This is a genomic window from Nitrospina gracilis Nb-211 (assembly GCF_021845525.1).
GTDB classification, from domain to species: domain Bacteria; phylum Nitrospinota; class Nitrospinia; order Nitrospinales; family Nitrospinaceae; genus Nitrospina; species Nitrospina gracilis_A.
Genome location: NZ_JAKJKD010000001.1, coordinates 229,357 through 287,027, shown reverse-complemented (window position 1 = coordinate 287,027; position 57,671 = coordinate 229,357). Strand labels below are relative to the sequence as shown.

General features: G+C 57.8%; 51 protein-coding genes (1 of these 51 running past the window's edge). 35 read left to right on the top strand and 16 right to left on the bottom strand.

Going from position 1 to position 57,671, the window contains the following annotated elements; all coding sequences use genetic code 11:
* The 4 genes in view from J2S31_RS01440 to neuC are tightly spaced (each overlapping or abutting the next) and all read left to right on the top strand, a layout consistent with a single transcriptional unit that may run on beyond the window.
* Window positions 1-653 carry the 3' portion of an acylneuraminate cytidylyltransferase family protein gene (locus J2S31_RS01440; protein WP_237097267.1) on the top strand. 40 nt of this gene lie to the left of the window's left edge, so only the last 653 of its 693 coding nucleotides appear in the window; its start codon lies beyond the left edge, outside the window; the stop codon is at window positions 651-653.
* Entirely contained in the window at window positions 640-1,449 is an 810-nt protein-coding gene (locus J2S31_RS01435) for an SDR family oxidoreductase (protein ID WP_237097266.1), read from the top strand. The genes J2S31_RS01440 and J2S31_RS01435 overlap by 14 nt, the downstream gene beginning before the upstream one ends.
* Window positions 1,443-2,489, top strand: coding sequence for an N-acetylneuraminate synthase (neuB, locus tag J2S31_RS01430; protein ID WP_237097265.1), 1,047 nt, complete (start codon window positions 1,443-1,445; stop codon window positions 2,487-2,489). Before J2S31_RS01435 ends, neuB begins: the two co-directional genes overlap by 7 nt.
* Window positions 2,486-3,616, top strand: a complete 1,131-nt coding sequence (gene neuC, locus J2S31_RS01425; RefSeq protein ID WP_237097264.1) for a UDP-N-acetylglucosamine 2-epimerase — start codon at window positions 2,486-2,488, stop codon at window positions 3,614-3,616. The genes neuB and neuC overlap by 4 nt, the downstream gene beginning before the upstream one ends.
* Window positions 3,617-3,782: 166 nt before the next feature.
* On the opposite strand, the gene lhgO is transcribed toward neuC, so the two are convergent.
* Window positions 3,783-4,988, bottom strand: coding sequence for an L-2-hydroxyglutarate oxidase (gene lhgO, locus J2S31_RS01420; RefSeq protein WP_237097263.1), 1,206 nt, complete (start codon window positions 4,986-4,988; stop codon window positions 3,783-3,785).
* Window positions 4,989-5,239: 251 nt separating this feature from the next.
* Between lhgO and J2S31_RS01415 the strand changes: the two genes are divergently transcribed.
* Window positions 5,240-6,532: an O-antigen ligase family protein gene (locus tag J2S31_RS01415; RefSeq protein ID WP_237097262.1), complete on the top strand. Its 1,293-nt coding sequence runs from the start codon at window positions 5,240-5,242 to the stop codon at window positions 6,530-6,532.
* On the opposite strand, the gene J2S31_RS01410 is transcribed toward J2S31_RS01415, so the two are convergent.
* A complete protein-coding gene (locus J2S31_RS01410; RefSeq protein WP_237097261.1) occupies window positions 6,533-7,150 on the bottom strand; it encodes a DapH/DapD/GlmU-related protein in 618 nt (205 codons plus the stop codon).
* A 171-nt stretch (window positions 7,151-7,321) separates the two neighbouring features.
* Between J2S31_RS01410 and J2S31_RS01405 the strand changes: the two genes are divergently transcribed.
* The 11 genes from J2S31_RS01405 (at window position 7,322) to J2S31_RS01360 (ending at window position 16,464) form a co-directional block, all read left to right on the top strand.
* On the top strand, window positions 7,322-8,170 hold the full coding sequence (locus tag J2S31_RS01405; RefSeq protein WP_237097260.1) for a glycosyltransferase family 2 protein: 849 nt from the start codon (window positions 7,322-7,324) through the stop codon (window positions 8,168-8,170).
* Window positions 8,170-9,336 (top strand): MraY family glycosyltransferase, encoded by a 1,167-nt coding sequence (locus J2S31_RS01400; RefSeq protein ID WP_237097259.1) that lies wholly within the window; start codon window positions 8,170-8,172, stop codon window positions 9,334-9,336. The genes J2S31_RS01405 and J2S31_RS01400 overlap by 1 nt, the downstream gene beginning before the upstream one ends.
* Entirely contained in the window at window positions 9,333-9,458 is a 126-nt protein-coding gene (locus J2S31_RS14545) for a hypothetical protein (RefSeq protein WP_272908488.1), read from the top strand. Before J2S31_RS01400 ends, J2S31_RS14545 begins: the two co-directional genes overlap by 4 nt.
* Window positions 9,459-9,576: 118 nt before the next feature.
* Window positions 9,577-10,038, top strand: a complete 462-nt coding sequence (locus J2S31_RS01395; RefSeq protein ID WP_237097258.1) for a terminase small subunit — start codon at window positions 9,577-9,579, stop codon at window positions 10,036-10,038.
* A 222-nt stretch (window positions 10,039-10,260) separates the two neighbouring features.
* A complete protein-coding gene (locus tag J2S31_RS01390) occupies window positions 10,261-10,770 on the top strand; it encodes a glycine cleavage system protein R (RefSeq protein ID WP_237097257.1) in 510 nt (169 codons plus the stop codon).
* Between the two features lie 2 nt (window positions 10,771-10,772).
* Window positions 10,773-11,291, top strand: coding sequence for a peptide deformylase (def, locus tag J2S31_RS01385; RefSeq protein ID WP_237097256.1), 519 nt, complete (start codon window positions 10,773-10,775; stop codon window positions 11,289-11,291).
* A 118-nt stretch (window positions 11,292-11,409) separates the two neighbouring features.
* Entirely contained in the window at window positions 11,410-11,754 is a 345-nt protein-coding gene (locus J2S31_RS01380; protein ID WP_237097255.1) for a hypothetical protein, read from the top strand.
* Window positions 11,755-12,185: 431 nt separating this feature from the next.
* Window positions 12,186-12,788 carry an adenylyl-sulfate kinase gene (gene cysC, locus J2S31_RS01375; protein ID WP_371831637.1) on the top strand — a complete coding sequence of 201 codons (603 nt, stop codon included), beginning with the start codon at window positions 12,186-12,188 and terminating at the stop codon, window positions 12,786-12,788.
* A gap of 157 nt (window positions 12,789-12,945) precedes the next feature.
* Window positions 12,946-13,329, top strand: a complete 384-nt coding sequence (locus J2S31_RS01370; RefSeq protein ID WP_237097253.1) for a GDP-mannose 4,6-dehydratase — start codon at window positions 12,946-12,948, stop codon at window positions 13,327-13,329.
* 2 nt (window positions 13,330-13,331) lie between these two features.
* Window positions 13,332-14,222 carry a glucose-1-phosphate thymidylyltransferase RfbA gene (gene rfbA, locus J2S31_RS01365; RefSeq protein ID WP_237097252.1) on the top strand — a complete coding sequence of 297 codons (891 nt, stop codon included), beginning with the start codon at window positions 13,332-13,334 and terminating at the stop codon, window positions 14,220-14,222.
* A 763-nt stretch (window positions 14,223-14,985) separates the two neighbouring features.
* Window positions 14,986-16,464, top strand: coding sequence for an ArnT family glycosyltransferase (locus J2S31_RS01360; protein WP_272908486.1), 1,479 nt, complete (start codon window positions 14,986-14,988; stop codon window positions 16,462-16,464).
* Window positions 16,465-16,505: 41 nt separating this feature from the next.
* Here J2S31_RS01360 and J2S31_RS01355 read toward each other — a convergent pair whose 3' ends face one another.
* The 9 genes from J2S31_RS01355 to J2S31_RS01315 all read right to left on the bottom strand — a co-directional run bounded on the left by J2S31_RS01355 (window position 16,506) and on the right by J2S31_RS01315 (window position 28,826).
* The gene (locus J2S31_RS01355; protein WP_237097250.1) at window positions 16,506-17,177 is read right to left on the bottom strand and encodes an outer membrane protein; all 672 of its coding nucleotides are present in this window, start codon (window positions 17,175-17,177) and stop codon (window positions 16,506-16,508) included.
* 56 nt (window positions 17,178-17,233) lie between these two features.
* Complete coding sequence (locus tag J2S31_RS01350; protein ID WP_237097249.1) at window positions 17,234-18,238, bottom strand: glycosyltransferase family 2 protein; 1,005 nt, start codon at window positions 18,236-18,238, stop codon at window positions 17,234-17,236.
* A gap of 102 nt (window positions 18,239-18,340) precedes the next feature.
* Window positions 18,341-19,042, bottom strand: coding sequence for a class I SAM-dependent methyltransferase (locus J2S31_RS01345; RefSeq protein WP_237097248.1), 702 nt, complete (start codon window positions 19,040-19,042; stop codon window positions 18,341-18,343).
* Window positions 19,043-19,233: 191 nt separating this feature from the next.
* Window positions 19,234-20,538, bottom strand: a complete 1,305-nt coding sequence (locus tag J2S31_RS01340) for a nucleotide sugar dehydrogenase (RefSeq protein ID WP_237097247.1) — start codon at window positions 20,536-20,538, stop codon at window positions 19,234-19,236.
* Window positions 20,539-20,775: 237 nt separating this feature from the next.
* Window positions 20,776-22,272: a hypothetical protein gene (locus tag J2S31_RS01335; RefSeq protein WP_237097246.1), complete on the bottom strand. Its 1,497-nt coding sequence runs from the start codon at window positions 22,270-22,272 to the stop codon at window positions 20,776-20,778.
* Window positions 22,273-22,508: 236 nt separating this feature from the next.
* Window positions 22,509-23,219: a methyltransferase domain-containing protein gene (locus J2S31_RS01330; RefSeq protein WP_237097245.1), complete on the bottom strand. Its 711-nt coding sequence runs from the start codon at window positions 23,217-23,219 to the stop codon at window positions 22,509-22,511.
* 39 nt (window positions 23,220-23,258) lie between these two features.
* On the bottom strand, window positions 23,259-27,236 hold the full coding sequence (locus tag J2S31_RS01325; protein ID WP_237097244.1) for a glycosyltransferase: 3,978 nt from the start codon (window positions 27,234-27,236) through the stop codon (window positions 23,259-23,261).
* Window positions 27,237-27,291: 55 nt separating this feature from the next.
* Window positions 27,292-28,026: an ABC transporter ATP-binding protein gene (locus J2S31_RS01320; RefSeq protein ID WP_237097243.1), complete on the bottom strand. Its 735-nt coding sequence runs from the start codon at window positions 28,024-28,026 to the stop codon at window positions 27,292-27,294.
* The gene (locus J2S31_RS01315) at window positions 28,023-28,826 is read right to left on the bottom strand and encodes an ABC transporter permease (protein ID WP_237097242.1); all 804 of its coding nucleotides are present in this window, start codon (window positions 28,824-28,826) and stop codon (window positions 28,023-28,025) included. Before J2S31_RS01315 ends, J2S31_RS01320 begins: the two co-directional genes overlap by 4 nt.
* Before the next feature lie 65 nt (window positions 28,827-28,891).
* On the opposite strand from J2S31_RS01315, the gene J2S31_RS01310 reads away from it, so the two are divergent.
* From J2S31_RS01310 to J2S31_RS01290, 5 genes are read left to right on the top strand one after another with little or no spacing between them, the layout of a single operon-like run.
* The gene (locus J2S31_RS01310; RefSeq protein WP_237097241.1) at window positions 28,892-29,068 is read left to right on the top strand and encodes an NAD-dependent epimerase/dehydratase family protein; all 177 of its coding nucleotides are present in this window, start codon (window positions 28,892-28,894) and stop codon (window positions 29,066-29,068) included.
* Window positions 29,065-29,637: an NAD-dependent epimerase/dehydratase family protein gene (locus tag J2S31_RS01305; protein ID WP_237097240.1), complete on the top strand. Its 573-nt coding sequence runs from the start codon at window positions 29,065-29,067 to the stop codon at window positions 29,635-29,637. Before J2S31_RS01310 ends, J2S31_RS01305 begins: the two co-directional genes overlap by 4 nt.
* A gap of 49 nt (window positions 29,638-29,686) precedes the next feature.
* The gene (locus J2S31_RS01300; RefSeq protein WP_237097239.1) at window positions 29,687-30,283 is read left to right on the top strand and encodes an NUDIX hydrolase; all 597 of its coding nucleotides are present in this window, start codon (window positions 29,687-29,689) and stop codon (window positions 30,281-30,283) included.
* Entirely contained in the window at window positions 30,280-31,308 is a 1,029-nt protein-coding gene (locus J2S31_RS01295; RefSeq protein ID WP_237097238.1) for a glycosyltransferase family 2 protein, read from the top strand. Before J2S31_RS01300 ends, J2S31_RS01295 begins: the two co-directional genes overlap by 4 nt.
* Window positions 31,305-32,297 (top strand): glycosyltransferase family 2 protein, encoded by a 993-nt coding sequence (locus J2S31_RS01290; RefSeq protein ID WP_237097237.1) that lies wholly within the window; start codon window positions 31,305-31,307, stop codon window positions 32,295-32,297. Before J2S31_RS01295 ends, J2S31_RS01290 begins: the two co-directional genes overlap by 4 nt.
* Window positions 32,298-32,303: 6 nt before the next feature.
* Here J2S31_RS01290 and J2S31_RS01285 read toward each other — a convergent pair whose 3' ends face one another.
* Together J2S31_RS01285 and J2S31_RS01280 are read right to left on the bottom strand one after the other, a co-directional pair.
* Entirely contained in the window at window positions 32,304-34,976 is a 2,673-nt protein-coding gene (locus J2S31_RS01285; protein ID WP_237097236.1) for a sigma 54-interacting transcriptional regulator, read from the bottom strand.
* Window positions 34,977-34,995: 19 nt separating this feature from the next.
* Entirely contained in the window at window positions 34,996-37,149 is a 2,154-nt protein-coding gene (locus J2S31_RS01280) for a DUF4384 domain-containing protein (RefSeq protein ID WP_237097235.1), read from the bottom strand.
* Window positions 37,150-37,759: 610 nt separating this feature from the next.
* Between J2S31_RS01280 and J2S31_RS01275 the strand changes: the two genes are divergently transcribed.
* The 9 genes from J2S31_RS01275 to J2S31_RS01235 all read left to right on the top strand — a co-directional run bounded on the left by J2S31_RS01275 (window position 37,760) and on the right by J2S31_RS01235 (window position 48,536).
* On the top strand, window positions 37,760-38,350 hold the full coding sequence (locus tag J2S31_RS01275; protein ID WP_237097234.1) for an LPP20 family lipoprotein: 591 nt from the start codon (window positions 37,760-37,762) through the stop codon (window positions 38,348-38,350).
* Between the two features lie 5 nt (window positions 38,351-38,355).
* Complete coding sequence (locus J2S31_RS01270) at window positions 38,356-39,450, top strand: S1C family serine protease (protein ID WP_237097233.1); 1,095 nt, start codon at window positions 38,356-38,358, stop codon at window positions 39,448-39,450.
* A 90-nt stretch (window positions 39,451-39,540) separates the two neighbouring features.
* The gene (locus J2S31_RS01265) at window positions 39,541-40,101 is read left to right on the top strand and encodes an MORN repeat-containing protein (protein ID WP_237097232.1); all 561 of its coding nucleotides are present in this window, start codon (window positions 39,541-39,543) and stop codon (window positions 40,099-40,101) included.
* 65 nt (window positions 40,102-40,166) lie between these two features.
* Window positions 40,167-41,336, top strand: a complete 1,170-nt coding sequence (locus J2S31_RS01260; RefSeq protein WP_237097231.1) for an MORN repeat-containing protein — start codon at window positions 40,167-40,169, stop codon at window positions 41,334-41,336.
* An 18-nt stretch (window positions 41,337-41,354) separates the two neighbouring features.
* A complete protein-coding gene (locus tag J2S31_RS01255; protein WP_237097230.1) occupies window positions 41,355-42,968 on the top strand; it encodes a caspase family protein in 1,614 nt (537 codons plus the stop codon).
* Between the two features lie 187 nt (window positions 42,969-43,155).
* The gene (locus J2S31_RS01250) at window positions 43,156-45,312 is read left to right on the top strand and encodes a caspase family protein (protein ID WP_237097229.1); all 2,157 of its coding nucleotides are present in this window, start codon (window positions 43,156-43,158) and stop codon (window positions 45,310-45,312) included.
* 69 nt (window positions 45,313-45,381) lie between these two features.
* Window positions 45,382-45,762 carry a hypothetical protein gene (locus tag J2S31_RS01245; RefSeq protein WP_237097228.1) on the top strand — a complete coding sequence of 127 codons (381 nt, stop codon included), beginning with the start codon at window positions 45,382-45,384 and terminating at the stop codon, window positions 45,760-45,762.
* 86 nt (window positions 45,763-45,848) lie between these two features.
* A complete protein-coding gene (locus J2S31_RS01240; protein WP_237097227.1) occupies window positions 45,849-48,167 on the top strand; it encodes a caspase family protein in 2,319 nt (772 codons plus the stop codon).
* Window positions 48,168-48,185: 18 nt separating this feature from the next.
* On the top strand, window positions 48,186-48,536 hold the full coding sequence (locus J2S31_RS01235) for a cytochrome c3 family protein (RefSeq protein WP_237097226.1): 351 nt from the start codon (window positions 48,186-48,188) through the stop codon (window positions 48,534-48,536).
* A 142-nt stretch (window positions 48,537-48,678) separates the two neighbouring features.
* Here the strand turns inward: J2S31_RS01235 and J2S31_RS01230 are convergent, their stop codons facing one another.
* Window positions 48,679-50,844, bottom strand: a complete 2,166-nt coding sequence (locus J2S31_RS01230; protein ID WP_237097225.1) for an MtrB/PioB family decaheme-associated outer membrane protein — start codon at window positions 50,842-50,844, stop codon at window positions 48,679-48,681.
* 94 nt (window positions 50,845-50,938) lie between these two features.
* Window positions 50,939-51,889 carry a DmsE family decaheme c-type cytochrome gene (locus tag J2S31_RS01225; RefSeq protein WP_237097224.1) on the bottom strand — a complete coding sequence of 317 codons (951 nt, stop codon included), beginning with the start codon at window positions 51,887-51,889 and terminating at the stop codon, window positions 50,939-50,941.
* Window positions 51,890-52,099: 210 nt separating this feature from the next.
* On the opposite strand from J2S31_RS01225, the gene J2S31_RS01220 reads away from it, so the two are divergent.
* Genes J2S31_RS01220 through J2S31_RS01200 form a run of 5 tightly spaced genes read left to right on the top strand, consistent with a single transcriptional unit; the run spans window position 52,100 to window position 55,743 of the window.
* On the top strand, window positions 52,100-53,302 hold the full coding sequence (locus tag J2S31_RS01220) for a cytochrome c family protein (protein ID WP_237097223.1): 1,203 nt from the start codon (window positions 52,100-52,102) through the stop codon (window positions 53,300-53,302).
* A gap of 2 nt (window positions 53,303-53,304) precedes the next feature.
* Window positions 53,305-53,784, top strand: a complete 480-nt coding sequence (locus J2S31_RS01215) for a QcrA and Rieske domain-containing protein (protein WP_237097222.1) — start codon at window positions 53,305-53,307, stop codon at window positions 53,782-53,784.
* A 5-nt stretch (window positions 53,785-53,789) separates the two neighbouring features.
* Complete coding sequence (locus tag J2S31_RS01210; RefSeq protein WP_237097221.1) at window positions 53,790-54,503, top strand: cytochrome b; 714 nt, start codon at window positions 53,790-53,792, stop codon at window positions 54,501-54,503.
* Complete coding sequence (locus tag J2S31_RS01205; protein WP_237097220.1) at window positions 54,496-54,903, top strand: hypothetical protein; 408 nt, start codon at window positions 54,496-54,498, stop codon at window positions 54,901-54,903. The genes J2S31_RS01210 and J2S31_RS01205 overlap by 8 nt, the downstream gene beginning before the upstream one ends.
* A 3-nt stretch (window positions 54,904-54,906) precedes the next feature.
* Entirely contained in the window at window positions 54,907-55,743 is an 837-nt protein-coding gene (locus J2S31_RS01200; protein WP_237097219.1) for a hypothetical protein, read from the top strand.
* A gap of 44 nt (window positions 55,744-55,787) precedes the next feature.
* On the opposite strand, the gene J2S31_RS01195 is transcribed toward J2S31_RS01200, so the two are convergent.
* Window positions 55,788-57,662, bottom strand: a complete 1,875-nt coding sequence (locus J2S31_RS01195; protein WP_237097218.1) for a polysaccharide biosynthesis protein — start codon at window positions 57,660-57,662, stop codon at window positions 55,788-55,790.
* Between the last annotated feature and the right edge of the window lie 9 nt (window positions 57,663-57,671).

Here is a 57,671-nt window from a genome sequence, read left to right as displayed (position 1 = left end):
AGGGCGTGCCGCGCAAAAACGTTCTCCCCATCCTCGGCAAACCGCTCATCGCCTATACCATAGAGCAGGCGCGGACGTGCCCGCTGATCGACCGCGTTTTCGTCTCCACGGAGGATGAAGAGATCGCCGAGGTGGCGCGCCAGGCCGGGGCAGAAGTGCCGTTTCCGCGTCCAGCGGAACTCGCCACCGACTCTGCCGCCAAGATCCCCGTCATCCAGCACCTGGTGGACGGCGTCACCCGACTGGGCGTGGACGTGAGCACAATTGTCGATCTCGATCCCACCTCGCCCCTGCGCGAGGTGGCGGACATCGAAGCCTGCCTCCGCCTGCTCGACGAGAACACCGATGTCGTCATCACCGGCTACGAAGCGGAAAAAAACCCCTACTTCAATATGGTCGAACAACAACCGGACGGTTATTATAAATTGGTGAAGGCGCACGACGGCGCATTGGTAACGCGGCAGACCGCACCGAAGGTGTATGCCATGAACGCGTCGATTTACGTCTGGCACCGGCACACGCTGTCCAAAGGCCTGTGGGAGGGCCGCGCACGCTTGCACGTCATGCCGCGCGAGCGGTCGATCGACATCGACTCTCCCATCGATCTCAAACTGGTTGAATTTTTGATGCAGGAAAAACGTGAAGCACGCTGACCCGAATTTTTCATTGAGCGGCAAGACGGTTCTGTTGACCGGAGGCGCAGGCATTCTGGGAAGCCGGTTTTCGCTGGCCCTGGCCGCACGGGGGGCGCGCGTTGCGGTGGTGGACCGCGACGGCGACAAAGCGAGTGCCGTGGCCGACACCGTCAATGCCGCACACCCGGACGCCGTCCGCGCGTATTCCGCAGACATCACCCACAAGGACGCGCTGGTGTCGCTCAATCACAAAATTGAAGCGGAGTTCGGCCTCGTGGACGTCCTCATCAACAACGCCGCGTTCAAGAGTCCCAACTTCTTTGAACCGTTCGAGACGTTTCCACTGGAAGACTGGAACCAGGTAATGGAAGTCAACACCACCGGCGTCATGCTGGGGTGCCAGGTGTTCGGCTCCGCCATGGCCGAACGCGGACGGGGCAGTATCATCAACACGCTTTCCATATACGGCATCAGCGCGCCGGACCAGCGCATTTATGAGGGATCGGAATACGAAGGCCGCGCCATCAACACCCCGGCGGTGTACAGCACCAGCAAAGCCGCGGTGTGGGGCCTGACCCAATACCTCGCCGCGTACTGGGGTCATGCAGGCGTGCGCGTGAACGCGGTCACCCCCGGCGGCGTGTTCAGCGGACAGAACGACACCTTCGTCCAGCGCTACAGTCAGAAAGTACCGATGGGACGCATGGCGGAACCCGACGAGATGTGCGGCGCCGTGCTGTTTCTCGCTTCGGATGCGTCGTCGTACATGACGGGGCAGAACCTGGTGGTCGACGGCGGGTGGACGGTATGGTAGAAAAATCGCAGTGTTTCATCATCGCCGAGGCGGGAGTCAACCACAACGGAGAAGAACGGCTGGCCTTCCAGCTCATCGACGCCGCGGCGGATGCCGGCGCCGACGCCGTGAAATTCCAGACCTTTCGCGCCGACCGGCTGGCCACGCCAACCGCCAAAACCACCGGTTACCAGAAACACCTGACCGGTCAGGACAATCAGTACGAGATGCTCAAGAAACTCGAGCTCTCTCCTCAATTGCACCAGCAACTGAAGACCTACAGCGAGAAACGGGGGATCGAGTTCATGTCCACGCCGTTCGACACTGAATCGGTGGACTTTCTGATGGAACTCGGCATGAAACGGATCAAGGTGCCGTCGGGGGAAATCACCAACCTGCCGTTTCTGGAACACGTCGCATCCAAGGGCCTGCCCGTCATTCTGTCCACCGGCATGGCGACACTGGAGGAAGTGCGCGACGCGGTGGAAGCCATCCGCAGTGCACGTGCCCGGGCCGGGTTTCCGGAACCGCTGGCGGAGGTGCTCACCATCCTGCACTGCACGTCCAACTACCCGGCGGCATTCAGCGACGTGCACCTGAACGCGATGGTCACCCTGCACGCGGAGCTGAGCCTGCCCGTGGGCTATTCCGACCACACTGTGGGCACTTTGCTCGCACCGGTGGCGGTGAGCCTGGGCGCGACGATCATCGAAAAACATTTCACGCTGGACCGCCACCTGCCCGGACCCGACCACGCCGCGTCGCTGGAACCCGGCGAGTTGAAGGAACTGGTGCACCACATCCGTTCCATCGAAGAAGCGCTGGGGTCGAAGCACAAGCAACCGACCGAATCCGAACTGCCGGTGCGCGACGTGGTGCGGAAAAGCATCACCCTGACGCGCGCGCTCAAGGCGGGAACGGTCCTCACGCAAGACGACCTGGTGCTGTTGCGTCCCGGCACCGGCATCGCGCCCAAGGACATGGACAAGGTGATCGGCAAAAAACTCATTCTGGACTGCCCCGCCTTTCACACGCTGTACTGGCCGGATCTCGAACCATGAGGAAGATTCTCTACGTCACCGGCACCCGTGCCGACTTCGGCCTGCTCCGCGCCACCCTCGAACGCATCCATCACGATCCGGAACTCGACCTCGCCCTTTGCGTCACCGGCATGCACCTGTCCGAGCACTTCGGCAACACGGTGACGGAGATCGAGTCCAGCGGACTGCGCATCGCCGCGCGCATCCCGGTGGCATTGGACGAAACCTCCGGTGCCAGCATGGCCCGCGCCCTGGGCACGGAACTCATCGGTATGATCGACGCCCTCGAATTCGAACAGCCGGATGCCGTCCTCGTGCTGGGGGACCGCGGTGAACAGCTTGCGGGGGCGTTGGCGGCGATCCACCTCAACCTTCCCGTCATCCACCTGCACGGCGGCGAGCGGTCGGGGACGGTGGACGAGCCGGTGCGCCATGCCATCTCCAAACTGGCGCATTACCATTTCGTCGCCACGCAGGCATCTTTCGACCGGCTGGTGAAAATGGGAGAACGCGAGGACCGCATCTTCATCACCGGCGCGCCCGGACTCGACGGTCTGCGAGCCCTGGCGACGCGTTCGCGCGACGAGTTGTGCGCGGCACAGGATCTCGATCCGGCGAAACCCGTGGCGCTGGTGCTGTTCCATCCCGTCGTGCAGGAAATCGACAGCATGGCCCAGCAGACCGTTCACCTGATGGAAGCGCTGATGGAGTGCGGTGCGCAGGCGGTGACCCTTCTGCCCAACGCTGACGCGGGGGGAAACCGCATCCGCGGCGTCATCGAACAGTTCCGCAATCAACCGGGATTTCGCGTACGGGTGCACATGCCGCGCGGGGAATTCGTGTCGTGGATGGCGAAGGCCGACGTCATGGCGGGGAACTCCAGCAGTGGCATCATCGAAGCCGCAAGTTTCGGCCTGCCCGTGGTGAACATCGGCACCCGCCAGGCGGAACGTGAACGCAATGCGAACGTGATCGACGTGCCGGCGCAAAAGCAGGCGATCGCCGACGGCCTGCGCCGCGCGTTGGAATCGGATTTCTCCAACATCGAAAACGTGTACGGAGATGGCGACGCCGGGGCGCGCATCGTCGAACTCCTGCGGACGGTTCCACTTGACCCCGCGATCCTGCAAAAATCCAACACGTATTGAACGGACCCGCCTCAGGAAGGCGAGGGTGTGCGATCCCTTCGGAACAAACACCGCCTGAAGATTGGGAGCCACACGCGCGATAGGAACCTCGTGGCCATCCAGGATCGCGGTCCAGCCCGAAGGATTAAGGAAAAATGTGAACGGGGTCGGCGCGAAACCGCAGGCGTCACTTTGATTCCGCCCGGTACTGCCCGATGCGGTCGCACACATGCTCGGCAAAGGGAAACGAACAGGTGAACCCGGGGGACACGGCGTTGAGGATATGCAGGGAACGCGCGTCGCCTTCCAGCAGGAAGTCCATCACCAGCGACGGCCCGCGCAGGTCCACCAGTTGCGCGCGGATGCCGGGCGCGCCCCAGTTTTTATACTGACTCGGCCGCACACCGCGCGCCATGCGCGCCGCCTGCCGCACCATGTACGGCGCGTACTGCTTTTTCATCTCTTCCAATGCAAGACGGCGGAAATCGAAATCCGCATGCAGGGCCAGGCTCAACTGGCGCAGGCAGATGTCGGCCACCTCCTGCATCCGGAAATTGTCCAGCCCCCGGTACTGCTCGCGCCAGAACGCGGGGATGGCCGTCGGCCCGATCTTGGCGCGTCCATCCACCGTCACCGTGAAATGCACACCGAGGAACGGCTGTTTTAAATCCGGTACCGGGTAGATGTGGGTTTGGAACGCCCCTGCGGGTTCATTCGAGTACAGGTACAATCCCTTGAACGGCAGAATGCGGTAATGTTGCGAGAAGCCGAACTGCCGCGCCACGGAGTCTGCGTGCAATCCGGCGCTGTTGATCACATAACCGCACTCGATGGAACCGCGTTCCGTCGTCACCACGCCGTTTCGCCAATTCACAAAACCTTCGCCGCACCGCACCTCAATCCCCGCATCCACCACTTCCCGCTCCAGCGCCCGCATCACCTCGGCCGGATCGACGGTGGAGGTGGCCGGCGAAAACAGGGCGCGTCCCCAGGTGCGCACACGCGGCTCGATCTTCCGTGCTTCGGCTTCGGTGATCGATTCCAACGGCACGCCGTTGACCTCGGCGCGGCGCAACAACTCATCCAGTCCTTCCAGTTCCGCCTCGCTTTTGGCGACGACGAGTTTGCCGCATTTGCGGATGGCGAGGTTGCGCTCCTCGCAGAATTCGGTGAGGCGCCGGTTGCCGTCGCGGGTGAAACGCGCTTTCAGGCTGTCGGCGGTGTAATAAAACCCGGCGTGCAGGACACCGCTGTTGCGCGTGCTGGCGTGTGCACCGCAGCGCGTTTCCTTTTCCAGCACAACGATGTGAGCGGCCGGGTGACGGTGTTTGAGCTCACGCGCCACCGAAAGGCCGATGACGCCGCCGCCTATCACCAGGTAATCCGTTGTCATGGCGTTCATACGTGAAGGTTAGAGGGATCCGGTTCGCCGCGAATGCTGTCCGCAAGGCGGAGTTTCATCCTAAACAAATCCGTTTTGGCTGGCAAAGCTTTTCCCCCGGCGATCGGTGATTCCAATTGATCCCTTCGGGCAATTGCGTTATTTTTGTCAAGGTTCCACACCTTTGCCCAAGAAGGAAACGCGACCGGGAAGCCCCGGACCGGGTTCCGCTGGATGCTGCCATCCTTCCTTCCCAAGACTCCATGGACCAACCGAAAGACATTCTGGACCGCATCCACCTTGCGGGCTTTTTTTTATTTCTTCTCTTCTCGCCGTTTTCCATTTCCCTGACCACCATCGCCCTGTTCGTCGGTTTCTCCGCCTGGGTGGTGCGCAACTCGCTCAGCCGCAACTGGGCGCAGATGCAGTTTCCACTGGCCGTGCCGTTCCTTCTGTTCATCGTCGCGTCAACGGTCGCCATCCTCACCGCCCACGCGCCGGAAGTGAGCGCGGTCCAGGCGAAAAAATTCGGCGAGCCGTTGATCGTGTTCTGGACGCTCAACACCCTGCTTTCGAACACACCGCAGAGGGTGCTGGCGGACCTCGCCTCCCGCCTTCAAAAACGCAATCCCGAAAGCCGCTTTGTGCATCGGCTGGCGCAATTCGCATCACTGGATGCGCCGACGCTGTGCACTGCCGTGCTGGGTGTGGCGGCGGCGGTTTCCGGACTCGTCGGGTTCTACCAGCACTTCGTTGCGATGGACGTCTATGGCCCGCGCGCGCGGGGTCCGTTCGGCTCCGTCAACACCTACGCCCAGATGATGATGTTGTGCGGACTGCTGGTCGCCGCGCGGTGGGCTTTTGTGAAAGACCGGCGCATGGTGGGCGGGCTCGCTCTCGCGTGCATCGTGGGTGGGATGATATGGACCCTGTCGCGCGGCGCGTGGCTGGGGTTTCTGGTCGGACTGGGGTTTCTTCTTCTCATCAAAAATCCGCGCCTCCTTGCAGCCATGGTGGCGGCGGCGGTGCTGGCCGTGGTCCTGCTTCCCGGATCCACCCAGCGCGGCCTTCTAAATTACGAACTGGATGCGAAACGCAACCTGTTCCGCTTTGATGAAAGCATGCAGGACCGCATCGACATCTGGCGCGCGTCGATCGAAATATTTCAGGACCATCCGTGGACCGGGTGCGGATTCCAGTGCAGTGTGGTCATGGCCGAACGCTACCCACAGCATCCCATCCTGAAACGGTTTCGCGCGCAACACAGCAATCTTTTGCAACTGCTGGTGGAAACCGGTGTGGTCGGGCTCACCATGTGGCTCACTATCTGGATTTTCTACTTCAAATATGCGTTTCAGGGTTTTGGCAGGATTGCCAGGTCTCCCGGTCCTGCGTGGAGCCGGCTGGGGGGCATTGCGGCGGTGTTGGCCTTTCACACCTACGGGCTGGTCGAGTCCAACTTCTTTGACTCCGAAGTCGCCATGCTGACGTTTTTCATGATGGGCCTCAGTCTCGCAAGAAAAGAAGCCCCGGCTGATTCCGAAAAATCCGCATGATCAGCGGCTGAACTCCATCTTCATTTTTTTGCTCAATTCGCGCGTGAGGGGAAACACCTTCGCCGGCGCACCGGTCGCAATGCACTGCGGCGGGATGTCCTGCGTCACCGTCGTGCCCTCGAGGATGCAGGATTCCTCTCCGATGTTGATGCCCGGGTGGATCACCGAGTTCGAACCGATGATCACCCTGTCGCCAATGACCGTTCCCACGCTTCCCGCGGGAGAACACCGCGTTTCCTCCGTGTAGCGCCCAAAGCCCAGCACCACCTCCTCGCCCAAAATCACCTGGCTGCCGATGATGACATCGTGCGGCACATAGGAACGCGCGCCGATTTTCACGCGGTCGCCGATCTGCACATTGCCTTCGATGATGACGCCGTTGTCGAGCTCCACATCGTTGCCCAGCCGCGTGTTGCCGCGCACCACCACCCCCTTCCCGGCGCGGAAGTTGTCGCCGATCACCACGTCGCCATAGATGAGGCTCATCGAACGGATCACCGCGTTGTCGCCGATGCGGGCTTTCAGACAACGGTCGCGGTACTGGAATCCGAGACGGACCCGGTCTTCAATCAGACAGTTTCTGCCCAGTGTAGCGAAGTGCTCCATAATCGAAATCAAATCAAAGGCGGTTCCTATAGGAATCGAAACCTGCCGGAACGGCGGAACCCGGCGCCAGGTGGCTCCGGCAAATCAAATGCCTGTTTACTTGATTGAGGTTTCCTTTTATGCTGACCGCATACAGCCATCCGATCCCGCCTGCCGGGTGTGGATCCCAATCATGACGGAAAGATGGATTTGACGTTTGTCATTGTAACCTACAATCATGGCGACTGTTTAGACAAATGCGTCCAATCCATATACGATACAACGACAAACGCGCGTTTTGAAATCCGCGTGGTGAACAACGAACGCCGCGACGGGTTGCGGGAATTTCAAACTCGGTTTTCCGATGTCCGGGTGACCACGAACGCGAAAAACGTCGGCTTCGCCCGCGCCTGCAACCAGGCGGCGCAGGAGGCCCAGGGCAACCTGCTGGTGTTTTTGAATCCGGACACCGTTCTGCACCCCGGCGCAGTGGACGCGTTGCGGGGCTTGCTCGCATCCCATCCCGATATCGGAATCGCGGCGCCGAAGGTGCTCAACGCGGACAGTACAGTGCAGGCGTCTTGCCGGCGGTTTCCGCGGCTGGCAACGGGACTGTTCAACCGCCGCTCCCTGCTCAGCCGCTGGTTCCCCCAAAACCGCTTCACCCGCGAGTACCTGATGCTCGACTTCGATCACGCCGCCACGCGCGACGTGGACTGGGTGTCGGGATGTTGCATGATGATTTCGCGCGCACGGTTCCGGGAGCTGGGCGGGTTCGATGAACGCTATTTTCTGTTCAACGAAGACGTGGACCTGTGCCGCACGGCATGGCAGGCGGGATACCGGGTGGTGTATCATCCGGAAGCGGTCGTCACTCACGAAACCGGGGCAAGCAACTGCAGTCTGCCTGCGATGGTGATCGTCAAGCGCCACCGCGGCATGGCGTATTACTGGAAAAAGCACATGCGGCCCAACCCGCTGGCGTACGGATTGGTGGGGTTGCTGATTGGCCTGCGTTGCCTGACGCAGTTGATCGGATCGAGGTGGAAGTGATGTCCATCAATTTTCCGATATCTCTTGAAACGCATCTGCTGGCATTTGCCGGAACACTGGGGCTGTCCCTGCTTCTCACCTGGTGGGTGACGCGGTTCCTGAAAGGCACCCATCCCCTCGCGGAATTCCTCCTCACGCGTTCCCGCGCACACAAGGATAAGGAAGAGGTCAGCCCCTTCGGCGGGCTGGCGGTGATCGCGTCCTTCCTGTTCGTGTTGTGGGCGTGCCTTTACCTCGGTTCCATGCACAATCAGTACATGACCTCGTTCCTGCTGTTGACCGTGGGCGTGCTGGCCATGATCCTCCTGGGATTCGTGGATGACCTGGTGAACCTGAAGGCGCGGTTCAAACTGTGCGTGCAGGTCCTCATCGCGCTGTTTCTGGTGCTCAACGGAATGACGGCCAACCAGGTGGGCGTTTTCGACTGGGCCTGGCTGGGCGCGGCGTGGACCCTGCTGTGGATCGCGGGCATCACCAACGGCTTCAACCTGGTGGACGGACAGGACGGCCTGTCCGGCGGGCTGGCCTTCCTCACCGGCATGTTCGCGGCGATGGTGTTCTGGGACCGGGAAATTTACGAGGCCTCGTTCCTCGCCGCCCTGCTGGCGGGCAGTGTGCTGGGCTTTCTCTTTTTCAATTTCCCACCCGCCAAGATCTACCTCGGCAACACCGGCAGTCTGCCGCTGGGCCTCATGGTGTCGCTCGTTTTCGTCAGCGTCTGGGCGCGCGGGTTTCAGGACGAGGTGTATTTCATCCTGCCCATCTCTATGCTGGTGGTGCCGATCAGCGATACGGTATTCGCATTCTTCCGCCGCATCTTTAAAGGCGAAAGTCCCTTCGCGCGCGATGCCGACCACCTGCACCACCGCCTGGTGAAACTCGGTTTCACCGCCCGGCAGTCCATCTCCATCCTGTTCGGCGCAACTCTGTATTTCGACCTGATCACGTTGATCTACACGCGCAACATCGACCGCATTCCATTTTTCACTCTTCTTTTTCTTCTGTTTCTGATATTGAATGTCAGTCTTCTGATCCTGACGCTGATTCATTTTGAATACACACGCAACGGCGACCGCCTGTTCATACGGCGGCTGGTGGCCAGTCCGTATCCACTGATCGCGGGCCTCGTGATATTGAACGTCGGGTTCTTCGTCGGAACCTGGTGAAGGTGCCCATCAACCTGCAAGGAATCGAGACGTCGATGGCAAACTGGTACATGCTCACACTGGTGGGACGCGACGGGCCGGGCATCGTCGCCGCCGTCAGCCGGGTTTTGTATGAAATTTGAGGTTAACCTGTGTCCAATCTATGGTTACCAATGAAAAAAGGATTTTTAAAGAACGTCGCGCCCTAAGCAACTGACTCACTCCCTCATTTGGCAACTTGCGAACCCGATGGCGTAATCAATGAAAAATAAAGGGCTTACTGCAAAGCAAAAACGATTTGTAGAAGAATATTTAATAGATTTGAATGCGACTCAGGCAGCCATTAGAGCCGGATATTCCCGAAAAACGGCCAATGTTCAAGGGTCTCAGAACTTAACAAAACTTAGTATTCACACAGAAATTCAAAGGGGGCTCTATGAGCGCTCAAAACGATTGGAAGCGCGCCGCGAACGACTTCTCAATGAGCTTGCCAGCATCGCTTTCACAAACATCTCGGATGTTTGCAGTTGGGGGCCAGACGGCATTAAGCTAATACCTATGGAAGAACTGACACCAGAACAAAAAGTGGGTATTTCTCAAATCACTTTTTCATTCGATAAAAATGCTCAGGTGACTGGCGTTAAAATGCACAATAAGCTCCGGGCTCTACATTTGTTGGCAAAGCATATGGGTATTTATCCCAAAAACCGAAAACGCCCTTAGGCTTTTAGTTTCAATAAAATACCAAGGTGATTACCTTGCACTCGTTTTTAAGTTTTATCAACAACCAGAATTCACTTTAATAAATATTAATTCTCAATCAGTTATAAAGTGGATGCACTCAGAAGTCGTTAACACATGCCGGTCAACCAAATTTGGCAAACTGCAAGTATTCTTCATCCAAAGAACCGTGGTTGAAGGAACCCGATGATGAAAAACTGGTATATGCTTACTTTGGTAGGACGGGATGGGCCGGGCATCGTCGCCGCCGTCAGCCGGGTTTTGTATGAAAGCGGCGGCAACATCGGCGAGGCCAGCATGGCGCGCCTGGGTGGCAACTTTTCCATGATGCTCATGGTGCGGTGTCCGCTGGAGTTGAAAGAACTGAAAGCACGCCTGCAACCCGCCATCCAGCCGTGGAACCTGATGATGCACCTCGACGCCATCGACGCCGATCTGCACCATCACGTCGAGCCGGACGTGAAGATCAGCATTTACGGCGCGGACCGCGCGGGCATCGTCGCCACCGCAACCGGTGCGCTGGCGGAAGCGGGGCTCAACATCCTCAACCTGGAAACTGACGTCGGCGGCACCGAAGCCGAGCCCATCTTCATCATGCACATCGAGGGCGTGGCGGAACACGGCCTGCCACCGCTGCAGAAAGCCTGCGAAGCCTTGTCCCGCGATCAGCAGGTGGAAACCCACCTGTCGCCGATCGACACGCTGATGGGATGACCATGGCTGTTCTGCAAGTCCTGACTTATCCCAACGCCCTGCTGAAACAAATCTCAAAACCGGTGGCCGAAGTGAACGACGAAGTGCGAGCCTTCATTCGCGACCTGGAGGAAACCATGCGCGCCGGACCGCCTTCGGTGGGCATCGCCGCGCCGCAGGTGGGGCGGCTGGAACGCATCGTGCTCATCGATGTGTCGGCGAAGCCGGATATCCAGCATCACGGCCGCGTGGTGCTGATCAACCCCGAAGTCGTTCAGCGGTCCGGAAAAACCAAGGGGCGCGAGGGGTGCCTGTCGGTTCCCGACTTCATCGGCAACGTGGTGCGCGCCAGGAAGGTGACCCTCCGCGCGCTGGACGAGGCGGGCGAAGAACACATGTATGAGATGGAAGGCTACGAAGCCCGCGCGGCGCAACACGAAATCGATCACCTCGACGGCACACTGTTCCTCGACCGCCTCGTCAGCCGCCGCCACGATCTGTTTCCGCGCACACTGAAACAAGACTCCTCTCCCCCAAGCTGAATTCCTGACCGCACCCTGCCAGCCCGGGGCGCCCGCGTCAGGCTTATCCCTTGTAGAACCGGGCCCTTTGAGACGCAACCAACCGGCATTCCAAAAATTTTGATTTGGATTGAGTGCGATGACCGGAACCTGGAACTTGCTCAATCATTACCTGAAAACCGTGCACGCCTACCGCAACATGATCAAGGCGCTCACGAGGAGGGAGATCAAGGTCCGGAATGTCGGCAGTCTGGGCAAGCCAGTGTGGTCCATCATCCATTCACTGGTCATCATGCTCGTTTACTGGATGGTCTCTTCAGTGGACTTCAAGGTCCAACCGGTCAGCAACGTTCCATTCATCGTCGCTTTTTTGTGTGGATTCATTCAGTGGACATTGCTTGACCTGCTCCCCAGAATCTGGACCGTTTATAATGCTAAAATTCTCATAATCGACCTAAATGGAGATGGAGAAATTACGTCGTAAGAGTCTGGCGATTGAAGCCGGATACCGGCTCCGGGGCGAGCGGGTGGTCTCTGCCGCAGAGCCGCCTGATCCGGGAGAGAGTCAAGCCAACCAATATCTGGGTGGACAATGGCACGGACTTCACCCCTAAGGCCGTGGACCAATGGGCATACTTGAATAAGGTTTAGTCTGACTTCTCAAGACCCCGAAAACCCACGGATAATATGGAATTTTTCACATTACAAATGACTCAATAAATGGGTGTGAGTCACAAGGTTGAAACTCTAACTCAAAAAACGGTACTCCTAAACAGGGGCGGGCTACTGCTTGCCAAACCGGTGCGAACTGCTTAAAATACCAACAGATCGTGAAGGCCAACCTTATATTCCGAATCCACTTTGAACTCCAAAAAATCCCAATCATCTCGGACCACCGACAACGTACAAATCGCTGTGGACCCAGCCGAACCCCCTCCGACTTCCAAAAAGATCAGCCGCACGGAACGGGAGCAGCAATATCAGCAACGAGGCACCATTCTGTGGTTCACCGGCCTGTCCGGAGCCGGCAAGACGACGTTGTCGATCGCTCTGGAGCGAGCCCTGTTCGAGCGCAAGGCACTGGTGACCATCCTGGACGGGGACGTGGTGCGCAGCGGGCTCAACAAGGACCTCGGCTTTACCGCCGAAGACCGCAAGGAAAACATCCGCCGCATCGGCGAAATAGCGCGGTTGTTGTCCGAGACCGGGATTATAGTAATCGTCGCCTTTATCTCGCCGTTTCGCGCTGATCGTGATCAAATCCGAGCTTCGACCGAAACCGGACGGTTCATAGAAATCTTTGTAGACTGCCCATTGGAAGTTTGCGAGCAACGTGACACCAAAGGCCTGTACCGAAAAGTCCGGAAGGGAGAAATTCCAAATTTCACTGGTATCTCCTCCCCCTACGAACCGCCGTTGAATCCGGAGATTCACCTACGCACTGACAAACAGAAGCTTGACCAGTGCGTGAACGCCATTCTAAGCTTCATGAAGAACAATTGCGTCTTCCTCCGCTGAACGTGGAACCCGGTATTCATTTCAAACTGCAGGCATATTGTCTTGGCGTTTCGCATTTATCGTTCAGGATAATAGCGCTTATATTAAGTTTATAACCCCCGAAAAATGGTTAAAATTATCTTTCAGTGCTTGGTTTGATCTCCATCAGGAAGTTTTGATGAAAACATACATGGTCACCGGTGGCGTGGGATTCATCGGCGGCAACTGCGCGCTGGCGCTGATGCAACAACCCGACACACGTGTGGTCACCCTCGATACGTTGACCTACGCCGGCAATTTGAATAAGGTGGCGTCCGTCATAGACGATTCGCGCCATGTGTTTGTGCACGGCGCCATTCGCGACCGAGACCTCGTCAATCAGGTATTCGCCGAACACCAGCCCGAGGCAGTGCTGAACTTTGTCGCCGAGCTACACTTGGACCGCTCCATCGACGCCCCCGACGATTTCATCCAAACCAATGTAGTTGGCACCTTCGAACTTTTGGAAGCGACAAGTACCAGGGCGATCGATTGGGACTCCACAAACCGTGAGGCCTTATAACGATGATCACTAAAGGCATCATTCTGGCGGGTGGCACCGGATCGCGCCTGTATCCTTTGACGCTTGCCGTCAGCAAGCAACTGTTGCCCTTGTACGACAAACCGATGATCTATTACCCGCTGTCCACATTGATGCTGGCGGGCATCCACGAAATCCTCCTCATCACCACACCGCAGGACCAGCCACAATTCAAAAACCTGCTGAAAGACGGCAACCAGTGGGGTCTCCACATTGAGTACGCGGTGCAGCCGGAACCGAAAGGACTGGCGCAGGCATTTGTCATCGGCAAGGACTTCATCGGCCGCGACGGATGTAGCCTGATCCTCGGCGACAATTTTTATTACGGACATGGATTTATAGAAATGGTAAGGCAAGCAGCAAAACAGGAAAAAGGAGCTACAGTATTCGGTTACTGGGTGCGTAACCCGCAGGATTACGGCGTGGTGGAATTCGACGCCGACGGCCGCGCAGTTAGCCTAGAAGAAAAACCGAAACAGCCGCGTTCGCATTATGCCATCACCGGACTTTACTTTTATGACAACCAGGTGGTAGACATCGCCCAAAGCCTCAAACCCTCGACGCGAGGCGAGCTGGAGATCACCGACATCAATAAACATTACTTGAAGCAGCAGGCGCTCCAGGTGCAGATCATGGGACGCGGTTTTGCTTGGCTTGATACCGGTTCGCACGAAGCCTTGCTGGAAGCCAATACCTTCGTCGAAACCATTGAACGCAGGCAGGGATTGAAGATCGCCTGCCCGGAAGAGATTGCGTTCCAGAACGGTTGGATCGATACGGCGCAACTGCAACACCTCGCTGCCCTGTATGGCAGCAACGGTTACGGCGACTACCTGCTCAGCCTGCCCCCGCCTTTAATACCTCGAAATAAATGACACGCCGATGGCCGCCGCCAGGACAAACCCATGCTGACTTGGCCACTAAAACTGAACCAGTCGTTGTGTTAGGATTTGGGCTAAATACTTAGGGTACTTAGGAGGGGCTGATGAAGTAGTTTCGGCCGGAAGAGATCATCTCCAATCTGAGAAAAGGCTGGTAAGTAGAACAGTGATGGAAACGGGAAGACTTGAAGGCTCCCAAAAAACAATAAAAATGGAAAAGACTGTGGCTGAATGATCGATCCTGTATCCGGATGTGGCCGCAATTTAAGGTTCATGTGTGGATATGAACTTGTAGTAATCAGAATCGAAGATGGTCCAGCACTTCGAATGCTGACGGTGATTGATGAATGCAGCCGGGAGTGCTAGCCATCAGGGTGGCCAGAATCCTTAACTCCAAAAATTTTAATACAACTGGTGCATCTATTCCTCTCCTCTATTGTGGATAACCGGGCTTTACCCGATCGGACAATGGTCCAGAGTTTACGGTCAAGGTTGTAAGAATCTGGCTGGCACAGTGAATATTTAGACGCTGTTGACCTGCCCCTGCTAGGGGTAAAGTCGGCGTGAACCCTCCAAGCCAATTGTAATTAGCTGTAAACTCCAAAACTGCAATTCATCGAGGCCTAATCATCGACCGATCTCACCCCTCTAGTTATAAGGCCAAAATATCGACCTATCATGGTAAATTAAAAATCGACATTTCTGGTCCGTGAAACCTTAACCAGGCAGATACTTTCTATCGCCGTAGAATGTTCCCATGCAATATAAGCTCGGTCGGAACCAGGCAAAGCCGATAATTGCTTTTTTGATCATTCTTTTGTGTGCACGGGTCGTGGGCGCTGTGATGATACCCATCATGGACGACACGGAAGCGCGCTATGCGGAGATCGCACGCAAAATGGTGACAGGCGGCCACTGGATCGTCCCGCAGTTCGATAACGGCGTGCCGTTCTGGGGAAAACCGCCCCTGGCCTTCTGGCTGTCGGCGGGAGGCATTGCGCTGTTCGGCGCAGGCGAGTTCGGTCCCCGCGCACCGATCCTTGTTCTCTCCGCCATTCTGCTTTTTCTTTTCTGGCGCTTCGTGAAGGAATGCGAAGACACCGCCACTGCGCACTTCGCCACCGTTCTGCTTGCAACCAGCGCCGTGTTTCTGGTGTCGGCCGGGGCGGTGATGACCGACTTGGTTCTCCTGCTCACGCTGTTCGTCATGATGAGCACCTGCTGGCGGTTCAGCCGTGACGGCGGCGTCCGAAACGGACTCTGGATGTTCGCCGCGTTGGGCGCGGGCCTGATTACCAAGGGACTGATGATCCTCGCGGTGGGCGGGCTGCCGATTGCGGTGTGGCTGACGCTCACTAAAAAATGGAAATCGTTTTGCGGGCGTCTGCCGTGGGTGAGCGGACTTGCCCTCGCAGGCGTCATCGCCGTGCCGTGGTATGTCGCGGCGGAGATGAAAACGCCGGGCTTCCTTCACTACTTTTTCATCGGCGAACATTTCAGCCGGTTTTTGGAACCGGGGTGGGAAGGCGACCGTTATGGCTGGGCGCGCGGCCAGCCCTTCGGCATGATCTGGGTATTTTATCTGATCGGCCTGGCGCCGTGGAGCGTGCTAGCTCCTGCTTACCTGTTCTTCAAACGCCACGGTCCGGACGGGTTGCGCGGCGCACTGCAAGAGGAACGCCGCGAATTCGTCCTCTTCCTGCTTTGCTGGGTGCTGGTGCCGGCGATGTTTCTAACGTTTGCGCGCAACATCATCTGGACTTATTCCCTTCCCGCCGCGCCGGCGGCGGCCCTTTTGCTAGCGATAGCGCTTAAGGGTTCGTGGAACGCGGAATCGTCCGCGCCGGACCCTCTGCCGATGGCGATGATGGCGGCGGGCGTTATTCTGGGTGCGGTGTTCGTGGCCGGAGGATTCGTTCTGCAGAATCCGAAGTGGGTGTCGCAGGTGACATACCAGCCGTTCGTCGAAAAATTCAAAACGCTGTGTCCGGATAAAACGTGCCGCCTGTGGTGTTTCGGAGAACGCATCCATTCCGCCGAATATTATCTGCGCGGGCAAACCAAGCGCATCGAGCAGATTAGCCCGTTCTTTCGCGATAAAAACCGCGCGCGGCATTTCTTCATCGGACTGCGCACCGTAGTTAACCGCCTCCCACCGCGAGAGATGGCGCAGTTGGAACCGGTTCAACGATACGGCAAGGTGGGACTGTGGCGGTTGAAGCCGAAAGCGGATTGAATCGGAATCGGTTTAATCCTGTAGGCGCACCGCAATGGAAATTAAAAACGGTAGCGCAGACCCAGAATGAATTCGCTGGCGATGATTTTACCCGTGACGACAGTCCCGTTGCGCGCTGTGAACTTGGGGTCGGAGGTGCCGAACAGGCGGTACCCGGCTGTAGCGGTGATTAAAGGCGTCAATTCATAACCGACGCCCGCAAGAAGTTGAACTGCGAAGACGTAGTCGCTGTGATCAATCGGCGGCGTCAACGCACTGGTCACATCGTTCCACGCAACGTCCGCTACGCCGAGGCCAATGCCTAAATACGGTTTCCACTGGTCATAGGTCAGATCGTGATAGGCGTTGACCATCAGGCTCAGGATGGAGACGTCGCCGCCGGCCGGGACCACCGTGCCCGCGCTTTTCACCCGCCCGACATCATACCCGCGGTGCGCCAGCTCCGCTTCGATGCGGAACGGGTTTTCGAACTGATACCCCACCGCGCCGCCGAACAGGGAGCCGGTGTCGAATTTGAGCGTGCCCAGCGTACCGCCCGGCGCATCCAGATTCACGTTCGAATCGGACTGGAACGACATCCCGCCGAACGCGGCGACGTACACGCCCGGCTCGGTGAGCTGGGTTTCGAACAGCGCCGCCTGGTCGCTCCAACCGGCGGCGGGACAGGCCAGCGCGCCGAATACCATCCACAACACAGCCTTTTTATGTTGCATGCGAATCCATCCGTGAACCCGAGACTTAACCATCCTTAAGAGACGGCGTATCATGGTCATCCCTGTTTGCGGAAGCGGTTGGCGGGGGCCATACACGTTTTGCACAACCCGTCCGCAATCTGCCGTGGCAGAACGCAGACGGCGCGCTGGATGGCCCGGCGTTTGCGCAATGCGCCGGGCAATCCGCGCAACGCATGCCACTTGGCTTTGCAAATCACGCCACCCCGGCCTTTCAGCATGAACCAGACCACAATGAGGACATTATAGAAGAGATGGGACATCAGATATTTCCACAGCAGGGGCGCGGGCATGTTTTTGAAAAAGGTCCACACCATGTTGCGATGGCCGTGGTAGGTGGAAAACGCGCTGTCTTTCGCGGTGCTCCCCCACCCGGCGTGCGCCACGGTGGCGTCGGCGACGTACAGGCACCGGTGGCCGCGCAGGCGCAGGCGGAACGCGAGATCCACATCCTCGTGATACGCGAAGTAATCCTCGTCGAATCCCCCGGCGTCGAGGAAGGCGTTTCGATCGTACATCGCCGCGGCGGCGCAGGCGGAGAACACCTCGCCGGTGGCGCGCGGACGGGGCGGGGCGGGGCGGCCGTGGTCGCGCCGCCAGGCGAATCCGCTGACGTGCAGGACGTCTCCGGTGCCGTCGAGGTTATGCGGATCGTCGTACTGCACGAGGCGGCTGGCGAAGAAGGTGAAATCGGGATACTGCAGGGCGGCACGGTGCAGGGCGGCGAGCCAGTCCGGGTCCGGGACGGTGTCCGGGTTGAGCAGGGCCACCCAGCGGCAGTCGGCGGCGCGGCGGACGGCGCGGTTGTTGGCGGCGGCAAAGCCGGTGTTGGTGTCCAGACGGATCCACTCCGCGTTGGGGAGGGCGTGGACGGCCGTTTCCAGGGAGTCGTCGGCGCTGGCGTTGTCCACGACCACGACGCGGTCCGGAGGCCGCGACTGCGCCCGCAGGGCCTCCAGGCAGGCTTTCAGATACGCCCCGCTGTTGTAGTTGACGATGATGACCGCCGTGGCGCCGAGCTCATTCATACGGGAAGGAGGCAATGTGTTTGTCCTTGGGATCCCTTGCTGCTACCAAATGCAATGTGAAATGAAGCCAGGTAATTCTTCAACTCCTCATTTTTATTTTGGCGGATCAAAGGGGTGTTAACTGGGAATAAAATCATCATCCTTCAAGCCAAGTAAATATGAAGATTGCCCATCATTAGCATTGCGATAGCGGAACAATTCGACTTGGAAACCTGATTGGCGTATACGCCTTTCAAACTCCTGACGATTAAGCCGAACACAATGTAATGCACCCGACCATTTTTTATAATATCCATCGGGGTTTTCCTCTTCTTCTGCAACGTCATCTTCCACAAAAAGGGTGAGGTACACCTTCCCATCGTTAGCAACGGCTTTATTTATGAAATCAAGGTATAAGGTGATATCGGCTAAGTGCATATGGCTGAATACAGAAATCAAGACAATGCAGTCAAATTTTTCAGGGATACCAAAATCCAGCGTCCGAGTACCATGCGGATTGTAACGCGCGTTTTGAAACGGCACATGATAAAACTCCGCAAATGGCGTTAAGGGAGCGATATTCGATTGCAACCAACGAATAGATGGTTCATGAACATCGATACCAACATAGCGCTGAATACTCCCAAAGTAGGAAAGAAGGCCCCTGAGCAAGCGAGCCTGGCCACAACCTACATCCAGAATACGACTATCAGGTCCGATTCCGCAGATGCTTTCGAGCATTTGCGCATTCTGTATACCTGACTTGATATAATTGGCATCATCAAGATACCGAGGCCCACCCCAACGCATTTCTCGAGGCGGCAAAGGCAAATTCACCATATCTTTCTCTTTGTATGATTTAAAAGCCCTCCTTCTCAAAGAAAGGACCTGGAGGTATCTACGCTACGCCCTCCGAGAAGGATTTCAACAAACAAAAGGCGTCAAATCGGTGCTCGCTTGTTGTAGTTGACGATGATGACCGCCGTGGCGTCCGTGTCATTCATGCCGGGTTTCCGGAGTGCACGCGCGCCTCAGGCCTTTATGATTTTGTCGGATTGAATGTACCTGCATGCGTTGCGGGTATCGACCACCATGCGGGATTCCCTTACGATGAAATCGTAGTCATACGCGGAGTGGTCGGTGAGAATCACTGTGAGATCATACTGTCCCATTTCCTCAAGCGGCGTTCTCTTTTTGCCGGTGAAGTGGGGGTACTCCTTCTTATCGCCGATCACAGCAATATAGGGATCGTGGAAATCCACGGAGCCGCCTTGTTCCTCAATCATTTCCATGATTTTAAAACTCACCGACTCCCGGTCGTCATCCACATCCTTTTTATAGGCCACTCCCAGAACGAAAATGCGGCTTCCCCGCACACTCTTCGAGTGCTGGTTCAACGCGGATTGAATTTTCTCCATCACATAATTGGGCATGGAGACGTTGATCTCCCCGGCCAGCTCGATGAAGCGCGTAACAATGCCGTATTCCTTCGCTTTCCAGCTCAGGTAAAAGGGATCGATGGGGATGCAGTGCCCGCCCAGCCCCGGCCCCGGGAAAAACGGCATATACCCGAAAGGCTTGGTTTTCGCAACCTCGATCACCTGCCAGATGTCGATGCCCATGCGGTCGAAGATCACCTTCAGTTCATTAACGAGGGCGATATTGACGGACCGGAACACATTCTCCATCAGCTTGGCCGCTTCCGCCACGCGCGTATCGCCGATAGGGACCGTGGTTTGCGTGATCGCACCGTAAAGCGTTTCCGTCAACCGCAAACCGGCAGGGTGGTCCGCGCCGATCACCTTGGGAACATTGCTCACGTTGAACTCCCGGTTGTTGGGGTCTTCCCGTTCCGGCGAATAGGCCACCCAGAAATCCCGGTTCGCCCGCAAAACAGTTTGCGATTCCAGTTCCGGAATTAGGACATCGCGCGTCGTTCCCGGGTAGGTGGTGGATTCCAGGACGATCAATTGATTAGCTGTCAGGTGGGGCGAGAGCGCGCGCGCCGTCGCCACGATGTAGCGCATGTCCGGCTCCCTGTGCTGGGTCAAGGGCGTCGGGACGCAGATCAGGACCGCAGACAGCCCCGAGGCGCAGGAAAAGTCCGTTGTCGCCTGAAACCGGCCAGTCTCCAGTAGAGACCGGATCTCTTCCTCCGGTATGTGATGGATGTAACTCCGGCCGCAATTCAATTGCTCGACCTTGTCTCCATCCACATCCAGACCCAGAACGGGGAAGCCGTTTTTGCCGAACGCCAAGAGCACCGGGAGCCCCACATACCCCAAGCCGACAACGCCGATCCGGGCCTCCTTGTTTTTAATTGTGTCTTCAAGCATAAATTGGCAACCCAAGGTCTGCGTTGATTACCCAAGTCGCAACCACAAACCCGGAAACGAAACTGGCGGTTAATTATACATACGGGCTTTAAACTAAATCAGGGCCATACAAATCCCGCTTGCAGGCCTGCAAACTGCGGTGACCTGCTCCCGTTAGTTGTACCAGTTTCTAAGTTAGAGTTTATCCGTAATGTTTCGTCTTGAGAAGATGGAAATCCGGATGATAGGCATTGTTTGCTATCTCGCAAATACCGCATGCATCTGGTCTTCCCAAAGCAAATTGACATTCTTTTCGTTTTGAAGATACTCAAGCAAGGTTTCCTGATTGTAGAGGGGGGCTTTCCGGATCACCACTATTCCACCAGTATTCAGGAGCATTTCAGCATTTTCTATACTTCGAATCCCCACCCCTTGCAAGGTCGATTCGGACCGTATGTCCAGGAGCATTGTCATCACCCTTGGCTTGTAGTAGCCGACCACTCGTTTTCCCATATTTTCCGAAAGCCAATCTGCTAAAGCGCGCATCTCTGAGGTAGAAACAACGTTCCTGCGTGCAGGTTCACCCATGTAAGACGGGACTGCAAAAGCAAGAAACCCTATGACAATTGAAGCCAATAGTATCGAGTTTGTGACCGGCCTCATAGGAAGCTTAATTAGCGCCATCCCGTACTCAAGGCCATATATCAAATAGAAAATATAGATCGGTAAAAGGGGAGTAAGATATCGCAGGGGCAGCCCTCCTGGCTCGTGCAAGAGGAGATATGCGGATAGCAGCGCCATGTGTGAAACAAAAAATATTTTATCCAGAGAAAGATAGTTACGGTGCTTAAAAATGCCAAAGCCAAAGATAGCTGTTAGGAGGAACTGTATGGGGCCAAAGTTGACCGATAGATCGCTCGCTATAACAATGTGCCAGGTGTTCGATGACCCAAAAAATCCGTGGGGGAATAATAGCTGGCCAAATCCAAACAGATAATTCGAAAACATAAAAATATGCGCTTGAACCTGGCGAATAAAATCAAATTCCTCGTTTGATGCGCCCCACATAAACCTGTTAGCAAGATTAAAGAAGGAAATCACTTCATAGTTCAAGGCAAGAAATAGATTTATACTGATCGAAAGAATTAACCCCGCGATGGGTAAGGCGCACAGCTTGAATCTTCTTTGAAGGACGAAAAAGGCAATAAGTGCCGCATACAGCCCACAAGCTTCCGACCGAATGATTGCCGGGATTAACACGATTACTGCAAGGCCGGGATGGAACTTACCTGCGCTAAATTGTCTGCTTATAAATAATGCAAGCATGACCGCAGTTGCATAAAGAATGTTTGGTATTGCTTTTTGTTGGAATGAAATCAAAAAAGGAACAAAGAGGACGCCGATGAGGAAGATGTAGGGAGTGGCTTTGTATAAAAACTGATCTTTAAAATAGTAAAATGCGGCTATGCTGCATCCCGCCCACAAAATGCTATTAATCACTGCATAGACGTAAAAATTTACCCCAAAAATCGCAGTGGGTATAACAAGCAGAGCAGGGTAACCGGGCAAATATGACGGATAACCGGAAACAAGATGGTCCCATGACCGACCCAGCATGAGGTTACGAGCCAAGGTAATATAATGCCCAAAATCACCCCCGTGGCCTTGGTAATTACCTAAAACAAAAATCGCTGAAAAAAGAACGAAAAAAGCGCCCAGATAAAACGGGAAATAACGAACCTGTCTTTCCCACATTTAAGTTTCCTCTCATTATTGTTACATCAAATCACTGATTAAATATGAGCTGTAATTAAACCCTAAGTGGGGAAATAGGTTTGCCTGCCCCTATTAGTTATACCACTACGTGCGCAATCATAACCACTATTCCTAATTAGGGTCAATTCCATTAATCAAACAGCCTGCCACGTCGCATTGCACCCTTAATTATTGTAGATCTATATATTCTGAGGCTGTCGCGATTGAGCATATTTTTAAAGACCTTTATCCGATGCGTCGGTATCGAGTGGCTGACAGCCGCGCCGGGCGCGTAGAATTTCCTCCCAAGCTTCCTTCGGCATGGGGCGCAAGCGCACGTAACAGACCATTTCCTTAAACACGGGAGGCGAAAACGTGCAAAGGGGCTTGGGAGGATGAATCTCCGGGTTGTACTCCAGCGAATTGACCGGCGACCCAAGGGGATGAATAGAGGGATCACTGGAATCCACCACTGGCTGACGCACAAACATCCAATGGTCCGAGAGCTGTAAACGCAGAAGGACGTCGCGCAGTTGCGATGTTGTGAGATGACAGCGGTGTCCGGTCCATTTTGACCAAAAAAAGCGAAACCCGAGTTTTTCAAGCAGGTTGTCCGCGTCAAAATAAGGCCCTTGAATGAAAAGAAAATCGCGTGCCAAACGGGCGGCTTCGGAAATCACTTCCTGAACCGACTCCAAACTTGGGAGGTGTTCAAGAATGTGGCTCATCATGACGAAGCGAACCGACTTAGAGGAAAGCCCCGATGCGGTGATGTCGTCACGCAGGCAATCGTATCCATTGTCTCTCATCGCCTTGACCTTTTTGGGATCGATATCGATCCCTAAACCGCGAACACCTCCAAGCCGCGCCTTGGCGAACTCTATGCACCCGCCCTTTGATGAACCGAAGTCGATAAAATCGAAATCGTCCAGCTTCATCGTATCCATAGAAACTCTTACCGGCTTTACTTTCTTGACGAAATGGCTTCACAGCCGTTTTACTTCCATCAGCCGCTTCGCGCTTTCGCGCAAAGCCTCAAGCATAGTGTTTTTATGCATGGACCGCACCGCCCTGTCTATCCGGGCGCGGCCGTGGAGGCGTTTGAGGTTTTCTGCCCCCGCTTTCATCAGCTTCACACGCACCGGGCCGTCGTAACTTTTGGATTTGGCGTGGAACACGAAGGTGTGCGTGGCGACCACAAGCCCGAACCCGGCGTCCACCGCACGGAAGCAATAGTCGTTCTCCTCGCCGTACCCTTTCGGGAAATGCGTCTCGTCGAACGTCCCCACCCTTTCAATCACCGCGCGCGTCACCCCAAAACAAAACCCGTGCACGAGCGGAACCCGGGGCAGGATGCCGGCGGTCGTCCATTGCTCACAATGCCGGTTCATGTCCTCGGCGGTGAGTCCGGGCGGAAGTTCGTTGACGGCGGTCTGGTCTTTCGAACTGCGGTGCTCGGGGATGGACTGGTGACTGGCGGCGTTCGATAGAGGACCCACGATGCCCGCGCCGGGGGTGGAAAAAACGGCGTCCGCCATCTTCTCCGCCCAGCCGTCGGTGACCACCGTGTCGCTGTTGAGCAGGACGACCAGCTCCGCGTCGGACAACTCCAGCCCGCGGTTGGCCGCACGGGTGTAGCCCGTCGCCTTTTCATTGCGGTGTAGGTGCGCCCAGGATTTACCGCGGACGAAGCCTTTCAGATAATCCGCCGTGGCCGAGGCGGAGCCGTCGTCGATGACGATCAATTGATGATGCTCGCTTTTGCGCGCGCGTTCGATGGATTCCAGGCAGAGCCGGACGTCCTCCAGGGCGTTGTGAACGCAGACGACGATGTCGATGCGCCGGTGCTGCTCCGCGGCAATGCGGTCCTCGCGGACTTCCGCATACGAGTGACCGGAAAAGGGATCGCGTTCCGGCGCGTCCAGCGATTGGGTCAGTTCTCCCGCCGGACCACGGCAGGAGTCGTGTCCCACCAACGCAAACAAAGGATGCGTCCTGACGTTTTCGGGATGCTGGGTGATCCGGTGCCAGGGGATGTCGTGTTGACTGAGGGAATAATTTAGGCTCAACTGGTCGCGCCGGCTAAAGCGATCAATCTGAGACCACCAGGTTTCCAGAAACGATCGGATTCGCTCGCTCTTCATATCGAGAATCAACAGGCCCGTTTCGGCTAGGTCGTCGTGCTCGAAACCGGCCTGCCGATAATGGGCGATCTGTTTGCGCATCACGTCCTCATCGTCTTTTCTGTAACGGATGCACGCCTCCAACTCTTCGTAAACGGATTTGCGGTGCGGATGCGGCACGGCGGCGACGGGCCGGCCCGAAGACAGAAACATTTCGACCAGGGGATGGATGTCGCCCAGAATCATGATATTAGCATCCACCCACAAGGCGATGTCGTACTCCGACAGGAACAGGTGGGGATGGGTTTTAACATACCGCGCCATGCGGGTTTTGTCTTCGTGAAAATAAGTGATGGGGCAAATCTGAAAGATTCCCATGTCCGGCGCCGGGGCGTCCGTAAACAAATAGTAATCGAAACGGGGGTCCAGCGTTTCTGGCAGTTTAACGGAGTCGTAGTTTCCGGAGATGGCCGTGTAGACGGCGATGCGTTTGCCTGCAGGCGTCTGTGAGCGAAGTGCTTCGCGCTGGGCCCGGTACTCGGCGATTTTCTTTTTGTAAGCATCAATATCGGCCAATCGCCGCGCGATGCTGGCATTCGATTTGGCGATGTTGGCCACCAAGGGCTTGTCGGGAAATTTCGCTTGCACCGCCTGCCACTGGCTGACCGCCTCCGGCCAGTTGCGCGAAAGGGAAGCCGTCTCGGCAGCGACCAAGGCCTTATGCAGAGGCGAGTTGGGGCCGGTTTTGGCGTGCGTTCTCCAGTCGGTCAGGCTTTCGAAAGGGTGTCCGCCGGCTGTCTCGTAGGTTGCGGAGCTGTCCTCATTTTTTAAATCGTCGGTCTTCATCAGCTCCAGCACCCGACTCCGGATTTGCGACAGCTCTTTTTCCCAGTCCTCAGGACCCGCATCGAGCGCCGGCCCGATCCACTTATAAACAAACTTTGCGGAACCGATGACGACTGGCTTCAGCGCATCCGGGGTATAGCGGAAAAAGGTGTTGCCCATCAGGTTGCCCGCTTTCCAGCGCTTCGATTTCAGGGTTTCCGACAGCCAGTTTTCGAAATGAAAAAAGTACTCGCTGATTTCGCAGATGCGCCGGGTGGCGCCTGCTGAAATTCGCTTTGATTTGTTTTGCTCGTCGTGCAGTTGGGCAGAAACCTTTTGTGCCTTCTCTTGTTCGTCACGCAGTTGGAGTGAGAGTTTGTTGGCTTTCTTCGCGCGCGTCTCCAACTGAACGTGCAGTTGGGAGATGACCGCTTCCCGCTCCTTGACCTTTGCCTCATGCTCGCGGAGCGTTGCGGCCAACTTTTCCATCTCGGTGCGACGTGCCTGCAACTCATCGTTCAAACGGGAAGTCGTTGCCTCGTATTCCCCGATTGTGGCATTCCGCGACTCGAGCGCCGACTTCAAATTCTCCGCCTCCGCTTCACGGGTGTTCAGACGGTGCTCCAGATCGTCAGCGCGGGCGCGCTGCTCCTGAATCGTTTGGCCCCATTCGCGGAGGATTTCAGCCGGCTTTTCGGCATCCGCCCGCCGCCATGCCAGATGGACCGACAACTCGGCAATCGCATCCTCATATTCCCGAAGCTTGCTCCCCTGATTTTCCAGCGACGATTTCAGATCCTCCGCTTCAGTCTCGCGGGCGTTCAGGCGGTTTTCCAGATCGTCCGCGCGGTCGCACTGCTCCCGAATCGCCTCGTCCCGTTCGCGGAGATGTGAAGTCAAGGCTTCGACCTCCTTGTTGCGCGCTTCCAAGCAGGCTTGCAGGCTAGATCGGGTGTGTTCGTATTCTTGAATCCGGGCAGACCACTCTTCAAGGCTTGCCCTCAGCTTCTCAACATCATCGCCGCGGGCTTTCAGTTTGTTTTCGAGATCCTCATTGCGCTTCTCATATTGCCTGTTTTTCTGCATAGCCCTTCTGCTCACCGCCACCGGGCGGCTGAACGCATGGCTCGCCTCATCAAAAGCCGCCCGGATCTCATCCAGATCCCCCGTATCCGACTTCCACACTTCATCCCGCGCCCAGCGAATCAGAATCTGGTACGTCGAGCGCACCCAGCCGGGAAGCCCTGGGTTTTTCAGAATGTTTTCATCCTTTTTCCAGTGATGGCGGCGGGCGGGGGAGAGGTATTCCTCAATCTGCATTTCCGTCAGGGTGGAGCTTTTCGGCCAGGAAAGGCCGAGCCGGCGTCCCAGCCGCTGAGTCACCGTTTGCCATTCGACCAAAAGATCATCGTAACGCAGAAAAATCCGACGGTGCCCGCGCGAGGCCGCCTCGGCATCAAGCACATGGCGGAGCCATAACAGTTTTGAAATTGATGGAGGGATACCGTCACGCACCTCCAAAGAGGCGGCGACCTCCAATGGATTGCGGATGGGCGACACCACAACAGGGGTGATCTTCATTTCCTGCACCGTTTCGAGCCAGAATCCTAGCAGGCGGCAGATGCGGGGGTCCTTGAGCACAAACAAAGGGGAGTCGCCGAACTCTCTCAACAGGGCGTCCCGGGCCCGCGCCCGGAATACGTCGACCAGCGGCGAGTCCCGCCAGCCCGGGTTGAACCGTTCCCAATCATGCCAGAAAGAGCCCCCGGATTCCAGAATCGCGTCGTTGAGAGCCATGATCACTTTGGATTCCCAATGCTCGGGATCATTGCTGGGCGTCCTGGGCAGATCACACCCCAGAAGGTTCAGGGTGCGGGTGAGTGCGGACGTGCCACTGCGATGCATTCCCACCACCAGCACTGCGACTTTTTCATTCTGAAGGTCAAGGGGGAGTCGTTCGGCACCCAGCCTAAATCCCGCCTCATCCTTTTGACGTAAAGATTCCTGATTACTCATGTCCCTCCTCCCAATAAAATATTGCTCGGACGGTTTTCCGGCCCCTCCCCACGGTTCACACTCCAGTTTTATCATCGAGCGCCTGGATGAACCGGCGGTATTCGGCGGTCACCTGTTCCACCGCGCCTTCCGCCTGAATCCGCCCCTCTTCCAGCCAGATTGCCCGGCCGCAGATTTTATTCACCTGACCGGGGTTGTTGGACACGAACACCACGGTCTGACGTCCGTTGATCTTGTCCAGCATCGCGCTTTCGGCCTTGTGGCGGAAATGCACGTCGCCCACGCTCAACACCTCGTCGATCAAAAGAATCTCGACATTCACCTTGAGCGCCGTGGCAAACCCCAGCCGCGCGCGCATTCCCGCTGAGTAGGTCCGCATGGGCTTGTCGAAAAATCCGCCCAGCTCGGAAAACTCGTGGATGTCCGGCAGAAACTCCAGCGCCTCCCGCTTGCCCGCTCCCTGAAGCATGGCGCCCAGCAGGGCGTTGTCGCGCCCGGAAAGGTCCGGGCGAAACCCCAACCCCAGAGACAACAACGCGCGACGCACACCGGGCGGGCATTCGATCGCTCCCGACGTCGGCGCAATGATACCCGCCAAAATGCGCAGGAGTGAACTTTTTCCCGAGCCGTTGCGTCCCACCACGCCTAGGGTCTCGCCCCGCTCCAGCGTGAACGAGATGTTGTCGAGCGCCGTGTGCTGGAACCTTTTCAGCAGGCCGGTGCGCGTCCTGTAACACATGGAGACGCCGGCGGCGGCCAACACGCCTTCCAGTTTCATCGATTCGTTCATGAGTCCACAACCTGAGCGGCAATGATTCTGCTGGCTCTGTTGAACACTCCGTGCATGAGGTACAAAACCGTACCCGCCGCCGCGCCCAGCATTGCAAGATGATTCAGGTCATACACGGCATGCCTCATCAGCACCTGCCGGTACGCGTCAAGCAGAAAGGCCATCGGATTGTACGCCAGCACCATCTGCGTGGACGCGGAATCGGCCAGGGCGCGCACGTCCCAGAACACGCCGGAGGTGAACAGGAAAAATGTCATCGCCATGCTGATGAGCATGCGGAAGTCCCCGGCAAAACTCACGCAAAACGCGCCGATTAGAGAAAACGCCACAATCAGGATGTATTCCACCAGAATCAACGGAACCAGCCACAACCAATTGAACTCCGGGACGTAGCCGTAAACGGCGGCAACACCGAACAAAACCAGAAACACCGCCCACTGTTTGTACAATCCCTCTTGCACCGAGGCATAGGGGAACAAAGCCTTTGGCAGATCCAGCTGTCCGACCAGTCCCTTGTTCTGTACGATGCTGTTGGAGGCGGTCATGACGGATTTGGAAAACCACAGGAATGGGATTTTTCCACACAGCAGGAACAGCAGGAATTCCTCGCCCCCGCGATTCAGCAGGACTTCGAACACGAAATAAAAAACCGCGACATAAAGCATAGGCTCGATGATCCACCAGAAATAGCTCAAATATAGCCGGGAGGCCTCCGCCTTGAGCGCCAGCCGTGCCTGGGTATCGATCAGAGTGAAAAACCTGCAAATGCTCATGCCTCCCCGCTTTCTGAATCGTTTCATGACCGCTGAACCGTTCAGCAAGTATAGCCCAACTTTCCGATAATGAAAAACACATCCCACCTGCAGTGGAGGCGGCGAGAATCGGCGGCATCCACGCCAACAACACGTATCCCGCCGAGTTCATCCAGCAGAACCTCACCATTCAGACCAACGCCCTCGACATGGCGCACCGGTACATCGTAAAAAATTGCTCCTGCTTGTCAGCTCCTGCACTTATCCCAAACAGTGCAAACAGCCGATGACCAAGAACCGGTGGTTCACCGGGCTGATGGAGCCGACCAACGAGCCGTATGGCATGGCGAAGCTCGCCGGCATCAAGATGTGCGAGGCATACAACCGGCAGTACGGCACGCAGTTCGTGCCCGTCATCCCGGCCAACGCTTATGGCCCCCACGACCACTTCGACGAAAACGGTCACGTGCTGGCGGCGCTGATTGCGAAATTCCACGACGCCAAGACAAAAAATAAAAAGAAAGTGACCTTATGGGGCACGGGCAAACCCAAACGCGAATTTTTTTTCGTGGACGATCTCGCCGACGCCTGCCTGTTTCTGATGGACCGTTACCGCAAAACGGATGTCATCAACTTCGGTCCGGGTGTCGAGACCTCCATTGCGCAACTGGCGAAGCGCATCCAGCGCGTGGCGGGGTGGAAAGGCGATATTGAGTTCGACACGACACGGCCCGACGGCAATCCGCGCCGCCTGCTGGATTCGTCCCGCATCCGCGCGCTGGGATGGTCTGCCAAGGTTCCACTGGAAGATGGGTTGCGGATCACCTATGATTGGTACACGCGAGCGCAGGTCCGGTGATCCGGCAGGTCCGGTCCCGCTATTTGAAACGCACACAGGATGGAGGCTCATGAAATCCACCGGCAGCGAAAGTCCGCCCTACAAGTTGAAAAAACGCAAACTGATCGCCGAAAACACGCAATTCAATATTTATTTCGATCACGTCACCGGCGAGGAAGGCGTGGATGTGCCCGACTATCTCGTGGTGTCGCCGAAGCGGTTTGTCGCCGATGGATTCAGCGGCGTCGCCATCCTGCCCGTGGTGGACGGCAAACTGGCTCTCCTCAAGATTTACCGTCACGCCATCAAGGGCTGGTCGTGGGAGATCCCGCGCGGATTCATCGAGCCCGGCGAGGACCTGGTGGAATCGGTGGCGCGCAAATTGTTTGAGGAAACCGGACTGCGTTGCGCGCATGAGAACATCCGCCCGCTGGGATCGCTCCACCCGGATGCAGGCACCCTGTCGGCACGCATTCAATTATTTGCAGGAACGGAGTGCGCCGCGGAACAGGCTTACCGCGCTAATGAGATCGGCCACGCGTGCATGGAATTATTCGACATCGACACCATTCAGCAACACATTCACAATAACGAAATCCAGGACCCATCCACGCTGGTCGCTATTTTCCGCTACCTGCACCTGAATGAAACAGCGGAATCCGAATGAGTGGCGTGCGGGACCCCCAACCCGATACCAACCCGGCCCCCATGCCTCAACCGGACGCCAAAACATCCCTCACCCGCATCTCGCTACTGATGCCGACGCGCGGCCGCCGCGAACAGGCGGCGCGTTGCCTTGAAAGCCTCGTCACCACCGCAAGCCACCCGGACGCACTGGAAGTGGTGGTGTACGTCGATGACGACGATCCCGAAAGCCATGCCCTCGACTGCAGGGACATCGCTTTTCGCAAAATCATCGGACCGCAGTCGAATCTTGGCGCACTCAACACCGCGTGCCTGAAACGCACAACCGGTGGCATCATCGGTGCGATCAACGACGACGTGGTGGTGCACACGCACGGATGGGACGACCGCCTGCGCGCCATCCACGCGCGGTTCCCCGACGGCATCTACCTCGCCTACCCCAACGACCTGTTTCTGGGCGAACGCATGGCGAGCTTTCCATTCATGCCGCGCACCGCCTGCGACGCGCTGGGCGACCCGTTTCCCGCCGAATACCCGGGCGATTTTCAGGATCACCACCTGCTCGACCTGTTTCAGCGTCTGAAGCACCGCGGGCACGATCGCATCGTTTACATGGAAGACGTGGTGATGGAACACCTGCACGTGCGTTTCGGCAATGGAAAGGGAGACCCGGACAGGTACAACGGCCGGGCGCTGGGAGAAGGCGATAATGTGTTCCTCGCGTTTCATCCTCACCGCAAACGCCTGACGCGCCGTCTTCAGGCAGTGATCGAAAAGAAGCCCTTACCTCCCCTCCCGGCTCCACCGCACATCCGGCCTCTACCTGAAAGCAATCTCGTCATGGGGTTCCGCCTCACCGCTTCGTTTCTTCTCGACGGTTCCCTGCCCCCGCGCTGGCGCTGGTTCCTGTTCACCTTCTTCGGCAAGTTGTACTGGATCAAAAAATACCGCTACCCCACACCGCGCTGGCAGTACACCCTGTTGAAACGGCTGGTCGATGCCGTGAATCCATCGCCGAAATCCAAAGTGGGAAAAAGCGGGCCATGAACGGACCGGATTCCGTCGTTGTCATCGTGGTCAATCACAACAGCGGTGGGTATTTGAAAGCCTGCCTCGAAAGCATGAAAGTGCAGACTCGAAAACCCGACCGCGTGATCGTGATGGACAACGCCAGCAGTGACGGCTCCCTGGACCAGGCGCGCGACACATTGCCGGAGGCAGAGCTGGTTTGCCTGGATACCAACACCGGCTTCGCCGCCGCCAACAACCGCGCCGTGCGCCAGGCGGGCGACTGCCGCTGGGTGGCGCTCCTCAATCCCGACGCCGCGCCCGATCCCGACTGGTTGCAATCGTTGCTCGACGCCGCCGCGGCCCATCCGGACCATTCCTTCTTCGGCAGTCATCTGGTGCAATACGACGACTCCGAACGGCTGGACGGCACGGGTGACGTGTACCATGTGTGCGGGCTGGCGTGGCGGCGCGACCACGGCCGCCGCGCCAAACTCTGCCGCCGCGAGACGGGAGACGTGTTCTCTCCCTGCGCCGCCGCGGCGCTGTACGATCGAAACGCGTTTCTCGACGCGGGCGGATTCGATGAAGATTTCTTCGCCTACTTCGAGGACACCGACCTCGCCTTCCGCCTGCGGCTGAGCGGACACCGTTGCCTGTATGTGGCCGGCGCGCGGGTGCGCCATGCGGGATGGGGGTCCTCGGAGCCGGGCAGTGAGTTTTCGATTTATCACGCGCACCGCAACCTGGTGTGGACGTTTGTGAAAAACATGCCCGCACCGTTGCACTGGAAATACCTGCCCGCGCATCTCGCGCTCAACCTGTTTTCCATTTTGTGGTTCACCTTGAAAGGCAAACCCGGCGTCATTTTAAAAGCCAAGTGGGATGCGTTGCGCGGATTGCCTGCGGCTCTCAAAAAGCGGCGGGCCATTCAAAAACACATCGTGACCGAAGCGGGCGCACTGCAGCAAGCCATGAACCGCAACTGGCTGGAACCGTTCAAAGTGTTTTTAATGCGCAGGCGTTGAAGGCGGTCACGCGGAACCGGCCGGCGGGTGGTCTTTGGCGAAGCGGTCGCGCACCAACTGGGCGATGGCGGGATGGTATGCGGTGGGCACATTGCGCGAACGCTTCAGCGCATCGGCAACGGCGCTTTCGACATCGGTCCACTCCGCACTGCCCTTGACCAGGTTCTGGTAATACTCTTCCAGTTTCTGCAGAACGAAATCGTAATCCGAGCCATCTCCACTCACCGACCGCGCCGCCTGGTCGCAGTCGCCGCCGCACTCCACCAGCCGTTGAAAGCAGATGCCCTTGAAGCGGCTGGCGACGGTGTTGCGGCTGACCTCGAGGTGCTTCGCCGTGGCGTTGATCTCGAACCGGTTGGCGCGCAGGGTTTCGAGAAACGACGTGTCGCGGTTTTCCGGCAACGCCGGCACCGGAGGGGAGAGCGTGGCCGATGCCATCTCTTCTTTCAGTTGCAGGTCCTTTTCCTGAATGATACTGCCCTCGCCCAGCGTCACCCCGCGTTCGATCACGTTTTCGAATTCGCGCACATTGCCCGGCCACGCGTAAGCTTTGAGCACCTCCATCGCTTTTTTGGAGATGCCGGTGATGTTGCGTTGGTAGCGGTTCTTGTAGCGGTCCATGAAATGCCAGGCAAGGAGCTCGATGTCTTTCGGGCGTTCACGAAGCGGTTGCAGAGCGAAGGGAATCGTGTTGAGCCGGTAATAGAGGTCACTGCGAAAGCGCCCCGCCTCCATCTCCGCCTTCAGATCCTTGTTGGTGGCGGAGACGACGCGCACATCCACCTTGTATGAACGCGTGCCGCCGACGGGCGTCACCTCCCGCTCCTGCAGCACGCGCAGGAGCTTGACCTGCAAGTCCGGTTTGACCTCGCCGATCTCATCGAGAAACAGCGTGCCGCCGTCCGCATCGCGGAAGCGTCCGGCCTTGTCCGACGTGGCTCCCGTGAACGCTCCTTTCACGTGGCCGAACAGTTCGCTTTCCACCAGCCCCTCCGGGCAGGCGGCGAGGTTGATGTCCACGAACCGCCCGGGGCGTCCGCTCAACCGGTGCAGGGCGCGGGCGAACAGTTCCTTGCCCGTGCCCGACTCGCCAAGCAGAAGCACGGTGGACGCGTTCGGCGCGACCTGCTTGAGATCGCGGAACGTCTGCACCACGGATTCCTCCAGCGTGACGATGCCGTGTTCGCGGCATTCCTGGAAGGACGGCTCGGTGAGTTTGCCCAAGGCCGATCCCAGCCCGGTGTGCAGGCGCAGGTCGCGGATGCGGTTTTCCAGTGAAACCTTCTCCTCCTGGTACTGGCGCTGAAGCGCATCCATCTCCTGTTCCCGCGCGGTGAGGTCGCGCGACAGGTTTTCGATCTGCGCTTCGACTTTCTGTTTTTCTCCGGAGAGCCTCTCCGCCGTGTGCTTCATCATGTCGGCGGTTTCCTTTTCCGACGACGCGTTGTAGAGCGACACCCACAGCGTAGTGACGGCGACGGCGGCGAGCGGGCCCACCACCGGCAGGACCAGGTTCGACTGAAACAGAAACGCCGCGGCGGAGGCGTAGCCCGCAAGCAGGACGGCGACGAACAACGCCTGGAGCGTGTAATAGCGGATGGTCAGCCCCTGCGCCGTCGCCAGGCTCAGAAGCACGACGAGCAGGATGTGAAACGCGGGAGACGTTTCCTTAAGAAACGATTCGGTGAGCAGGGTGTTGATGATGTTGGCGTGCACGCCGACGCCGGGGAAATCCTTTTCCATCGGCACCGGTTTGGCATCGTAGCCGGAAATGGTGTTGGCGACGAGCACCAGTTTATCCTGCAAAGTGACCGAGGGACCTTTCATCGCTTCGCCCGCCTGCGGCCGGTCCAGCACCGCCGCCATCGATGCGTGCAGAAAGGTTTCGCTCCAGCGCCCGGCGTAGTTGATGAGCATCTGCCCCTGTGCGTCCACCGGGATAACGATATCGCGCCTCACCGTACTGCCGGGAAACTGTGCGCCCTTGAGCAGGATGGTTTTGTCACCCGGCACCACATTTTCCGGCGAGACCTTGAGGTATTGCAAGACACCCTGAAACGCCAGCGACGGCACCAACTGCTTGTGGTAGTTCACCAGCAAGGGCACGCGGCGGATGATGCCGTCGGCGTCGCGGTTGGTGGCGATGTGCCCCAAGCCGGTGACGTGTTCGGCGAACGAAGCCAGCGGAAAGATGGCGCGGTTGGCGAGGAAATAACGTTTCGCCTGCGGCGGCAGGTCCAGCCCTTTCCACTCCAGCCCGGCGCCGCTGTGATCCGGCGCGTACGGCGCGCGTTTTTCGAGAAGCCGCACCGCCACCGGAAACACCACGTTGCCCGCGATGTCGATAGCCTGCTCCAGCGCGCGGTCTTCCAACGGATCGTCCTTCAAGGCAAAGAGCACGTCGTACACCACGGTGCGGGATTTCTGATCGGCGAGGAGTTCGATGAGGTGGGCGTGGACGGTGCGCCTCCACGGCCATCTGCCGAAGGTTTGCGCGCTTTCGTCATCCGCTTCGACCAGCACCAGGTTGGGGTCCGTGGCCACCGCGCCCCGCCACTGGAAGCGCAGGTCGAGGGTTTTCCATTCCCACGACTGCACCAGGTTGGGCAAAGACCACAGCACGATGCCGGTGAGTGCGGCCCCGATTCCTCCCAGCACAATCTCCCTGAGTCTCAGCATAAGCGGCGTCCGGGGTCGGTCAGCGGCTAGGTTCGCGGCCGAAGGTACCGATCATGTCGATCGGTTTTTCGGGGTCCTCTTTAATGGGAATCTTGCGGATGCCGCGGGTGTAGGAGTCGTTGCGGTTGAAGATGAACACTTCCGTGTGCGACTCCGCCCAGCTGCGGTCCGCTTCGTTGGTGAAGGTGTCGGCGATGATGGAGATGTCGCGCGTGCCCTGCCGCGTGCCCCGTTTGAAGGTGTGGAATCCCTGCGCCAGGTCGAGGTTGACCGGAAGGCCCGGTTTGAGGGTGGCGATGGCCTTCACCCGCTCCAGCCCGGCGGGGCCTTCGATGTTGAACTTGAAGCCGTATTCCGGGGCGGGAATCTGATAGGTCTGCCCGGCGCGGATGAAATTGTTCTTGTGAAACGCGTTGGGGAAGATCACCGTCGCATCGCCGCCGGAACCGATGTCGAACAACGTCAGGTAGCTGTCGCGTTCCGCCTTCACGTAGAAAACGATGTTGTCGCCGATCTCGAATTCCTTTTTGTTGGTCCAGACCCGCACCCCGAACTCGGCGTTTTTCGGTTGCGCGTACACCAGTTTGTCGAGCTCCTGCCGGTATTCCTCATCCGCGTCCTTGATGCCGGTGGAGCCGGACTGCGGCGAGGTCTCCAGCACTTTCAAATCTTCCGGGCTGATCGCCCCCCGGTCCATCAGCACGCTTCCCGACCCGAGGTAGGTGTTGGTTTTGACGTCGATCAGCTTGGCGATGATCTGCAATCCGCCGCGCTCCATGCGGTACGATCCGTTGACATAAAAATCGAGCTGGTTCTCCTGCGCCACCTTGTGCGGATCGATCTCCGCATCCCCGGCCAGCGTGATTTCCTTCAGTGCCAGACTGCCCGCCTGCGCCAGGATGGCCTTGAAATCCTCGACCAGGATTTCCGTGAACGGCGTTACTTTTTTGGTGCGCGTGTCCTCAAACTGGATGACACCGACGATGGGCGTGGTGTCCGGCTTCACGTTCTTGATGACTTTCTCGGCAAGCTGAACCAATCCCTGCCGCCAGGCGTGCGACTTGCCGGAGAAGCCCTCGATCTTCTCGATGGTGTAATGGAACGTCGCGCCCTTGTGCTGCAGGGGAGCCAGCAGGGTTTCCTTGAACCGCGGGTTGACCCCCGTTGCCAGCCGGTCGTAATCCAGCCGCACCGCGATGCGATGCTGATCGGCGTCGTAATCATGGATCTTCACCACCGAGGCGCGGGCCTGCCCCTCCTGGTTGGTGTTCACGCTTTCGTTCAGCGTGCCGCTTCCTTTTTCAAACTGAAAGCGCACCGGCAGTCCCTTGAGCGGCGTGTTGCCGAAATCGGTCTGAATGTAAGCCTGTGCCACCAGCGCCTCGCCGGGCAGTTGGAACGATTTGATGGTCTGCTTGTCGCCGGAGACCGCATCCAGCCGCACGTTGCGGATGAGGCTCGTGGCGTGGTCGCGGAACGCCCCCTGGCTGAGTTCCATCGCCGCGTCGGCCGAAGGCGCGGTGCGGGCGATCACCGCCAGCGTACTGCGGAGCGGCACCAGCTTCGGCGCGAGTTCGTAGCCTTCAAAGTAATGCGACAGCGCTTTCATCAGCTCGCCCTTGGCCTCCGCCTCCTTGCCCTGGTCGAGATGCTTTTTGAGGATCGATTCCGTCTCCGCGATGCGCTGATTCAGTTTACCCGCCTCCAGTTCCCGGTCCATGACCACCAGCGCGTAGTACTGGTTGCGGCACTTGTCGAAATAACCGTCCTTGCGCTCGACCCCCTCCAGCGCCGCATCGACGACGGTCTTCACGGCGGACTCCGCATAGGTGCCCTCGGTGCTGACGAAATCCTTCATCACCGATTGAATGTTGACCTTGATGTTTTTGGCCAACTCGGCGGTGGCGGTGTCCTTGGCGCCGGAGGGACTTTCGGCGGAGATGCCGACGCCGATGAGGTATTTGGCCGAGGGGAAGTTGGGGTGGCCCTTGCCCAGCACCCAGCCCGGTTCCGGCGGGCAGGCGGTGCGTTGTTCCATCTGCTCGATCTTCCGCTGTTTGGCCAGGTCTTCGGCGCTGGCGCCCTTGCCCCCGCCCGGTGTTCCGGTGGTGGCGCAACCGGCCAGGCCGAAAAGAACGAGGAAACTGACTGTGGTTCGGAAATGGTGGCGCATCGCTGTCCCCTTGTCGAGTGAGTCGCTGCCTTGAATGTAGCAAAAGCCGTGCCCGGCAACCGCCCGCCTGTGTGGATGGACGGCGCGGCTGTATTAAATCAGAATTTGGCGGCGGCTCCAAGTTTTGCGAGGCGGCCGCTTTTTGAGTTCGGCTCCGAGGTCGGTGTTCCTCAGTTTAAACAGTTTGCCCGGCAAAAGGCATTTCTTTTTGTCCGCCTCCGGCAAGGAGCCGCCACCCGGCCGCCATCTTCCAGAAAATCAATATTTTTTCACGATACCACCGGCGCCTCTGGTGCGGCCCCCTGCACCCGGACCGGGACCATGCATGGACCGTGCATGAATTCATGCATGATCCAGCGTCTTCATGCCGGAATTTGCCGCGTTTTAGTGGCCAACTTACTTTTGCCAAACCCACACCCTTCCACTAAACTAGGAAAATCAATCCTGGATGCCGCCAATCGAAGGGGGAGTTCCGTTTGGCACGCTTTTCGCTTTATATCGTTGCATGGATAGCCCAGCCTCCGGGCCTGGGGACGTAATTCAAGAATCCTTTGGTTTAGCAGTGAACCTTTAATTGACCTTTCAATTTAATTTGGAGGAGGGAGTATCGATGAAAACGATTTCACGATGGAACCTTGTTTTGATGGTGGTGCTGGCGGCATTTTTGAGTGCGTGCAGTAGCACTCCGGAAAAACCGACCGGTAGTTTCGTGCCGATTCAGGAGCTGGGCGCACCGGACTGGGTGCTGAAGGGTCAGGGCGCGTTTGATGACCGCGCGTTCTATGGCGTCGGTTCCGCCGTGGGCATCCGCAACACCTCCCTGTTGCGCACCGCCTCGGAAAACCGGGCCCGCGCCGCTCTGGCGGACGTGTTCGAAACCTACGTCAAGAAGCTCTATAAGGATTACCAGGAATCCGCCACCACCGGCGACATGAGCGCCACCTCCGAGACCCAGTATGTTGAGCAGGCGCTCAAGAACATCACCAACATGTCTCTGCGCGGTTCGACCATCGTCGATCACTGGCAGAACCCGAACAACGGGGAGATGTTCTCGCTGGCCAAGATCGATCTGGAGCATTTCGAGAAGAACCTGTCGCAGTACAACGACCTGTCCAAGCAGATTCGCGACCAGATCAAGGAGCAGGCGGAGAAATCCTTCGACGAGTTGGATGCTGAAATCGACAAAATGGAAGGACGTTGAATACCATGAGAACCTGGATCGCACTGACACTGGCAATCGCACTGCTGGCGGGGCCCGCCTCCGCCAGGGAGTTCGATCCCAAATGGGTGTACCAGAGCGTCTCGCCCCGGGTCGTACTCATCACCGGCTTTGAACCGGGCCAGAAGTTCCAGGGCATGGGCACGGGGAGTATCATCCGCGAGGACGGGCTGGTGCTCACCAACGCCCATGTGGTGGTCAACGCCTCCGCCGGGCGGCCGTATTCTGAACTGCGGGTGTTTCTGAAACCCCAGCAGCTGACCGGCAACCTGAAAAAGGACACGCAACACCGGTTCAAGGCGCGGCTGTTGATCCACAATCGGGATCTGGACCTGGCGTTGTTGAAGATCGAATCCCCGTCCGGTTCGTATGCCCCGGTGGGGTTCCTCAACGCCAACCAGATCGGCATCGGTGACCGCGTGCTGGCCATCGGCCATCCGGAGTCCGGGGGATTGTGGACGCTGACCACGGGCACCATCAGTTCGCACATGGAAGATTTCCAGAACATCCCCGGCAAGAATGTGTTTCAGACCGAGACCAGTCTCAACCGGGGTAACTCCGGCGGGCCGCTTCTCGATGCCAACGGGCTGATGGTGGGCATCAACTCCAACATCGCGCGTCAAAGCAAGGACGGCCTGGCCATCACGGACATCAACTTTTCCATCAAGTCCAACGTGGCAGTGACCTGGTTGAACGAGAACGGTTATCATTTCGGCTTCACCGCGCCGCAGGTGGCCAAGGTGGAGGAAACGTACGAGCCCACGGGCATCGTGCCCACACCCAAAGCACCGAAGGGCATGGCGGAACCGGAATCGAACACCATCACCAACCCGGTGAAGGAACCGGTGCGGCCGAAGCCTTCGGTCGAGATGAAACCGAAACCGAAGCCGAAACCGCAGATAGAGGAAACCGGACCAGAGCCCGTGCCCAAAAAGGAAGCGGAAATCCTGACCGAGAAACGCCCATATAAAATGGACGACCTGTTTGCGGCGACGGAGGAGGAAATGGAAGAGATGATGGACGACATCAAAAAGAAATTGAAGGACCGCAATAAGGGCCGGTTCAATTTCGATGATTTTTAACGAGGACGCACACTCCCCCCGGCGGAACCCGCCGGGGCGGAGGGACCTTTTCCAACTTCATCCCGGTTTGCATAGGAACGGGAGGCATCTATGAACAGATCGACCCAAAAACAACAAGCTTTACGATTGTGGCTGGCCTGCGGGGTGGTTGCCGCCTGCCTGCTCTGGCTTGCGCCGTCCGCCTTTGCGGGATGCATTTCCGGCGATTGCAGTAACGGCTATGGCGAGTTTCAGTACGACAACGGCGACCGCTACATCGGCCAGAACAGCAACAACCAGGCACACGGGTACGGCAAGTACTTCTGGGCCAACGGCGATATCTACGAAGGGTATTGGGAGAACAACAAGAAAAACGGCTACGGCGTGTTCACCTGGACTTCGGGGGAACAGTACATCGGCAGGTGGCAGAACGACGAGCGCAACGGCGCCGGCACCAACCTGTGGCCGACCGGAGAAAAGTACACCGGAGAGTGGGCCGGCAACAAGCGCAACGGGTACGGCACCAACATCTGGCCCAACCGCGAGATGTACACCGGACAGTGGAAAGAAAATCGGCGGGACGGCCACGGTATTTACGTCTATCCGGACGGCAAAACCCTGAATGGCACCTGGCAACAGGACTCGCTGGCCAAAGCCTACGATCAGGATTGATATTGGGCGGAGCCACTCCTCCCATTCAACTGCAATTCAACACGAAGAACGCATTGGAGGCAACCATGTCTTCCTCTCCATACAACGGACCTTGGAAAACCCGCACTCTGCCATATGCTCTGGCGGTGCTGACCGCCGGGTTGTGGCTCGCCGCGCCCACTCCCGCTTCGGCCAAATGCCTGAACGGCGAGTGCAGTAACGGTTTCGGAACGTTTGAGTTCGACAACAAGGACCGCTACACGGGTGAAAACCGCAACAACAAAATGCACGGCTACGGCAACTACGACTACGTCGTCGGCGACAAGTATGCCGGGGAATACAGCAACGACAAGCGCAACGGCTACGGCATTTACTACTACTCCAACGGAGACCTGTACATCGGCAACTGGGACGAGGGCAAAAAGCACGGCACGGGCATGTTCATCTGGAAACAGGGTGATCGCTACAGCGGCAACTGGGTGATGGACAAGCGCGAGGGTCAGGGCGCCTACCTCTACGCCAGCGGCGACAAGTACGTCGGCGGATGGAAGCAGGACAAACGCCACGGTCAGGGCACCTATTTCTGGGCCAATGGAGACAAGGAAATCGGCACCTGGGAAAACGGCGAGCGTAAAAACGTCGACATGGTGAAAGCCGGGGAACAGCCGGGCACCTTCACCCCGCCGCCGCCCGTCCCCACGCCGCAACCGGAAACCCAGGAGAACGTCAAGGCCGGGTGCCTGTCAGGCGACTGCGCCAACGGCTTCGGCACCTTCGTGTACAACAACGGCGACAAGTACGTCGGCAACAATAAAGGAAACCTTCCCGACGGTCAGGGCAAGTATTTTTACGCCAACGGCGATGTGTATGAAGGCCAGTGGGTGCAGAACAAAAAACAGGGCAAAGGCACCTTCCTCTGGTCCAACGGCGAAAAATACGTCGGCGACTACCTGCAGGATCAACGCGAGGGCTTCGGTAGTTACTACTACGCCAACGGCAACAAGTACATCGGTGAATGGAAAGGCGGCGAGAAACACGGCCAGGGCACCTTCACCTGGGTGGAAGGCGACAAGTACATCGGCGAATGGATCAACGACAAACGCAACGGCCAGGGTACCTACCTCTATGCCAACGGCGACAAATACATCGGCGGCTGGAAAGAGGACAAAAAACACGGGCAGGGCACCTACATCCACACCGACGGCACCCAGGAAACCGGAAACTGGAGCAATGGCGAACTGGCCGAACGCTTCTGATCGGATAAAGGACACACTATGAACGCGCAACGCAACCCACGCATTCCCGCTCCGCCGGCTTTCCTGCGGGCGGTTCTTCTTCTGCTCACCCTCGCCGTTCTGGCGGCAGGATGCGGTGCCGGACGCACGATGTCCGTCTGCCCGGACTGCACCTACACCGGCGGCACGCTGGACGGCCAGATGCACGGCCAGGGCTCGGCGCTCTACCACAACGGCGACAAGTACGAAGGCGCGTTCGTCCAGGGTCAGCGCCATGGACAGGGCACCTACGTCTGGGCCAATGGCGATAAGTACGTCGGCGAATGGGTGGACAACTCGCGCGAAGGCCAGGGCACGATGACCTTCCACACCGGCGACCGCTATGAAGGGGCATGGAACAACGATGTCATGCACGGCCAGGGCACCTTCACCTGGGCCAACGGCGACCAGTACGTCGGCGCCTACGTCAACGGCAAACGCCACGGCGAAGGCACACTGACCTACGCCGACGGCCGCGTCGAAAAAGGCACATGGAAGTTCAACAAACTGCCCTCCGAAGAAGAAACCCAGCCGCCGGTCATCACGCAAGAAAACCACCGCGACACGCAACCGCCCACCATCCGCATCACCTCGCACGAGATGTTCCGCGGCATCGCCATCGTTCCGGTGGTGCCCTACATCCTCGTCACCGGCGTGGCGGAGGACCCGAGCGGCGTATCCCAGGTAACGGTGAACGGCGAGACGGCGAAGGTGGACGCGTCTGGAAACTTTTCCATCAAGATCCCGCTGGTCGAAGGGCGCAACGAGGTGATGGTCCTCGCCCGCGATGCTTTCCAGAACCAGGCACAGAAGATGTTCTGGCTGGAAGCCAAGAAAGAGACACGCAGTCTGCCGGATGAAATCGAGGCCGAAATCGCGCCGCAGGTCAAGACCGGCAAGTACCACGCGCTCATCATCGGCATCAACAACTACCGCCACCTGCCGCCTCTGGAGACGGCGGTGAACGACGCCAAGGAAGTGGACCGCATCCTGAAGCACGAGTATGGATTTTCCACCACGCTCCTGCTCAACGCCGACCGCGCCGACATCATGAACGGCTTCAACGAAGTGCGCGAGCAGTTGACCTCGGACGACAACCTGCTCATCTACTACGCCGGGCACGGCGAGTTCGACAAGGCGGTCAACAAGGCGTACTGGTTGCCCGTCGATGCGCAACCGGACAACGACACCAACTGGATCATCGTCGACAACATCACCACCAACATCCGGCGCATGTCCACGCGCCACGTGCTGGTGGTGGCCGACAGTTGTTATTCCGGCACGCTCACCCGGGCGGCCATCACCAAGCTGACCACGGCGGATGAAAAACAGCGCTTCCTCAAGAAAATGATGGAACGCTCCTCGCGCACGCTGATGGCCTCCGGCGGCAACGAGCCGGTGGCGGACGGCGGCGGCGGCGGACACAGCATCTTCGCCAGCGTCTTCCTGCGCGCGCTCAAGAGCACGGAGGAGAGCACCTTCACCGCCGAGCAATTGTTCCACTCCTACATCAAGGAAGCCGTGGCGGGCCAGGCCCAGCAGGTGCCGGAATACAACATCATCAAAAACTCCGGCCATGCCGGAGGGGATTTTGTGTTCATCCGCAAACCGTGAAGTAACAAATGAACCACCGATGAACACCGATGGACATAGATAACCCAAGCGGAAGACCGATCAATCCCCCCTTCTCCGAAGGGGGCTAGGGGGCTTCTTCCTTAAATGTCATTCCGAGCGTCAGCGGGGAACCATTAAAATGGGATTCAACACGGTCATGCAAAAACACTGGTTACAAACAGCACGGATGAAAACCCCGCTCCTGTTTGGAATCGCCCTGCTGATCCTCCTGCTCTCTCCCACCAACTCCCTTGCCGATGAACCGGTTCGCACTTTCACTGGAGCAAAGTCCGTCGCCTTTTCCCCGGATGGGCGTTACGTCCTGTCGGGACACCTGAATAACACCTTGGAACTGTGGGAGGTGAAAACGGGACGGGAAATCCGCACCTTCGGGGATGCAGGTTGGGTTAACTCCGTCGCTTTCTCCCCGGATGGGCGTTACGCCCTGTCAGGCAGTTGGGACGGAACACTCAAGCTGTGGGAGGTGAAAACGGGGAAAAAAGTCCGCACCTTCCGAGGACACAAAGATCTTGTTATGTCGGTCGCCTTTTCGCCGGACGGGCGTTACGCCCTGTCGGCGAGTTTTGACAAAACTCTCAAGCTGTGGGAGGTGGCCACCGGAAAAGAAATCCGAACCTTGACCGGGCATGCAAGGGAAGTTTCTTCCGTCGCGTTTTCCCCGGATGGGCGCTACGCTCTTTCAGGAAGTGTGGATGAAACTCTCAAGCTGTGGGAGATGGAAACAGGACGAGAAGTCCGTACCTTCAAAGGTCATTCGAAGTTTTTTGTTACTTCCGTCGCGTTTTCCCCGGACGGGCGTTACGTCCTGTCAGGAAGTAACGACAACACACTCAATCTGTGGGAGGTGGCGACGGGAAAAGAAACCCGAACCTTCAGAGGCCACCACAAAGAACTTGTTCTTTCCGTCGCATTTTCCCCGGACGGACGTTACGCTCTGTCGGGGAGTTTTGACAAAACGCTCAAGTTGTGGGAGGTGAAAACGGGAAAAGAAATCCGAACCTTTACCGGGCATGAGGGGTGGATTGAGTCCGTCGCCTTTTCGCCGGACGGACGGCACGCGCTGTCGAGCAGTTTCGACTTCGACGCCCTGACCACCACCCTGAAACTGTGGGAGGTGGAAACGGGACGGGAAATCCGTACCTTCGGGGATACAGGATGGGTTAACTCCGTCACCTTTTCCCCGGACGGGCGTTACGTTTTATCAGGTAGTGATGACAAAATCTTCAAACTGTGGGATTTGAGTCCGTACATTAAATCCAAAGACACCTCCCCTCCCATAGTCACCATTATCTCGCACGACATGGAAAGCGGAGTGGCGGTGGTTCCGAAGGTGCCTTCGGTTTTGATTGCAGGCAAAGTCGAGGATGAAAGCGGCATCGGGGAGTTGACGGTCAACGGTACAAAAGCTTACATGGATGCGTCGGGCAATTTCTCGGCGGAGGTGGCGCTGGAAAACGAGGACACGAAGGTGCAGATTGTCGCGCGCGACCAGCACGGCAACACCGCCTGGAAAAACTTCTGGCTGAAAGGCGTGGAGGTGGAGCTTCCAACGGAACTGGCAATGGTGCCTAAGCCTTCCAATACGGAAGAACTGGAAGTGAAGGGAGCATTCTACGCCATCGTCATCGGGATCAACAATTATCAAAATCTTCCAAAGCTACGAACCGCTGTCAACGACGCCCAGGCGGTGGATCAAATTCTTCACGAAAACTACGGGTTTTCAACGCACCTGTTGATCGATCCCGACCGGGACCAAATGCTGGAAGCCTTCGATCAGATTCGCAGAAAATTGAGTGAGGACGACCACCTTCTCATTTATTATGCAGGGCATGGGGTGTTCGACAAGGGCGTGAACAAGGCATTCTGGCTTCCGGCAGACGCCGATGCGGATTCCGATATCCGCTGGCTGATTGTGGACCGCATTACTTCCACCATCAAACGCATGCCCGCCAAGCATGTGCTGATTGTCGCAGACAGTTGTTATTCGGGGACGTTGACGCGGAACATTTCAGTCCAAACCAATACCATTCACGCGTTCAACCGCTACCTGGGCAAAATGTTTGAGAGAGCGTCGCGAACCCTTATTGCCAGCGGCGGCAACGAGCCCGTCTCCGATGGCGGCGGCAGTGGACATTCGGTATTCGCGCAGGCATTTCTGGAAGCATTGAAAAACCCCGGCATGAAGGCGTTCACTGCTGAACAACTTTTCAGGGATCATTTGAAAGAACGGGTGGCGGGCGTTTCCCAGCAAATCCCGGAGTACAAGGTGATCCAGGACTCCGGCCACGCCGGAGGGGATTTTGTCTTCATCCGCAAACCGTAAGAGAGCGTCATGCGTCACCGGGTTGGCGATGAAAGAAGGAAATTGAATTTGTACCGGACTGTTTTTTTAATGAGTCTGCTCGCCGTCGCCGCCTGCTCCACCTACCCGAAATGCCTGGGCGAGTGCGGCGACGGACGCGGCACGCTTTGGATGGAATCGGGCGACCACTATGTCGGCGAGTTTCAGAACGGGGCCTACCACGGCTACGGAACCCTCAACCGGGCGACGGGCGAACACTATACCGGCGAATGGCAGGGCGGCCTGCGCCACGGCCAGGGCACGCAGGTGTGGCCGAACGGCGACAGATATACGGGCGGGTGGCGGCACGATCTCAGGCATGGTTCCGGAATCTTCAACAAAGCGGACGGAACGGGACAGCGCGGCCGCTGGCAGGATGGCCGGTTGGTGGAATCGGATTCGAAACACACGGAATCGGGCCGGCGGTTCTGATTTCCCGAAAGACGCTTGCAAGGCAACCCCGTCGGCTTTAACTTAAAAGTACACGGCGCATCGCAGTCTCGCGAAGGGGGCAGTATATGAATGGCAAGAATATAGTTCAGCACGCTGGCAGTGGTGGGTTTCGGCGCGGGTTCGCCGCGGTCGCGCTCGCCCTCTGCCTGTTGTGGCCCGCCCTCCCCGCGTTCGCCGACACCTGCGCCTCCGGCGACTGCCAGAACGGATTCGGCACCCTCGTCCGCGACAACGGCAACAAGTACGTCGGCGAATTCAAAAACGGCAAATTCCACGGCCACGGCACCTATTCCTTCAACGAAGAAAAGTGGAAGGGCGACCAGTACACCGGCGAGTTCAAAAACGGCCAGTACCACGGGCTGGGCACCTACTCCTGGGCCAACGGCGACAAGTACACGGGCGATTTCAAAAACGACGCGCCCAACGGCCACGGCACCTACACCTGGGGACGCGAACCGTGGAAAGGCGATAAATACGTCGGCGGCTTCGTTAACTGGAAAAAGGAAGGCTTCGGCACCTACTACTGGAAGGAAGGCGACAAGTACGTCGGCGAGTTTCAGGCCGATGCCTCCAACGGCGAAGGTACCTATTACTACGCCAACGGGGATGTGTACAAGGGCGAGTTCAAGGACTGGAAAAAGGACGGCCAGGGCGAATTCACCTGGAAACGCAAACCCTGGACCGGCGACCGTTATGTGGGCGCTTTCAAGGCGGACGAGCTGAGCGGACAGGGCACCAAGTTCTATTCCAGCGGCGACAAGTACGAGGGTGCCTGGGACAACTGGAAACGCCACGGCTTCGGCACCTACACCTGGAAAAACGGTAACCGCTACATCGGCAGCTGGGTGCATGGTAAAAAAGAAGGCCCCGGCACCCAGTACTATGCCAGCGGCGACCAGTACGACGGCGAGTTCAAGGACGATCAGTTCCACGGCCAGGGGGTGTACATCTGGGGGCGCGACCCGTGGAAAGGCGACCAGTACAACGGTGAGTTTTCAGCCGGCAAGCTGACCGGGTACGGCACCAAGGTGTACGCCAGCGGCGACAAGTACACGGGCGAGTGGGAGGACTGGAAAAAACACGGCTACGGCACCTACACCTGGAAAAACGGCGACACCTACACCGGTGAATGGGTGGACAGCAAGATGCACGGCCAGGGCACCTTCACCTATGCCAACGGCAGTCGCGATGTCGGCACCTGGGAAAACGACAAACCGCAAAAGGTCATTCACTACGACCCGGGCGAAAAGAAACAGGACAAACAGCCGCCGATCGTCGTGCAGAAACCGCAAACCGTGAAACCGATGGACAACTCGCCACCGATCATCACCATCACCTCGCATGAGGTGTCGCGCGGCATCGTGCCCGTTCCCACCGCGCCGACCACGCACGTCACCGGCGTGGCGCAGGATGAAAGCGGCATCGCCGAGGTGCTGATCAACGGCCAGCCGGCGGAGGTCCAATCCAACGGGGAGTTCGCCGCCACCATTCCGATCAATCCGGGCAAAAGCGAAATCGTCGTCCTCGCCCGCGACATCCACCAGAACACCACACAGAAATCGTTCTGGCTGGAAAGCCGCACCATGACCGAGGAGCAGACCGTCATCGCCAAAAAGCCGGATGTGAAGAAAAGCTTCATGGAGGAAATGGGGAAGCTGGATTCCGGCGAATACCATGCCATCATCATCGGCATCAACGACTACAAGTACCTGCCCAAACTGCAAACGGCGGTCAACGACGCGAAAGAGGTGGAACGGGTCCTGCGCCAGAAATACGGATTCAAGACGAATCTTCTGCTCGACGTGTCGCGCACGGAGATCATGCGCGCCTTCAACAACGCCCGCAAGATGATGGGACCCAGCGACAATTTGCTCATCTACTACGCCGGACACGGCGAATTCGACAAGACCGTCAACAAGGCATACTGGCTTCCCGCCGATGCGGAGCGCGACAGCGACGCCAACTGGCTGATCGTGGACAACATCACCACCAACATCCGCCGCTTCGCCTCGCGCCACGTTCTGGTGGTGGCGGACAGTTGTTATTCCGGCACGCTCACGCGTTCGGCGATCACCAACCTGTCCACGCCGGACCAGCAAAAACGCTTTCTTGAAAAAATGCACAAGCGCTCGTCGCGCACGCTGATGGCCTCCGGCGGCAACGAGCCGGTGGCGGACGGCGGAGGCGGCGGGCATTCCGTGTTCGCGCGTGCCTTCATCGACGCGCTCAACATGGTGGAGGAAGAAATCTTTACGGCGGAGCAGTTATTCTACAAATACATCAAGGAACCGGTGGCGGGCCGCGCCGAACAGGTGCCCGAATACAACATCATCAAAAACTCCGGCCATGCGGGCGGCGACTTCGTGTTTGTCCGGAGCAAATAAATCCGGCAGAAAGGCATCATGCAACTCAGACAATGGCTTCCAATTTTCTCCACCCTGCTTGCGGTATGCGCCGCGTTCGCCCTGTTGGCTCCCAATAGCCTGAAGGCGGGCGGACCGCCGGACATCACCTTCTCCGACACGAAGTCCCTGCCGCCAGTGGTCTTCAGCCATGAAGTCCATCTGGGGAAAAAACTCAAGTGCAACAACTGCCATTCCAAAATTTTCAAAATGAAAGCCGGTAGCGCCGACGAAGGCAATGCGCTGACGATGGATTCCCTGCAGAACGGCCAGTTTTGCGGAGCCTGCCACGACGGCGAGACAGCCTTCTCCTCCAAAGGCGACTGCAAGAAGTGCCACAACGGCGGTTGAGCGGGCGTGGCCCGGCGGGCGTGACCCGCGGCAAAGGGCCGGATGCATTGCCCGGAAAAAAATGGCGAATGCCTGGTGGGACAACGATGGCCAGTAGGCGCCATCCATCGCCTCTCTCCTTACCAAGGGACCTGTCCTTTCCTCAATCCCCCAGCCGGTAGGTGAAAAACAGCATGCCGGTGTGGGCTTCGTAATCCCGCACGGTGCCGGACAAGGTCAGCACCTGCACGATCTGCGTGGAGCTGGGCGTGAAGCCGTCGGTGGCGAAGTCGTCCGTCTCAAACATCTGGAACAGGTAACGCAGTCCCACGTCCAGATTCTTGCGCACTTTGTACGTGCCTTTCACATCCACGTTCTGCGTCCGCGTGATCAGGGCCGGAACATTGCGCGGCGTCGCCAGCGACGACCCCGCCCGGAAGCGAATGTCCTCCTCACTGTTCGAATACCAGTAATCCAGAGCCAGGCGCAGCCTGTCGCCCCGGGCCTTGTAGTCCAGCCCCGCCCCGAACGTGTGCACCACGTTGTCCTGAATGGCCGCCCAGTTGCGGGTGGGATCGACCGACTGCGCGGTGTTGTTGAAACTGCGGTTGTTCTGTATGGTTTCGATTTTCTCCAGCGTGTAATAAAAATGAAACCGCATGTTGCGCGCGTGCTGGTAGCCGACATCGAACGTGAACGCATGCTGTTTGAACGACTCCAGTCCCAGAAATCGCGCGTCGTACTTGTCTTCCATGAAGTTATAGAAAAACCCCAGGTCCAGACGTTCGGTGGGGAAGTAAGAAAAATTCACGTCGTGGCGGAAGCGGGTGCGTTCGGCCACGTCGTAACGCCGCATTTCCGGGTTCGTGTCGAACCCCGGCGCGGTGCTGGGATGATGGCGTCCGGCGAAGACGCGCGCCTCCTCATACGGATCGGTTTCTTCGCGCAGAGCCAGCGAGAACTGATAACCCGCAACGATGTTTTCAAAATAACCACTGCGCAATCCGGCGGTGAAGGTGTTCTCCTTGACTTCATCCACCTCGCGGAAGGTGCGGTCCATGATCTCCCACTGATAACCCAGCTTGAGCGTCGTGGCCTTCAGCAGGTAGTAGGATACATCCAGATTGAGCCGGTCCTGTACGGTGTCGAACGGCAGGTTGCCGAGGGAGTTTGACAGGCCCACCTGGCCGCCGGTGTCATCGTTGACGACATAATTGAAAAACTGCCGGGGCGTGTGGTTGATGGTCTGGTAGTGGCGAAAGCGCAGGTTGGTGGACAGCTTCGCCGTGGGCCGGTGCGACAGGTTGAACGTGGTCAGGAAGGTATGGATCTCCGCGTCTGCCGACTGGCGCGGAAGCAGAGCGGCGCCGGTGCCTACGGAAAACGGCACCAGCGGGTCGTTCTGCCGCATGATGCCGTACTCCACCGTTCCGGCAAAACGCGTGCGCTCGGAGAAATTGTACCCGCCGGAAAACCCGGCCCGCCAGTGCTGGTTGTCCGGCGGCCGCGAAATGAGACCGGTCGCGGGATGGCCCGCCACGCCGGTGAAGGGATTCTGAAACCGCATGTTCTCGACCCGGTTGTCGTACCACGACAGATCGAAGTACACCTGGTACTGACCGCGGTCGCCCGCGTACTCCATGTTGCCGTGCAGGGTGTTGGTCACGCTGTCCACCGTTTCCGGCAGGACCACGGACCGCGACACGGCAGAGCTGGCGCTGTTGCCGAAGGGCGCGCCCATGGACATCAGGCCATCGATCTCCCGGCGCTCGTAGGTCATCCCGAATTTGAAATCTTTAAAGAGAGATTCGAACCCAAAACGCGAGGCGTCGCGCCGGATGCCCAGCCCTTCGGCGCGGTTGCCGAAAGTCATGGCGCCGGTGTTCGCGCCCTGGGTGAAGCCGGGGTTGAGCGTCAGGAAGGACGAACCGGGATTCTGAAACACGGTCTGGTTGACGCCATTGACAAGGTGTGGCCCCTGGTCGTATTCGGCGAAAAAGGAATACCCGCCGTAACGGCCGGACTCCACCCGCACACTGCGGTTTTCCAGACCCAGGTTGCGGCCGGACAGATCGAAATAATAACCACCGCGGTTGTAAAACAGATCCGTCTCGCCGACCAGGTACCCCTCGTTGCCGGTGAGGCCGTTGTATTCGCCGAGCTTGAACGATTCGTCGTCGGTGAACAGTCCCGCCCCGCCCAGCGTCAGATACCCTTCAAACCCCTCGCTCAGCGCATAGGGATCCGGGTCTTCGGCCATGACGGGCGGCGCGCCCAGCAGGACCAGCCAACACAGCACCCCCCATCCAATGCCGCGCAAATAAGACATGAACCTTTCCCCCGAACGGTTGCAGGCACTCCCTCGTTTCTTTGACTGCATTCAAACATTTATGCCTTCTTCTCCGGAGTTGCCGCCACCACGCTCAGCGCGTGAACCGGGCTCCGGAAGGATGGTTCGAGCCATGAATCTTGCTGTGACAGTTGAGGCACGCCTTGCCCTGCAAATCCCGGTTGTTGGTTCCAGGCGCCAGTTGCGTGCCATCGTACAACCCGCTCGGGTGGAACTGCGACGAATGGCACGCCTGGCAGAGGTACGGTACTTTCAGTTTCAACATGCTCAGGTGGTTGGAACCGTGCGAATCGTGACAGTGCGAACAGTTCTCCCGCACCGGGCCATGCTCGAACAGCATGGGGCCGCGCTTGTCGGCGTGGCAGGCATAACAGGTCTCGTTGACGGACGCCTGCTTCAGCAGGCTCGGTCCCGGCCCGCCATGCGGGTTGTGGCAACTGGCACAGGACATCTTGCCTTCCCGCAACGGCATGTGCGCCGAGCGTAAAATGCGGGCGCGCTTGTCTTTATGACACTGGAAACAGGTTTTTTTGGAATCCTCGTCGATGAACATCTGGCGCGTACTGCGCCGGTTCATCACGTAATGGCATTTGTCGCAGGAGACATTCGCCATCTCGTGCATGCTTCCCTGCCAGTGCAGATTCAAACCACGTTCGTGGCATTGCAGACAGATGCGGCTTTTCTGCCGGGGCTCTATGTTTTTAAAGGAAACGACCGTGGAGAGCTTGCTGTCGAAATCCGCCTGCAAATGTTTGCTCAGCGGACCGTGACACAATTCGCAGGTTTCGGGGCCCGTATAGCCAAAGCGAGCCTTGAATTTGCGGGCATGTTTGGTTTTCAAGAAGGCCCGGATGTAACCCTCGTGGCACTGGAAGCAATCCGCTTTTTTACCGACGGATACCGCATCCTTGAGGGCAGGGTTGAACTGAGCCCAGTCCACCTTGTTTTCGGCGTGGACCACTCCGGGGAAAAGGCAAACTATACACAAAGTACCGAGGATCAGTGCTTTGATTCGGTTCAGCATGAAGCCCCTCTTTTTTAACTCCATGAAACCAGGAAACGATCGTCTTTCGGGTAAATATAACCCTGCTTCCGGCATTTTGCAACTCGGTGCCGTGTGGATGCCGGGTGGAACGACAATCCGGGCTTTAAAAAAAAAATTTTAAATGATACTCTGAATCCCATCGATCGCAGTTGCCGCTTCACCGTGATGAGGAGTGAGGAGTACGGTAACATGAATCCTGACGCCAGCAAGCAGGCCAACCTGTTCGTGATCCAGTGGATCCTCGCAGTCATTGTGTCCACAGGGTGGGCCGCGTTTGTTCCGTCACCGGCGGAAGCGCAGGATGCGGTGCTTCCCGAAGTGCGGCTGAATCCCAAAGGCATCTCCCCCAGCGCCCAGTGCGGCCGGTGTCATGAAGACCTCTACCGGCAGTGGCAGACCAGCCTGCACGCCAAGGCGGCCAGCAACGCCGTGTTCCAGGCGGCGTACATGCAGGTGTTTTTTCAGCGCGGCGAAGAAATCCGCAAGCGGTGCCTCACCTGCCACGCCCCGGTCTCGCTCATCCACAACGACCTCAAACTCCGCCAGCCGCTTTCGCAGGAAAGCATCAACTGCGACTTCTGCCATTCCATCTCCCATACGGTGTCGGAGTACACCGGCGGGTTCAATTACCTGTTTGACTTCGGGCTGACCAAGCAGGGTCCCTCCGCAGGCGGCACATCCCCCGCCCACAAAATACGCGAGAATCCCCTTTATAAAAGTTCCAGGTTCTGCCGCGAATGCCACGAGCTGGAAGAGGAGTCCGGTTTCAAATTGATCGAAACGTATTCGGAATGGAAAGCCAGCCCTTACGCCGAGGAAGGCACCGAGTGCCAGGACTGTCACATGGAACCGGCTCCGGGTGACGTGGTGCGCGGAAAACCGGGGTCCGGTCCGGGAAAAACAATCCGCAATCACGGTTTCGCGGGCGGGCATTCCTTGAGCAAGCGGCGCGAAGCCGTCGAGGTGAACATCGAAAACATACGCACCTTCCGCAATAAAGTGGAGGTCGAGGTAACCGTCCGCAACAAGGGGGCGGGGCACAAGATACCCACCGGACTGCCGCTGAAAAAAATCATCCTGGAAGTTTCCGTCCATCCGTCGAATGGCAACCCCGTCCAGATCCAGCGCAAGGTTTACCAGAAGACCGTGGTCGATGCCACCGGCAAACTGGTCTCCGAGATGACCCCGTTGTGGCTGGGCAAGGGACTGCGGGTGCTGAGTGACAACCGGCTGGCACCAAGGACGACCCAGCGGGAATCCTTTCTGTTCTTTGTGGAAGACCCGAGTCACAGCCGCGTCACCGCCGAGGCCATCTACAGCTACAGCCCGGAGATTCTGCAACCGGCTCCGGTGTACATTCCACTCGATTCAATTCAACAGGTGATTCCATAACCATGACAGACACGCGACCCCAATCCGAAGACAACGTCATGCCGGACGCGGAGCACAGCCCGAGCCCTGGAACCAACCGTCGCTGGTTTCTGCAGTGGTCGTTTTTCGGGCTGGTTCTGGCAACCCTTGGCATGGCGGCCAATGTCGTCATTCGCTACCTGATGCCGGCCCCGTCGAAATTGAGCAAGGCCGAGGAAGTGACCGTGCCGGTGAGCCAGGTGCCGAAAGGTTCCGGGTTGATGCTCAAACACCAGGGCCATCCGGTGGTCGCCATACACACGGAACAGGGCATCACCGCTTTCAACGCCACCTGCACTCATCTTGGATGCCTGGTCAAATGGGTCCCGGAAAAGAAGGAGTTTTTTTGCCCTTGCCACGCGGCGCGATTTTCAGAAACCGGCGAGGTCCTCGCCGGGCCCGCACCGGAGCCTCTGCACCGCATGCCGATTGAGATCGTCAACGATCAAATACGGTTTGTCTGAGTATCATGTTTAGCTGGTTGAATCATCTCTACGAAAAAATCCTCGACTGGATCGATTACCGCACCGGCATCCAGAGCATCGTGCGCGACCAATTGACCGAGTATCGGATTCCGGCGCGGTTGAACAAGTGGTATTCGCTGGGCGGGCTCAGCCTGTTCATTTTCGTTCTGCAGTTGATCACGGGCATCCTCCTGCTGGTGTATTACGTGCCGTCCACGGAACTGGCGTTCGCCAGCGTCCAACGGATCATGTTGGAGATCCCCTACGGCTGGCTGGTGCGGCTGGCGCATGCCGTGGGTTCGCACGCCATGATCGTGGTGGTTCTCCTGCACATGGTCAGCGTGGTGTTCATGGGCGCTTATAAAAAGCCGCGCGAGATCACGTGGCTGTCCGGGTGCATTCTGCTGTTTTTGACTTTGGGAATTTGTTTCACCGGCTACCTGTTGCCGTGGAGTCAATTGTCGTACTGGGCGACGACCGTGGCGACCAGCATTCCGGAACCCATCCCGGTGATCGGACCGTACATCGTCAAACTCATACGCGGAGGGGAAACACTCAACCCCGATACGCTGAACCGCTTTTTCACCCTGCACGTGATCGTGATTCCCGCGGTCATGCTGGGGCTCATGGGACTGCACCTGTTCCTGGTGCGGGTGCTGGGCATCTCGGAATCGCCTTTCGACAAGGACAAAAAAAAGGACAAACCGGACCATGTATAAAAAACCAAAATACCCGAAGGGCATGCGTTTCTATCCCACCTTCGTGCTCGAAGATGTGATGGTGATCTGCCTGTTCATGGCCGTGTTCTTCGGATTGATCTGTTTTTTTCCGGACTGGTTCATTTTCGGTGACGCGCAGAAACCGGCGGACGCGTTCGACACACCGGCTCACATCAAACCCGAATGGTACTTTCTGGCCTCGTACCAACTGCTCCGCATCATTCCTTCGGAACTGGGCGCGCTGATCCTGCAAACAGCCGGGGTGCTGGCGTTCATCTTTCTGCCGTTCATTGACCGGAGCCCGGAGCCGAATATTTTCAAACGGCCCCTGTTCTTGCCGCTGGTGGTGCTTTGCATCGCTTCTTTCGTCGGCTTGACTCTATGGGGATACCTGGCGTAACTCATGATGCGTACCGGACGTTCGAATTCCATTGCGGCGGCGCTGATGACCGTGCTGATTTTCAGCCTGCCGATGGCCTCGCGGGCCGCAACCGTCCCGCAGGAAAACAATTCCTGCATCACCTGCCACGGTGGACTGGATGACGAGCGCCTGAGTCACCCCGTGGCCTTGTGGACCGACAGCGTGCACGCCAAAGTCGGCAACACCTGCGACGGGTGCCACGGCGGCGATCCAAAGGACCTCACCCTGGAAGCCATGTCCAAATCCAAAGGGTTTCATGGTGTGCCGCCGCAGGCCCAGGTGACGGACGTCTGCGCCAAATGCCATTCACAAACCGCCGAGTCGTACAAATCCAGTGCGCACTTCCAGGTTGGGCAACCCACCTGCATCGATTGCCACAACCCCCATGCCATTGAACGCACCGCCGCAGGAATCGTGACCGCGGAACGGTGCAGTCTGTGCCATGAGTTCACTCCAGCGGAAAAATTGAAAACCATTCTGACCGGCCTGTCCGAACGGTTGCAGGAGACGCGCCAGCGCATCGCCGCCATCCGCGGCTTTCCCATGCAATCCTTTGAACAGCAGCATACGGATGCTTCGACAGAACTTCAGAATGTCCGGCGCGTGTCCCACAGCCTGGATCTTGAGAAGGTGCAGGAGGGAGCCCGGAACACCAGCAAAAAACTGCGCACCCTCACCGAAGACATCGCCCGGCTGGAAAACGTGTCCCAGGACCGCAGACGACTGGGGCTCATCGCCATCGCCCTGTTTCTCACGCTCACCGTAATCACTTACCTTTACAACGAACAGAACAAAAAAGACGAAGGGACCGGCGATTGATCCCGCCCTTAAAAAGGAAAAAGGAACGATGCCGACAGGCAGGGTTATTGGCTTTTGTTTAAATAGGAGGGAACTGCGGGTTTACTGCATGCTTCCTGAATGAAATCCACCAGCCGCTGTCGGTAGGAAGCGGCGTCCAGACGCGCGCCGTCAGCCACCAGCGCATCCACCTTTGCCGCGAACCCGTCTCCGGGCGCGACGCCGGAACACAGCCGCTTGATCTTCTTGTGCAGGGTGTCGATCACCTCTTCGCCGTCATCCACCAACTCCTCCGACAGCTTCTCGCCCGGGCGCATGCCGGTGATTTTGATCTCCATGTTTTCGCCCGGGGTGTACCCTAAAAGACGGATCATTTTATCCGCAAGGTCCATCAGCTTCACCGGCTGTCCCATCTCCAGCATCAGGATCTCGCCGCCGCGGCCGATGGTCGCCGCCTGCAAAATCAACTGCACCGCTTCCGGAATCAGCATGAAGAAGCGTTCCATGTCCGGGTGCGTCACCGTCACCGGACCACCGCGCTCGATCTGTTTCTGAAACAGCGGCACCACACTGCCGTTGCTCCCCAGCACGTTGCCGAAGCGCACCGTCATGAAATCCGTCTTGGACTGCGCCGCTTTATGTTGAATGTAGCGCTCGGCGATCTTTTTGGTCATGCCCATCACGCTGGTCGGGCGCACCACCTTGTCGGTGGAAACGAGAATGAATTTTTCCACGCCGTAGCGCTCGGACAAGTCCGCCGTGATGCGCGTTCCCTGCACGTTGTTGAGCACCGCCTCGTCCGCGTTCTCCTCCATCAGCGGCACGTGCTTGTGCGCGGCGGCGTGAAACACGAGTTGCGGCCGGAACCGTTGGAACAACGCGTCGAGTTTTTTCTCCTGCGTGACCGACAGAAAGAAATATTTCCGCTCGGTGTTGGTCATCTCGGCGTTGAGCTCCATGTTCAGGTCGTACAGGTAGTTCTCGCACTTGTCGATCATGATGAGCATGGCCGGATCGTATTCCAGCAACTGGCGGCACAGTTCGGAGCCGATGGACCCGCCCGCGCCGGTGATCATGATCTTCTTGCCGCCGACCATGTTCTGGATCATCGACAGATCCAGGTACACCGGCTCGCGGCCAAGCAGGTCGGTGATCTCAATATTGCGGATTTTGGAAATGTGCGGCTGGTGCGTGGCCAGATCAAAAAACGAGGAGACGGTTTTGTATTTCACGTTGGCGTCGCGGCACACCTTCACCACCGCTTCCATCCGCTCCGCGTCCATGCTGGTGACCGCCACCAGCACCTCCTGAATGCCCAGCGATTCCTTGAACTCCGGCAGGTCCTGGTGCCCGCCCAGGACCTTGACGCCCATGACTTGGTGATTGAGTTTTTTGGGATCGTCGTCAAGGAAGCCTCTCACCTGGTAATGCGGCGAGAATCGGCGCAGGTGTTTGAGCAGGTAAGCGCCCGTGTAACCCGCGCCCAGAATGAGGATCGGCACCCGGCCCTTGCCGCGGATGCCGGCTTCCTGGTTTTCGCGGTCGGTGAGAAGTTTCCAGCCCAGACGCGAGGAGCCGAGCATCAGGACCACCAGGATGAGGTCCATGAACAACACCGACCGGGAAACAAGATGCGCGCGGTTGTACAGAAACATGAAGATCAGAACCAGCACCGTTCCCATCGCCGCCGCTTTCAGAATCTGCAGCAGATCTTCCCAACTGGCATACTCCCAGAAGCGGGAATAAAAACGGCACAGGGCAAAGGAAAACGCGCGGCATAAAAGAACGATGGGAGCGAGGTCCAGAAAGACCTCCATCTGTTCTTTGGGAAGTGCACCTTCGAACCTCAGCAGAAACGCCAGGTATAAAGACAGAAGGCTGACCGTCAGGTCGAACCCGAGCAGGATGACCTTACGGAATCTTTTATTGAATGCACGCATGACTGGTGT

Excerpts from the sequence above, each read along its gene's own strand:
- neuB (WP_237097265.1), top strand. The coding sequence starts at position 1,443 with ATGGTAGAAAAATCGCAGTGTTTCATCATCGCCGAGGCGGGAGTCAAC.
- neuC (WP_237097264.1), top strand. The coding sequence starts at position 2,486 with ATGAGGAAGATTCTCTACGTCACCGGCACCCGTGCCGACTTCGGCCTG.
- lhgO (WP_237097263.1), bottom strand. The coding sequence starts at position 4,988 with ATGACAACGGATTACCTGGTGATAGGCGGCGGCGTCATCGGCCTTTCG.
- J2S31_RS01415 (WP_237097262.1), top strand. The coding sequence starts at position 5,240 with ATGGACCAACCGAAAGACATTCTGGACCGCATCCACCTTGCGGGCTTT.
- J2S31_RS01405 (WP_237097260.1), top strand. The coding sequence starts at position 7,322 with ATGGATTTGACGTTTGTCATTGTAACCTACAATCATGGCGACTGTTTA.
- J2S31_RS01400 (WP_237097259.1), top strand. The coding sequence starts at position 8,170 with ATGTCCATCAATTTTCCGATATCTCTTGAAACGCATCTGCTGGCATTT.
- J2S31_RS01395 (WP_237097258.1), top strand. The coding sequence starts at position 9,577 with ATGAAAAATAAAGGGCTTACTGCAAAGCAAAAACGATTTGTAGAAGAA.
- J2S31_RS01390 (WP_237097257.1), top strand. The coding sequence starts at position 10,261 with ATGCTTACTTTGGTAGGACGGGATGGGCCGGGCATCGTCGCCGCCGTC.
- def (WP_237097256.1), top strand. The coding sequence starts at position 10,773 with ATGGCTGTTCTGCAAGTCCTGACTTATCCCAACGCCCTGCTGAAACAA.
- J2S31_RS01380 (WP_237097255.1), top strand. The coding sequence starts at position 11,410 with ATGACCGGAACCTGGAACTTGCTCAATCATTACCTGAAAACCGTGCAC.
- J2S31_RS01370 (WP_237097253.1), top strand. The coding sequence starts at position 12,946 with ATGAAAACATACATGGTCACCGGTGGCGTGGGATTCATCGGCGGCAAC.
- rfbA (WP_237097252.1), top strand. The coding sequence starts at position 13,332 with ATGATCACTAAAGGCATCATTCTGGCGGGTGGCACCGGATCGCGCCTG.
- J2S31_RS01360 (WP_272908486.1), top strand. The coding sequence starts at position 14,986 with ATGCAATATAAGCTCGGTCGGAACCAGGCAAAGCCGATAATTGCTTTT.
- J2S31_RS01355 (WP_237097250.1), bottom strand. The coding sequence starts at position 17,177 with ATGCAACATAAAAAGGCTGTGTTGTGGATGGTATTCGGCGCGCTGGCC.
- J2S31_RS01345 (WP_237097248.1), bottom strand. The coding sequence starts at position 19,042 with ATGGTGAATTTGCCTTTGCCGCCTCGAGAAATGCGTTGGGGTGGGCCT.
- J2S31_RS01340 (WP_237097247.1), bottom strand. The coding sequence starts at position 20,538 with ATGCTTGAAGACACAATTAAAAACAAGGAGGCCCGGATCGGCGTTGTC.
- J2S31_RS01335 (WP_237097246.1), bottom strand. The coding sequence starts at position 22,272 with ATGTGGGAAAGACAGGTTCGTTATTTCCCGTTTTATCTGGGCGCTTTT.
- J2S31_RS01330 (WP_237097245.1), bottom strand. The coding sequence starts at position 23,219 with ATGGATACGATGAAGCTGGACGATTTCGATTTTATCGACTTCGGTTCA.
- J2S31_RS01325 (WP_237097244.1), bottom strand. The coding sequence starts at position 27,236 with ATGAGTAATCAGGAATCTTTACGTCAAAAGGATGAGGCGGGATTTAGG.
- J2S31_RS01320 (WP_237097243.1), bottom strand. The coding sequence starts at position 28,026 with ATGAACGAATCGATGAAACTGGAAGGCGTGTTGGCCGCCGCCGGCGTC.
- J2S31_RS01315 (WP_237097242.1), bottom strand. The coding sequence starts at position 28,826 with ATGAAACGATTCAGAAAGCGGGGAGGCATGAGCATTTGCAGGTTTTTC.
- J2S31_RS01305 (WP_237097240.1), top strand. The coding sequence starts at position 29,065 with ATGACCAAGAACCGGTGGTTCACCGGGCTGATGGAGCCGACCAACGAG.
- J2S31_RS01300 (WP_237097239.1), top strand. The coding sequence starts at position 29,687 with ATGAAATCCACCGGCAGCGAAAGTCCGCCCTACAAGTTGAAAAAACGC.
- J2S31_RS01295 (WP_237097238.1), top strand. The coding sequence starts at position 30,280 with ATGAGTGGCGTGCGGGACCCCCAACCCGATACCAACCCGGCCCCCATG.
- J2S31_RS01290 (WP_237097237.1), top strand. The coding sequence starts at position 31,305 with ATGAACGGACCGGATTCCGTCGTTGTCATCGTGGTCAATCACAACAGC.
- J2S31_RS01285 (WP_237097236.1), bottom strand. The coding sequence starts at position 34,976 with ATGCTGAGACTCAGGGAGATTGTGCTGGGAGGAATCGGGGCCGCACTC.
- J2S31_RS01280 (WP_237097235.1), bottom strand. The coding sequence starts at position 37,149 with ATGCGCCACCATTTCCGAACCACAGTCAGTTTCCTCGTTCTTTTCGGC.
- J2S31_RS01275 (WP_237097234.1), top strand. The coding sequence starts at position 37,760 with ATGAAAACGATTTCACGATGGAACCTTGTTTTGATGGTGGTGCTGGCG.
- J2S31_RS01270 (WP_237097233.1), top strand. The coding sequence starts at position 38,356 with ATGAGAACCTGGATCGCACTGACACTGGCAATCGCACTGCTGGCGGGG.
- J2S31_RS01265 (WP_237097232.1), top strand. The coding sequence starts at position 39,541 with ATGAACAGATCGACCCAAAAACAACAAGCTTTACGATTGTGGCTGGCC.
- J2S31_RS01260 (WP_237097231.1), top strand. The coding sequence starts at position 40,167 with ATGTCTTCCTCTCCATACAACGGACCTTGGAAAACCCGCACTCTGCCA.
- J2S31_RS01255 (WP_237097230.1), top strand. The coding sequence starts at position 41,355 with ATGAACGCGCAACGCAACCCACGCATTCCCGCTCCGCCGGCTTTCCTG.
- J2S31_RS01250 (WP_237097229.1), top strand. The coding sequence starts at position 43,156 with ATGAAAACCCCGCTCCTGTTTGGAATCGCCCTGCTGATCCTCCTGCTC.
- J2S31_RS01245 (WP_237097228.1), top strand. The coding sequence starts at position 45,382 with ATGAGTCTGCTCGCCGTCGCCGCCTGCTCCACCTACCCGAAATGCCTG.
- J2S31_RS01240 (WP_237097227.1), top strand. The coding sequence starts at position 45,849 with ATGAATGGCAAGAATATAGTTCAGCACGCTGGCAGTGGTGGGTTTCGG.
- J2S31_RS01235 (WP_237097226.1), top strand. The coding sequence starts at position 48,186 with ATGCAACTCAGACAATGGCTTCCAATTTTCTCCACCCTGCTTGCGGTA.
- J2S31_RS01230 (WP_237097225.1), bottom strand. The coding sequence starts at position 50,844 with ATGTCTTATTTGCGCGGCATTGGATGGGGGGTGCTGTGTTGGCTGGTC.
- J2S31_RS01225 (WP_237097224.1), bottom strand. The coding sequence starts at position 51,889 with ATGCTGAACCGAATCAAAGCACTGATCCTCGGTACTTTGTGTATAGTT.
- J2S31_RS01220 (WP_237097223.1), top strand. The coding sequence starts at position 52,100 with ATGAATCCTGACGCCAGCAAGCAGGCCAACCTGTTCGTGATCCAGTGG.
- J2S31_RS01215 (WP_237097222.1), top strand. The coding sequence starts at position 53,305 with ATGACAGACACGCGACCCCAATCCGAAGACAACGTCATGCCGGACGCG.
- J2S31_RS01210 (WP_237097221.1), top strand. The coding sequence starts at position 53,790 with ATGTTTAGCTGGTTGAATCATCTCTACGAAAAAATCCTCGACTGGATC.
- J2S31_RS01205 (WP_237097220.1), top strand. The coding sequence starts at position 54,496 with ATGTATAAAAAACCAAAATACCCGAAGGGCATGCGTTTCTATCCCACC.
- J2S31_RS01200 (WP_237097219.1), top strand. The coding sequence starts at position 54,907 with ATGATGCGTACCGGACGTTCGAATTCCATTGCGGCGGCGCTGATGACC.
- J2S31_RS01195 (WP_237097218.1), bottom strand. The coding sequence starts at position 57,662 with ATGCGTGCATTCAATAAAAGATTCCGTAAGGTCATCCTGCTCGGGTTC.